This is a genomic window from Micromonospora sp. CNB394 (assembly GCF_000374985.1).
Lineage (GTDB): Bacteria > Actinomycetota > Actinomycetes > Mycobacteriales > Micromonosporaceae > Micromonospora > Micromonospora marina.
Map to the genome: position 1 here is coordinate 1 of NZ_KB895852.1, position 57,006 is coordinate 57,006.

Here is a 57,006-nt window from a genome sequence, read left to right on the forward strand (position 1 = left end):
ACGAGGCCCAGCCCAACTTCTACTTCTGCGGCCCCGCCGCCGCCCGCAACGCCCTGTCCGTGCAGGGCAAGAACATCGACGTGCACGCCATGGCCCGCGAGATGGGCACCACCGAGGCCGGCACCGACAGCATCAACGACATCACCCCCGTGCTGAACAAGCAGACCGGCACCAACGACGCCTACAAGTCGATCGAGATCAGCACCCCCAAGGCCGACGACAAGCAGACCGACACCCTGCGCGCCGACGTGATCAAGACCGTCGACGCCGGCCGGGCCGTGGTCGCCAACATCGCCGGCACCGCCACCGACACCGACGGCACCACCCACTCCTTCGAAGGCGGCCACTACATCAGCGTCACCGGCTACCGCGACAACGGCGACACCGTCACCATCGCCGACAGCGCCGACCCGAACACCGCCACCTACCGCATGAGCATCGACAACCTCGCCGACTGGATCGCCACCCGCGGCTACAGCACCAGCTAAGCCACACCACCGCACCCATAGCTGCACAGCAAGAACACACACCGGCAGGGCCCGACCCCACCACGGGGTCGGGCCCTGCCGCGTGCGTCGTCGTCAGGACTCGGCGAGGACGGCCAGGATCGCCTCGCCGTACTTGGCGAGCTTGTTCTCGCCGACACCGTTGACCCGGGACAGCTCGGCCAGCGAGGCGGGTGTCTCGGCGGCGATCTGCCGCAGGGTCGCGTCGTGGAAGATGACGTACGCCGGGACGCCCTGCTCCTTGGCGGTGGCCGCGCGCCACGCGCGGAGCCGCTCGAAGACGGGCGCGGCGGCGGGGGCGAGGTCGGCGACCACAGTGGCCGCGCCCCGCGGCTTGGCGGACCGGCCGGCCGGACGCTCCGGCTCCTTGCGCAGCGTCACGGTACGGCGGCGCCCGAGCACGTCAGCGCTCGCCTCGGTCAGCGCCAGCGTGCCGTAGTCGCCCTCGACGGCGAGCAGCCCTTCGGCCAGCAGTTGCCGCACCACGCCACGCCACTCGGCCTCACGCAGTTCGGTGCCGATGCCGAACGTGCTGAGCGCGTCGTGGCCGTACTGGTCGATCTTGTCGGTGTGCTTGCCGAGCAGGATGTCGATGCTGTGCCCGGCGCCGAACCGCTGGTTGCGCTCGCGGTCGAGCCGGTAGACCGTGGACAGCAGCTTCTGCGCGGCGACGGTGCCGTCCCAGGACTCCGGCGGTTCGAGGCACGTGTCGCAGTTGCCGCAGTCGGCCACCCCGGTCTCGCCGAAGTATTCGAGCAGCTGGGCGCGGCGGCAGCGGACCGTCTCGCAGAGCGCGAGCATCGCGTCCAGGTGGGCGGCGAGGTTGCGCCGGTGCGCCAGGTCGCCCTCCGACGTCTCGATCATCTTGCGCTGCTGCACCACGTCCTGGAGCCCGTACGCCAGCCAGGCCGTGGACGGCAGCCCGTCGCGACCGGCGCGACCGGTCTCCTGGTAGTAGCCCTCCACCGACTTCGGCAGGTCGAGGTGGGCGACGAAGCGGACGTCGGGCTTGTCGATGCCCATGCCGAACGCGATGGTGGCGACCATGACCAGACCGTCCTCGCGCAGGAACCGCTGCTGGTTGGCGGCACGGGTCGCGGCGTCCAGCCCGGCGTGGTAGGGCAGCGCGGGGACGCCGTTGGCGACCAGGAACTCGGCGGTCTTCTCCACCGAGGCCCGGGACAGGCAGTAGACGATGCCTGCGTCGCCGGGGTGCTCGTCGCGCAGCAGGCTCAGCAGCTGACGGCGCGGCTCCCGCTTGGGGACGATGCGGTACTGGATGTTGGGCCGGTCGAAGCTGGCCACGAAGTGCCGGGCCTCGGTGAGCCGCAGCCGGGTGGCGATCTCGGTGCGCGTGGCCCGGGTCGCGGTGGCGGTCAGCGCGATCCGCGGCACGTCCGGCCAGCGCTCGTGCAGCATCGACAGGTTGAGGTAGTCGGGGCGGAAGTCGTGCCCCCACTGCGAGACGCAGTGCGCCTCGTCGATCGCGAACAGTGCGATCCGGCCGCGTTCCAGCAGGCCGAGCGTGGACCGCACGGCGAGCCCTTCCGGGGCGAGGTAGAGCAGATCCAGCTCACCGGCGAGGTAGGCCGCCTCGACCCGGCGGCGCTGCGCGGGGTCCTGGGTCGAGTTGAGGAACCCGGCCCGCACACCGACTGCGGTGAGCGCGTCGACCTGGTCCTGCATGAGCGCGATCAGCGGCGAGACGACCACCGCCACACCGTCGCGGACCAGTGCCGGGATCTGGTAGCACAGCGACTTGCCGCCACCGGTGGGCATGAGCACCAGCGCGTCGCCGCCGGCCACCACGTGCTCGACGACCTGCTGCTGGAAGCCGCGGAAGGAGTCGTACCCGAAGACCCGGCTCAGCACCTCGAGGGCGTCGCCGGCCGGTGGGGAGGTGGTCCGCTCGTCGGTGGGGGAGACCATCCGCGCAGTCTACGAGCGTCCCCCGACACCGCCCGACCCGGCGAGCCGTGGCGAGTGGGGCGACTTGTTCCGGTCGTCACCCCGTGGAATCCCCCGCCGGGTCGGAGCCGTTAGAGTCGCTGATTGACCATGCGCGGCCGACCGGCCGCGGCGCCACGGCTGGGGGTATCTGGTGAGCGAGGCGCGTACAGCGGGTGACCTGGGACGGACCGAGGGGCAGACAGGGCCGGCCGAGTCGGACACCTCCCTGGTGGTGGTGACCGGCCTGTCCGGCGGCGGGCGCAGCACCGTGGCCCGGGCGTTGGAGAACGTCGGCTACTACGTGGTCGACAACCTCCCGCAGGCGCTGCTGCTGGACATGGCCGAGCTGGCGTTCAAGGCCGGCGGGGCGGCCCGGCGTACGGCGATGGTGCTGGACGTGCGCTCGCGTGCGTTCTCCACCGACCTGGCCGGGGCGATCCGGGAGCTGCGCGAGCGCGGCTTCCAGCCCCGGGTGGTCTTCGTCGACGCCGACGACGAGGTGCTGATCCGCCGGTTCGAGAGCGTGCGCCGCTCGCACCCCTTGCAGGGCGACGGGCGGCTCGCCGACGGCATCGCGGTCGAGCGGACGCTGCTGGAGGAGGCCCGCGAGCAGGCCGACGTGATCATCGACACCAGCCACCTGAACGTGAACCAGCTCCGGCGCCGGGTCGAGGAACTGTTCGGCGGCGAGGACGCCCGCCGGCTGCGGATCACCGTGATCTCGTTCGGCTTCAAGTACGGCCTGCCGCCGGACGCCGACTTCGTGATGGACGCCCGCTTCCTGCCGAACCCGTACTGGGTGCCGGAGCTGCGCGAGCACACCGGCCGGGAGGAGGCGGTGAGCGCGTACGTGCTGGGCCAGGAGGGCGCCGACGCGTTCGTGGCCGGCTACGCCGACCTGGTCAACGCCACCACCGCCGGGTTCGAGCGGGAGGGCAAACGCTACCTGACCGTGGCGGTCGGCTGCACCGGCGGCAAGCACCGCAGCGTGGCCATCGCCGAGGAGCTGGCCGCCCGGCTGCGCCACTCCGGCATCGCCGCCAACGCCCAGCACCGGGACCTGGGGCGGGAGTGACCCCGACCAGGGTGGTCGCCTTCGGCGGCGGGCACGGGCTCTCGGCGTCGCTGCGGGCGCTGCGTCACTGCGTACCCGAACTGGACCTGGACATCACCGCGGTGGTCACCGTCGGTGACGACGGCGGCTCCAGCGGCCGGTTGCGCGCCGAGCGCGGCGGCCTGCCGCCGGGCGACCTGCGGCAGGCGCTGGTCGCGCTGGCCGGTGACCATCCGGCCACCCGGCGCAGCGCGGCGTTGTTCCAGCACCGCTTCCCCGCCGCCGGGCCGCAGCCGCCGACGCTCGCCGCGCCGGTCCCGATCGCGGTCGGCGACTCGCTCGCCGGCCACGCGGTCGGCAACCTGCTGCTGCACGGGCTCACCGAGCTGCTCGGCGACCCGGTGGCCGCGCTCGACCACGCCGGGGCGATGCTCGGCGCGGTGGGCCGGGTGCTGCCGATGTCCCGGCAGCCGGTGGGCATCGAGGCCCGGGTCCGTGGCGCCGACCCGGAGCACCCGGACGAGGTGTCCACGGTGCGCGGCCAGCACCAGGTCGCGGTCACCTCGGGCACCGTCGAGTCGCTGCGGCTCAACCCGTCCGCGCCGGCCGCGTGCGCCGAGGCGGTGACAGCGGTACGCGCCGCGGACTGGCTGATCTTCGGGCCCGGTAGCTGGTACACGAGCGTGCTGCCGCACCTGCTGGTGCCGGGCCTGGCCGACGCGATCGTGTCCAGCCCGGCGCGGCGGCTGGTGACGCTCAACCTGGTGGCCGAGAAGGAGACCTCGGGGCTCTCCCTGCCCGACCATCTGGACACACTGCGGCGCTATCTGCCCGAGCTGAAGGTGGACCGGGTGCTCGCCGACGCCACGGCGGTGGGTGATCCCGCGGCGGTCGAACGTGCGGCAGAATCGCTTGGTGCCCGGCTGGTCCTCGCTCCCGTCGCCGTTCTGGACGGCACGCCCCGTCATGATCCAGCCGCACTGGGCGCCGCGCTGGTGCCTGTCCTGCGCGCCGATCGTTAGACACGTACGTAATCACCGGCGACACGCCGGAACCGGTCCGTGAGGGGGCGCACTATGGCGATGACGGCTGCGGTCAAGGACGAGCTGAGTCGGGTCGACGTGCCCAAGCCCTGCTGTCGCCGGGCGGAGATGGCCGCCCTGCTGCGTTTCGCCGGCGGCCTGCACATCGTGTCGGGTCGCGTCGTGGTCGAGGCGGAGCTGGACACCGGCGCGGTGGCCCGCCGGCTGCGGCGGGAGATCGCCGAGGTCTACGGCTACCCGAGCGAGATCCACGTGCTCGCCTCCGGCGGGCTGCGCAAGGGCAGCCACTTCATCGTGCGGGTGGTCAAGGACGGCGAGGCGCTCGCCCGGCAGACCGGCCTGCTCGACGTGCGGGGCCGCCCGGTGCGCGGCCTGCCGCCGCACGTGGTGGCCGCGAACGTCTGCTGTGCCGTGTCGGCCTGGCGGGGCGCGTTCATGGCGCACGGTTCGCTCACCGAGCCGGGCCGCTCCAGCGCGCTGGAGATCACCTGCCCGGGCCCGGAGTCGGCGCTGGCGCTCGTCGGCGCCGCCCGGCGGATCGGCATCACCGCCAAGAACCGCGAGGTGCGCGGCGTGGACCGGGTGGTGGTCAAGGACGGTGACGCGATCGCCGCGCTGCTCACCCGCATCGGCGCGCACTCCAGCGTGCTGGCCTGGGAGGAGCGCCGGGTACGCCGGGAGGTGCGCGCGACAGCGAACCGGCTGGCCAACTTCGACGACGCCAACCTGCGCCGCTCGGCCCGCGCCGCGGTGGCCGCGGCGGCCCGGGTGACCCGCGCGCTGGAGATCCTCGCCGACGACGCCCCGAACCACCTGACCTCGGCCGGGCGGCTGCGCCTGGAGCACCGTCAGGCCTCGCTGGAGGAACTGGGCGCGCTCGCCGAGCCGCCGCTGACCAAGGACGCCATCGCCGGCCGGATCCGCCGGCTGCTCGCGCTGGCCGACAAGCGTGCCCGTGACCTGGGCATCCCGGATACGGAAGCGGCAGTCACGCCGGACATGCTCGTGGTCTGATAGGACTCGGGCGGCATCGCACCGCGAGCGGGATCACCACCCGCCGCAGCGCCACGCCGCGCGCTCGGATATGGTCGCTGCGTACGGCAAGGGGGCCGGAACAGGCGCTCCTCGCCGTGCTCACCGCCTCGGGCGGTCAGGTCTCCGTGACCGCGGCGGGGTGGCCGAGATGACATGTCGACGGCCGGCTCCAACGGTCGGCGCACACACCTCCGCCGGCCCCGGTCTGGCGCCGGCGGACCAGAACGCGAGGAGATGGGACCTGTGACCATCCGGGTTGGCATCAACGGCTTCGGCCGGATCGGCCGCAACTTCTTCCGGGCAGTGCTGGCGTCCGGCGCTGACATCGAGGTCGTGGCGGTCAACGACCTGACCGACAACGCGACGCTCGCCCACCTTGTCAAGTACGACAGCATCCTGGGTCGCCTCCCGCACGAGGTGAAGGCCAGCGCCGACGAGATCACCGTGGGTGGCAAGGCCATCAAGGTGTTCGAGGAGAAGGACCCCGGCAAGCTGCCGTGGGGCGACCTCGGCGTCGACGTCGTCATCGAGTCCACCGGGTTCTTCACCGACGGCACCAAGGCGAAGGCGCACCTCGACGGCGGGGCCAAGAAGGTCGTCATCTCCGCGCCGGCGAAGAACGAGGACGTCACAGTGGTCATGGGCGTCAACCAGGACCAGTACGACCCGGCCAAGCACAACATCATCTCGAACGCCTCCTGCACCACCAACTGCCTGGCCCCGATGGCCAAGGTCCTGCAGGACACGTTCGGCATCAAGCAGGGTCTGATGACCACCATCCACGCGTACACGCAGGACCAGAACCTGCAGGACGCGCCGCACTCCGACCTGCGCCGGGCCCGCGCCGCCGCGCTGAACATCGTGCCGACCTCGACCGGTGCCGCGAAGGCCATCGGCCTGGTCCTGCCGGAGCTCAAGGGCAAGCTGGACGGCTACGCGCTGCGCGTGCCGATCCCGACCGGCTCGGCCACCGACCTGACCGTCGAGGTCGGCCGGGAGACCACTGTGGACGAGGTGAACGCCGCGCTCAAGGCCGCCGCCGAGGGGCCGCTGCGGGGCATCCTCACCTACAACGAGGACCCGATCGTCTCCGCCGACATCGTGACCGACCCGGCGTCGTGCATCTTCGACGCGCCGCTGACCAAGGTGATCGGCAACCAGGTCAAGGTCGTCGGCTGGTACGACAACGAGTGGGGCTACTCGAACCGCCTGGTGGACCTGGTCAAGCTGGTGGGTCAGTCCCTGTGAGTGCGAGGAGCGAGCTTGCGCGCCCCGCAGTCACGAACGGAGGGCTAGCTCTGTGACGATCCGTAACCTCGACGACCTGCTCGCCGAGGGGGTGTCGGGTCGGCGCGTGCTGGTGCGCGCCGACCTGAACGTCCCGCTCGACAAGCAGTCCGGGGAGATCACCGACGACGGCCGGATCCGGGCCGTCCTGCCGACGCTGAGCGCGCTGGTGCAGGCCGGCGCGAAGGTGGTCGTCTGCTCGCACCTGGGCCGCCCGAAGGGCGCGCCGGACCCGCAGTTCAGCCTCCGCCCGGTCGCCGGGCGGCTCGGCGAGCTGCTCGGTGCCCCGGTCCACTTCGCCGAGGACACCGTCGGTGACTCGGCGCGGGCATGCGTGGCCGAGCTGGCCGACGGCCAGGTCGCGCTGCTGGAGAACCTGCGGTTCAACGCCGGTGAGACCAGCAAGGACGACGCGGAGCGGGGCGCGTTCGCCGACCAGCTCGCCGCGCTCGGCGACGCCTACGTGGACGACGCGTTCGGCGCGGTGCACCGCAAGCACGCCAGCGTGCACGACGTACCGGCCCGGCTGCCGCACGTCGCGGGCCGGCTGGTGCTGCGCGAGGTCGAGGTGCTCAGCCGTCTGACCGGCTCCCCGGAGCGGCCGTACGTGGTGGTGCTGGGTGGCTCCAAGGTCTCCGACAAGCTCGCCGTGATCGAGGCACTGCTGCCGACCGTCGACCGGCTGCTCATCGGCGGCGGGATGTGCTTCACCTTCCTCAAGGCCCAGGGCCACGAGGTGGGCACGTCGCTGCTGGAGAAGGACATGGTCGAGACCTGCCGCAACCTGATGGAGCGCGCGCCGGGCAAGATCATGCTCCCGGTCGACGTGGTGGCCGCCGACGCGTTCGCGCCTGACGCCGCGCACGACACCGTGCCCGCCGACGGCATCCCCAGCCACCGCCTGGGCCTGGACATCGGCCCGGAGACGGTGGCCGGTTTCGCCGCCGCGCTGTCGCAGGCGAAGACCGTCTTCTGGAACGGCCCGATGGGCGTGTTCGAGATGGCGGCGTTCGCCAACGGCACCCGGGGCGTGGCCGAGGCGATCACCAAGGCCGACGCGTTCAGCGTGGTCGGCGGCGGCGACTCGGCCGCGGCGGTGCGCGCGCTGGGCCTCGACGAGTCCTCGTTCGGGCACATCTCCACCGGTGGTGGCGCCTCCCTGGAATACCTGGAGGGCAAGACCCTCCCCGGCATCGCGGCCCTGGAGAACTGAATGGCGAGCACGACCCGCCGGCCGCTGATGGCCGGCAACTGGAAGATGAACCTGAACCACCTCGAGGCCAACCTGCTGGTGCAGAAGCTGGCCGCGAGCCTGAACGAGAAGCAGCTCACCGACGTCGAGTGCGTGGTGCTGCCGCCCTTCACCGACCTGCGTACCGTGCAGACCGCCGTGGACGGCGACAAGCTGCTGATCGGCTACGGCGCGCAGGACCTGTCGCCGCACCCGTCGGGCGCGTACACCGGTGACATCGCCGGCCCGATGCTCGCCAAGCTGGGCTGCGGCTATGTGGTGGTCGGCCACTCCGAGCGGCGGCAGTACCACCAGGAGGACGACGCCCTCGTCAACGCGAAGGTGTCGGCGGCGCTGGCCAACGGGCTCACCCCGATCCTCTGCATCGGCGAGGGCCTGGAGGTCCGGGAGCAGTCGGGTCAGGTGCGGCACTGCTGCGACCAGCTCGACGGCGCGCTGAAGGGGCTCACCGCCGAGCAGGTCACCAAGGTCGTCGTGGCGTACGAGCCGGTCTGGGCGATCGGCACCGGCAAGACGGCGACCCCGGAGGACGCCCAGGAGGTCTGCGGCGCGGTGCGCAAGCGCATCGCCGAGACCTACGACGAGGGCACCGCCGAGCAGGTCCGGATCCTCTACGGCGGGTCGGTCAAGGCGTCGAACGTCGCCGCGATCATGGCGCAGCCGGACGTGGACGGGGCTCTGGTCGGGGGCGCCAGCCTGGACGCGGAGGAGTTCGCGCAGATCTGCCGGTTCCCGGAGCACATCGCCCGCTGATCGCTCGCTATCCTTGACGCTGCCCGTCCACCGGTCGGTGCCGCAGTGCCCGACAGGTCCGGGCAGTGATCGCAACGAGAGGACTGACCCCCGCCATGCCGATCTGGTTCGCCTACACGATGATCACGTTGCTGGTCATCACGAGCGTGCTGCTCGTTCTGCTGATCCTCCTGCACCGCGGCAAGGGCGGCGGGTTGTCGAGCATGTTCGGCGGCGGCGTCAGCTCCAGCCTGGCCGGTTCCTCGGTGGCCGAGAAGAATCTCGACCGCTACACCGTTCTGGTGGGAATCGTCTGGTTCGCCTGCATCGTCGGCCTCGGTCTCTGGCTGCGGCTGCAGATGGCCAGCGGCACCTGAGTCGGCGCTGAGAAGCGTACAATCTGCGCGCGGTCCGTCACGGACCGCGCGCAGTTTTGTTTCTCCGCACGTCGCCCGCCGCCCACCCCCTCCGGCGGCGGTCCCCTCCGACGACAGGGAGCGAGCAACCGTGCCCAGCAACAACGTCATCCGCGGTACCCGGATCGGGTCCGCCCCCGAGCGGTTCGACCAGCGGGTCGAGCCCGCGCCGCGCCGACCGGTCGTCTACTGGTGCCGCCACGGGCACCGGGTCGAGTTCCTGATCGCCGCCGAGGCGGAGACGCCCGCCACCTGGGAGTGCCCCCGCTGTGGCGAGCCGGCCGGCCCCGACCCGGGCGACCCGCCGGGCCGCCAGCGCGCCGAGCCGTACAAGACCCACCTGGCGTACGTGCAGGAGCGGCGTACCCCGGAGGAGGGGGAGGCGCTGCTCGCCGAGGCCCTCGACGCGCTGCGGCGGCGTCGCGGCCGCGCCTGAGCCGAGGTGTTAAGAAGGGGCCCCTTCTCTACCGGAGACGTTAAGAAGGGGCCCTTCCTTACCGCTCAGCGGAGGCTGCGCAGGCGCGGCGGCACGTTCGCCGCCGCGGCCCGGTCGAGGAGCCAGAGGGTACGGGAGACGCCACCCACCCCGGCGGCCGGCACCTGGACCGGCCCGGCCCCGGCCAGCGCCATGCCCACCGCCCGGACCTTGTCCGCCCCGGCGGCGATCAGCCAGACCTCCTCGGCCGTGTTGATCGTCGGCAGCGTCAGCGTGGTCCGCACCGGCGGCGGCTTCGGGCTGCCCCGCACCGCGCTGACCGGCCGGTTGTCGTGGTGCACCGGATGCTCCGGGAACACCGACGCCACGTGGCCGTCCTCGCCGACGCCGAGCATCAGCACGTCGAAGTGCGGCACGATCGCGTTCCCGGGCCGGGCGGCTGCGGCCAACTCCCGCGCGTACCGGGCGGCAGCCGCCTCCGGGTCGTCACCCGCCGGGCCGTCCGACGCCGGCATCGGGTGCACCCGGGCCGGGTCCAGCGGCACCGTGTCCAGCAGCGCCACCCGCGCCTGCGACTCGTTGCGTTCCGGGTCGCCGGCGGGCAGGAACCGCTCGTCGCCCCACCACACGTCGACCCGGGACCAGTCGACGGCGTCCCGGGCGGGCAACTGCCCGACCGCCCGGTACACCGCCGCGGCGATCCGCCCGCCGGTCAGCACCACCGACGCCTGGCCGCGCTCGGCCTGCGCGTCGAGCAGCTTCACCACCAACCGGGCCGCCACCGCCTGCGCCAGCAGGTCGGGGTCGGCGTGTACGGCGACACTCGCCTCAGTCATCCGTCATGCCCTCGTGTTTCTGTGCTTCCGGCCGCCCGGTCCGGGCGGTCACTCGTTGGCGGTCGCGCCCGCATGCGCGGTCACGCCGGCCTCGGCCCGCTGGGCGGTCGCCGGATCCTTCCACACGTGCACCCGCTGGGCCGGACGCTGGTCGAGGCCGGTGATCCCGGCTGCGGCGCCGAGCGCCTCCGCGTACACCTGGTCGGCGTCGAGGCGGCGCAGCTCCTCGGCCAGCTCGTCGCCGAGCGGCCGGCGCACCAGCGGCAGCGTGCGGTCCGCCTGCCCGGTACGCCGGAACACCGCGATGCTGTCGTCCCGGGTGAGTGTCAGCTCGTCGCCGTTGGCGCAGCGCAACTGCACCTGGCGCATCCGCGGGAACTCGTCGGTGGCGGTCGGTACCGGCTCGATGCCGAGCCGGGCCTTCAGCCAGCCGCGCATCAGCGCCGCCGTCGGGTCCGACGGGGGCGCCACCACGCTCGCCTCGACGACCCGGGCCTGGGTGGTGTCGAACGCGCCCGCCACGAGCGTGCGCCACGGGGTGATCCGGGTCCACGCCAGGTCGGTGTCGCCCGGTGCGTAGTCGCGGGCCCGCTGCCGCAGCGCGGCGATCGGGTCGGCGGCCTGAGCCGAGTCGGTGATCCGCCGGTCCGCCACCACGCCGAGGAAGTCGGTGGAGATCTCCTCCGGCGGCTCGCCGTGCCACCACGTCACCACCGGCACGTCCGGCACCAGCAGCGGCATCACCACCGACTCGGCGTGCAGCGCGAGCCGCCCGTACATCCGCGTCACCACCGCCTCGCACGGCCCGAGCCGGCCGCCCACGACGATCTCCGCGTCCAGCCGGTTGCGGTCGCGCTCCACGTCGGAGCGGACCACCACGAGCAGCCGGCACGGGTGCGCCGCCGCGGCGATGGTGGCCGCCGCCTCGGCCTCGCGTACCCGCTTCTCGTCCACCACCACGATCAGCGTGAGCGCCATGCCACTGGCCACCCCGCCCGCGCTGCGCCGCTCCGCGGCCAGCGCCTTGACCACCTCGTTGCCGGTGGTGTCCCACAGCCCGATCAATGGAGCCTCCTGGTTCGCTCGCAGTGCTCGCTCACGCTCTCCGCCAAGCCCGGCCCTCGCGGGCCAACATCTCGTCGGCGGCCCGGGGCCCCCACTCACCGGCCCGGTACGGCTCCGGGGTCGTGCCCTCCCAGGCGTGCTCCAGCGGGTCGACGACCTGCCAGCTCTGCTCCACCTCGGCGGCGTCCGGGAACAGCGTCCGGTCGCCGATCAGCACGTCCAGCACCAGCCGCTCGTACGCTTCGGGGCTGGACTCGGTGAACGCCTCGCCGTACTGGAAGTCCATCGCGATGTCGCGGACCTCCATCGTGGTGCCCGGCACCTTGGAGCCGAACTTCAGCACCACGCCCTCGTCCGGCTGCACCCGGATGACGAGCTGGTTGGGGCCGAGGGACTCCATGTCGGCGGCGTTGAACGGCAGGTGCGGCGCCTTCTTGAACATGATGGCCACCTCGGTGACCCGCCGGGGCAGCCGCTTGCCGGCCCGGATGTAGAACGGCACCCCGGCCCAGCGGCGGTTCTGGATGCCCAACTTAACCGCCACGTACGTCTCGGTGGTGGAGCCCTCCGGGACGCCCTCCTCCTCCAGGTAGCCCTTGGCGCGCTCGCCGCCCACCCAGCCGGGCAGGTACTGGCCGCGCACGGTGTCCTCGGAGACGTCCCGCGGCACGGTGATCGCCTTGAGCACCTTGAGCTTCTCGGCCCGGATCTCGTCGGCGTCGAAGCTCGTCGGCTCCTCCATCGCGACCAGGGCGAGCAACTGGAGCAGGTGGTTCTGCAGCACGTCACGGGCGGTGCCGACGGAGTCGTAGAAGGCCGCCCGGGTGCCGATGCCGACGTCCTCGGCCATGGTGATCTGCACCGAGTCGACGTACGTGGAGTTCCACAGCGGCTCGAACAGGTTGTTCGCGAAGCGCAGCGCCAGGATGTTCTGGACCGTCTCCTTGCCCAGGTAGTGGTCGATCCGGAACACGTCCTGACGGGTGAAGACGTCGTCGACCAGGTCGTTGAGCGCCTTGGCCGAGGGCAGGTCGTTGCCGAAGGGCTTCTCCACCACGACCCGCCGCCAGCCGCCGGACTTGGCGTTGTCCGCCATGCCGGTGCGGGCCAGTTGCTTGAGCACCACCGGGAAGGCCGCCGGGGGGATGGAGAAGTAGAAGGCGGCGTTGCCGGGGATACCGTGCGTGTCGCGCAGCTCGTCGAGCGTGGCGGCGAGATGGTCGAACGCCGCGTCGTCGTCGAACGAGCCGCCGACGAACTTGATGTTGCCGGCGAGCCGGGCCCACACCTCCTCCCGCCACGGGGTACGGGCGTGCTTCTTGGCCGCGTCGTGCGCCACCGACTCGAAGTCGCCGTCGCCCCAGTCGCGCCGGGCGAAGCCCAGGACCACGAAACCGGGCGGCAGGAGACCCCGGTTGGCCAGGTCGTAGACCGCCGGCAGCAGCTTCTTGCGGGCCAGGTCGCCCGTCACCCCGAAGATCACCAGGGCACACGGCTCGGGGATCCGGGGCAGCCGCCGGTCCTGCGGATCGCGCAGCGGGTTCACCGGGCCACCTCCTCCTGCGTCTCGGTCCGCTGATTCCAGGTCATTGATCGTCACGTGAGTGTCCGTCCGGCCGTGTCCAGGATCTGGGCGACACCCGCCGCCCGCTCGGTCAGGTGCAGTCGCAGCACCGGTCGCTCCCGGCCGGCCAGGGCCCGCCGGTCGCCTGCGGCCTGGGCCGCCTGGAGCTGCGCGAAGGTATACGGACGACCGGGCACCTCCAGATCATCGGTGACCGCACCGGTGATCTGGAGGTGCCGGCCGTGCGGGTCGGTGTGGTGCGTCCGGCGCGGTCCCCAGCCGAAGGTGACCGGGCGTCCGGCGGCCCGCGCCAGCAGCGGGCGCAGCCCGGCGACCGCCGCGTCGGCGTGCCGGTCGAGGTACGCGGTCACCACGAGGTGCTCCCGTTCGCCGAGCCCGTCGAGCAGCCACCGCAGCGCGCCGGCCAGGTCGGCCGGGGCGCCGCTCGGGGCGTACACCTCGATCGCGCCCTCGACCGACGACGGCGGCCCGCCCTCCGGCGCTTCGTCGGCCGGCACGGCGGCGGGCGCCGCGAACGGGTCGGTCCGCAGCGTCACCGCGGCGGTCGCGGCCGCGTAGGCCCAGGCGAGCAGGTGCGCGCCGAGCGGGCCGTTAACCGCGACGTCGGCGGCTACGCCCGGTCCGACACCGGCGCCGAGGGCGCCGCCGAGCCCGACTGTGAGCACGCCCGGACCGGTGGCGCCGGGGGAGTCGGGGGACTCCACGACCACCGGCAGCAGCCGCCCACCGGTGGCGTCGGCGAGCAACGCGCCGGCCCAGCGGCCCAGGCCGTCGAGGCCGGTGCCGTCGGGGACCAGCGCGACGGTGTGCCGGCCGGCACCGGCCGCCGCGCCCAGGGCCGCGCCGAGCGCCAGGGCCGGGTTGTCCCGGTCCCGGTCCAGCGCGCCGGTGAGCGCCTCGGCCTCGTCCAGCACCTCGGCCACCGGCGCGCCGGCCAGCGCCGCCGGGACCAGTCCGAACGCGGTGAGGGCGGCCCACGGCCCGGCCACGTCCGGTTCGGCCGGGATCACCACCGCGCCCAGCTCGTCGGCGCGCGCCGCGAGTTCCGAGCCGGGCTCGGTGACCACCACGACGTGCCGGGCGGCATCGGGGCCCTCGCCCGCCCACGCCCGCCGGTAGGCGCGCAGGTGGGCGTCGGTGGTCCGGTCGAGACCGTGCCGGGCGGCGAGCACCAGGAGGGTACGCGCCGGGCGGTCGGCGAGCGCGGCCCGGACCGGCCCCGGATCGGCGGTGCCGAGCACTGTCACCGGCCGGCCCAGGCACTCGGCGAGCACCTCGGCGGCGAGCGTGTCGCCGCCGGCGCCGGCCAGCACCACGTGGTCCAGGTCGTCCAGCTCGGCGGCCAGTTCGGCGAGCTGGGGGAGCAGGTCCCGGCTGTGCCGGTGGGCGTGCAGCCAGCCCAGCCGGGTGAGGGCCGCCGCCTCGGCGGCGGGCCCCCAGAGGGCCGGGTCCGCGGCGGCGAGCCGGGCCGGCACGTCGTGGGAGACGAGCGTGGCGCGCGCGGACGCGCCGACGGCGTCCGCGCCGCGCACGGCCAGACCGGCGGCCATGTCCGCCCGCCCGGCCAGCAGATCACTCACGGCGCCAGCCCCGGCTCGCTCACGGCAACCACCTCACCCGTTCCAGGCTACGGCGCGACGCGTCCCGGGGCCCGGCCCCGGGACGCGTCGGACGCCGTCGGTCACGCGTTGCCGCCGGCCTGCTGCGCCGCCTGCGCGTTCTCCCCGGCGGCCCGGTGCGGGCTGCCCGAACCCTTGGCCGCCTCGGCGAGGGACTTCTTGACCCCCTCCAGCAGCTCCACCCAGCTCGCCTCGAACTTCTCCACGCCCTCGCGCTCCAGCGTGGCGATCACGTCGGACAGGTCGACGCCCACCGACTGGAGGTCGGCGAAGACCTGGCGGGCGTCGTCGTACGCGACGGTGACGGTGTCCGCCTTCGTCTCGCCGTGCTCGGCGTACGCGTGGATGACCGGCTCCGGCATGGTGTTGACAGTGCCGGGGGCGATCAGCTCCTCGACGTAGACGACGTCCCGGTAGTCCGGGTTCTTCGTCGACGTGGAGGCCCACAGCGGGCGCTGCGGGTGGGCGCCCGCGTCGGCCAGCTTCTGCCAGCGGGCAGAGGAGAACACCTCGCCGTAGCGCTCGTACGCCAGCCGGGCGTTGGCGACGGCGGCCTTGCCGCGCAGCGCCTTGGCCTGGTCGGAGCCGATCTTCTCCAGCCGCTTGTCCACCTCGCTGTCGACCCGGGAGACGAAGAACGAGGCGACCGAGCCGATCTTCGACAGGTCGTGCCCGTTCGCCTGCGCCTGCTCGAGGCCGGCCAGGAAGGCGTCCATCACCTGCGAGTACCGGTCCAGGCCGAAGATCAGCGTGACGTTGACGCTGATCCCCTCGGCGAGCGTCGCGGTGATCGCGGGCAGACCCTCCTCGGTGGCCGGGATCTTGATGAACAGGTTCGGCCGGTCGACCAGCCACCACAGCGCCTTGGCCTCGGCGACGGTCTTCGCCGCGTCGTGCGCCGAGCGGGGGTCCACCTCGATCGACACGCGGCCGTCCACGCCGCCGCTGGCGTCGTACGACGGGCGCATCACGTCGCAGGCCCACCGCACGTCGTACGTGGTGAGCATGCGGACCGCCTCCTCCACGTCCACGCCGCGTACGGCGAGGTCGCGAAGCTGCCAGTCGTACTCGTCGGCGTCGCTCAACGCCTTCGCGAAGATCGTCGGGTTGGTGGTCACCCCGGCGACGTGGCTCTCCCGGCGCAGCTTGTCCAGCCCGCCGGAACTCAGCCGTACCCGGGAAAGATCGTCCAGCCAGATCGCCACACCGGCGTTCTGGAGCTCACTCAGCCTGTCCGTCATGACGTCCACGCTCCCCTCAGTTGCCGGTCGTGAAACCGGTGATGTCTCCCACCCGGGTCAGCGCCGCGTGCGCGGCGGCCACGATCCGGTCGGGGGTGAACCCGAACTGCTCGAAGAGCACGGTGTGCGGCGCGCTGGCGCCGTAGTGCTCGATGCTCACGCACTCGCCGCTGTCGCCGACGATCGCCCGCCACGACATCGCGATGCCCGCCTCCACGCTCACCCGTGCCTTTACCCCGCGCGGCAGCACCGACTCCCGGTACGCCTCGTCCTGGGCGAAGAACCACTCCTGGCAGGGCATGGAGACGACCCGGGTGGGGGTGCCGTCGGCCTCCAGCCGCTCCCGCGCGGTGAGGCAGAGCTGTACCTCGGAGCCGGTGCCGACCAGGATCACCTGCGGCTTGCCGTTCGACGCCTCGGCCAGCACGTACCCGCCCTTGGCGACGCCCTCGGCACCGCCCAGGTCGGTGCGGTCGAACGTCGGCAGCGCCTGGCGGCTGAGCGCCAGCGCGGTCGGCCGGTCGGTGTGCTCCAGCGCCTGCCGCCACGCCCAGACCGTCTCGTTGGCGTCGGCCGGGCGGACCACGTCCAGGCCGGGGATGGCCCGCAGCGCGGTCAGGTGCTCGATCGGCTGGTGCGTCGGGCCGTCCTCGCCGAGACCGATCGAGTCGTGCGTCCAGACGTACGTCACCGGCAGCTTCATCAGCGCGGCCAGCCGCACCGCCGGGCGCATGTAGTCGCTGAACACCAGGAACGTGCCGCCGTACGGGCGGGTGCCGCCGTGCAGGGCGATGCCGTTGAGGATCGCGCCCATGGCGTGCTCGCGGATGCCGAAGTGCAGCGTGCGGCCGTACTCGTCACCCGGGAAGTCCTTGGTGGCGTGTGCCGCCGGGACGAACGACCGCTCGCCCTTCATGGTGGTGTTGTTGCTCTCGGCCAGGTCGGCCGAGCCGCCCCACAGCTCGGGCAGCACCGGCGCGAGGGCCTCCAGGATCTTGCCGGAGGCGGCCCGGCTGGCGAGGCCCTTGGCGTCCGCGCCGAAGGTGGGCAGCGCGTCGGTCCAGCCGGTGGGCAGGGTACGGGTGGACATCCGGTCCCACAGCGCCTTGCGCTCCGGGTCGGCCTGGGCCCACGCGTCGAACCGGGTGGTCCACTCGGCCTGCTCCTGTGCGCCGCGCTCCATCACCTGACGGGCGTGCTTGAGCACCTCCTCGTCAACGGCGAAGGTGCGCTGCGGGTCGAAGCCGAGGATCTCCTTGGTGGCCTTCACCTCGTCCGCGCCGAGCGCCGAACCGTGGATCTTGCCGGTGTTCTGCTTGTTCGGCGCCGGCCAGCCGATGATCGTGCGCAGCGCGATGAACGACGGCCGGCCGGTCTCCGCCTTGGCGGCCAGCAGCGCCTCGTACAGCGCCTCCACGTCCTCGTGGTAGTCGCCCTGGTCGGCGTCGCCGCGGCGCCAGTCGACGGTCTGCACGTGCCAGCCGTACGCCTCGTAGCGGGCCGCCACGTCCTCGCTCTTGGCGATGCGGGTGTCGTCCTCGATCGAGATCTCGTTGTCGTCGTAGATCACGCAGAGGTTGCCGAGCTGCTGGTGGCCGGCGAGCGCGCTGGCCTCGTGGGTGATGCCCTCCTCGATGTCGCCGTCGGAGGCGATGCACCAGATGTCGTGCCGGAACGGGGAGTCGGCGCGGTCCGGCTCGGGATCGAACAGGCCGCGCTCGCGGCGGGCGGCCATGGCCATGCCGACCGCGTTGCCGAGGCCCTGACCGAGCGGCCCGGTGGTGGTCTCGACGCCCGGGGTGTGGCCGTGCTCCGGGTGGCCCGGGGTGAGCGAGCCCCACTGGCGCAGCGCCTTGAGGTCGTCCAGCGCCAGCGGGTAGCCGGAGAGGAAGAGCTGGATGTAGAGCGTCAGGCTGGAGTGGCCGGCGGAGAGCACGAACCGGTCGCGTCCGGCCCAGTTCGGGTCGGCGGGGTTGTGGCGCATGACCCGGTTGAAGAGCAGGTACGCCACCGGGGCGAGGCTCATCGCCGTCCCGGGGTGGCCGTTGCCGGATTTCTCCACGGCGTCCATGGCCAGCACGCGGACCGTGTCGACGGCCCTGCGGTCGAGGTCGGACCAGTTGAGAGCGGGAAGCTCGGGTCGGTTGGCAGCCACGATGGTTGTGCTCCTCGGCAGATGGGCGGAACCCTCACTGATGACCCTATCGAGCGGTGCTAAACGTCCGCCCGGGGATCTCGGCATGCTGTTCTGTACGGATCGCGCACGTCCGGCCGTTCAACCCCAGGTGTGACGGCTCGCACCGTTGCCGGGTCCACGGGGCAGCCAAAACGACGCCGCGTAGTGTGTGGGGCGGTGTGTGGACCCGCAGCGGTCCGGGCCGAACGACCTCCCCCGCCGATGCCGGAAGGTGGCAATCCGTGAGCATGATCACCGAGCGCCCCGTCAGCACCCCTGCCGGGCAGTCGCCGGTGGGCGCGGTGGCGGAGGCGCCGGCGAGCGGCCGGCGGGACGTGCGTGCCGTGGTGGCGGCGTACGTGACGCTGACCAAGCCGCGGATCGTCGAGCTGCTGCTGGTGACCACAGTGCCGGCGATGATGCTCGCCCACGGCGGGATGCCGTCGCTGTGGCTGGTCGCCGTGGTGCTGGTCGGCGGGTCGCTGGCGGCCGGCGCGGCGAGCGTCATCAACTGCTACATCGACCGCGACATCGACCAGCTCATGCGGCGCACCAAGCGCCGCCCGCTGCCCGCGCACACCGTGTCGCCGCGCAACGCGCTGGTCTTCGGCCTGGTGCTGGCCGCCGTCTCGGTGGCGCTGATGGCGGCGGCGACGAACTGGCCGGCGACACTGCTGACGCTGGCCGCGATCGCCTACTACGACCTGGTCTACACGCTGTGGCTGAAGCGGACCACGGCCGCCAACACGTTCTGGGGCGGCATCTGCGGGGCCGCGCCGGTGCTGATCGGCTGGGCCGCGGTGACCGGTTCGCTGGCGCCGGCGGCGTGGGGCCTGTTCGCTGTGGTCTTCTTCTGGCAGATGCCGCACTTCTACGCGCTGGCGATCAAGTACAAGGCCGACTACGCCCGTGCCGGTGTGCCGATGCTGCCGGTGGTGGCCTCGGTCCGGCGGGTCAACGCCGAGATCATCGGCTTCTCCTGGCTGACGGTGCTCTCCTCGCTGGCGGTGTGGCCGCTCGGGATGAGCCCGATCTACGGGGTGACCGCACTCGTGGTCGGCGGGATCTTCCTCGTCGAGGCGCACAAGCTGTGCCGGCGCGCGACACGCGGTGAGGCGGTCAAGCCGATGCGGCTGTTCCACTGGTCCACCACGTACCTCACGATCCTCTTCGCGGCCGTCGCGCTCGACGCGCTCATCTGACCCGCCCGTCCGGCCGTTCATCAGAAATTTTTCTCGGGATTTCCCGGGGGTTCAACCCGGACAGATTGTGACGATCCCGCCTGTCCGTTTCGCCGATAGATAAGCGACATGTGCGGGCGAATTGCCTGTGGTTCTCCTTAAACCGATGGGTAATTGGCATCACATTCAGTTCATGGTTCTCGCACATCCGGGTGGAACTCTGCTTAGGCTTCGCGTCATGGCAGATGGTTCCGATACGACGCTGACGGCTGACAAGACCGCCGAGCAGGCCTCCAACGGCCTGGTCGCGGGCATCAAGTCGTTCGCCGCCGGGCACGGCGGCGCGAAGGCGGTCATCGAGTACGTCGGCAAGCGCGGCGCACGGATCGTCCTCGTGGGTTCCGACGGGGTATGGGCAGACCAGTTCGCCGACGGCACGGACGTCGCGCGGCAGGCCTGCGCCAAGGCCGGGGTCGACGTCGAGAACGCCTGGGAGCGTGAACTGATGGACCAGATGCGTCCGAGCAACGACCTGTGGCGGTCGATGGCCCGGCGCACGATGGCCCGTTGACACATATCGAATGACCAACCACCACCAGTCGACCCGGGGGAGACCCCGGGTCGCTTTCGTCACCTGCGCCGAGCTGCCCGACCTCGACCCGGACGACCGGCTCGCGCTCGGCCCGCTCGCCGCCCGCGGCGTCGCCGTCGAAATCGTCGTCTGGGACGACCCGGCCGTCGACTGGTCCGGCTACGACCTGGTCGTGCTCCGGTCCCCGTGGGACTACGCGCGGCGCCGGGACGAGTTCGTGGCCTGGGCGCGCACCGTGCCGGCACTGGTCAACCCGGCCGACGTGGTCGCCTGGAACACCGACAAGCGCTACCTGTCCGAGCTGGCCGCCGCCGGTGTGCCCACCGTCCCGACTCAGTGGGTCGAGCCGGGGCGGGCGTGGACGCCGCCGGCCGGGGGCGAGTACGTGATCAAGCCGGCGGTCAGCGCGGGCAGCCGGGACACCGGCCGCTACGACCTGACCGGCCCGGAGCACCGCGAGCTGGCGGTGGCCCACGTCCGGCGGCTCTGCGACGCCGGGCGGGTCGCCATGGTCCAGCCGTACCTCGACGCGGTGGACACCGCCGGGGAGACCGCGCTGCTGTTCCTGGCCGGCCCCGGCGGCCCGGCGTTCAGCCACGCGATCCGCAAGGGTCCGATGCTGACCGGGCCGGACCTGGGCGAGGTCGCGCTCTACAAGGAGGAGCGGATCGACGCCCGCTCCGCCACGACGGAGCAGCGTGCCGTGGCCGAGAAGGTGCTCGCGGTGGTGCCCGGCGGCCCGGACCGGCTGCTGTACGCCCGCGTCGACCTGATCCCCGGCCCGGACGGCGAGCCCGTGCTGGTCGAGCTGGAGCTGACCGAGCCGAGCCTGTTCGTCGGGTACGCCGACGGCGCCCCGGAGCGGCTCGCCGACGCGGTGCTCACCCACCTGGCCCGCCGCCGCTGACCGTCCCGACTGGCCGCGGCTGTGGCGAGCGCGCTGGCCCTGGCGGCGTCCTGGCCTCGGCAGCGGGACCGCGACCCGCCCGGCCGCGGACGCAGCTCGCCGACCCTGACCGGCTGCCCGCCGGAGCGCCACCCATCCACACTGACCAGAAGAACACCCACCCGACGCGGTGCAAGGCTGTCTCGGGCTGTCGAGGCACCCATACCGTTCCACCCGCTGTCTGCTGGTGCCCGGGTGGAACGGTATGGGTGTCTCAAGAGGGTCCAGGCACCCATCGCGTTCCACTCGCGGTCCGTCCCTCCCGTGAGTGGAACGCGATGGGTGTCACGAGGGTCTCCCTGGCGGCGCGTCTGCCGCCCGTCGCCGCCATCGTGCTGCTCGGCCTGCACGTCACCTGGCTGCTGCACCGCGATCGCGATCTCTGGCGCTGATCGTCGCGCACGCGGTCAGCGACGGCAGCCCGGTCGTGCTGTCGTCGCCACCGACGCCGGCCCGGCTGAACCGGAGCCGCCCGAGCCGCCCGAGCCGCCTGAGCCGCCTGAGCCGCCTGAGCCGCCTGGGCGGCCGGGAGGTCAGTCTCGGTCGCTGTGGTTGCGCGCCCAGCGACCGCCGATCGGCGGCGTGTCCAGCCGCAGCGCGGCCTCGGTGCCGGCCAGGTCGTTGTCCTCGAACGCGCAGGAGACGCAACTGCCCGCCTCGGTGACCCAGATCCCGTACGCCTGGGTGTCGGCGTCCCGGTGCCAGATCCGGTTGCCGCGCACGGTGGCCGAGTCGAACGGCGCGGCGATCGTGATGCCGCCGCACGCCGGCGGACCGTCCGGCAGCTCGTACGACGTACCGGGCCCCGGTGTGGCCGCGTTCCACCCGGTGGAGCCGTCCGGGCGTACCTCGGCCAGGGAGAGCCGGTCGGCGCTGTTGTCGGATACCACGGCGTCGCGGGAGCCGACCCGCACCACCTTGCCCCGGTGCCCGCCGGCCGGCCAGTCGGCGTTGCCGTCGGTGACCTCGCGCGGGCCGTAGCGCACCGCGTCGCCGGAGCCGGAGCAGGCCGGCGCGGAGCGGCGGCCGTTGTCCCGGATCCGGTTCCCGACGATCGACGTGTCGAGCATCGGCCGGTCGATCCGGATGCCGTCCAGCGCGTTCTCCCGGATGTCGTTGTCCTGGATCACCACGTCGGCCGCCGCGCCCCGGTAGCCGTGGCCCAGGTCGTGCTCGTGGTAGCCGAAACCGCCGTTGCGGCTGATCCGGTTGCCCTGCACCGCGTACGGGCCGGGGGTGTTGCCCATGCTGATGCCGTCGCCGACGTTGGAGTCGATCACGCAGCCGGTGAGCAGGCCGCCGCGCCCGGCCACCCCCGCGGTGCCGTTGCCCGACACGTCGAAGCCGGCCTCCAGGTTGTTGGTCATGGTGCAGCCGGAGACGATCAGCCCGTCCGCGCCCCAGTCCGAGATGCCGAACCGGTTGGCCTGGCTGTGGCAGCCGATGATCCGGATGCCGCGTGGCGGGGTCCAGTAGTCCTTCTGCAGCTCCAGGAAGATGCCGTTTGTGCCGTTGCCGATGGTGGTGCAGTTGGCGATGGTGAGGCGCTCCACGTCGCCCCAGCCGCCGATGCCGACGCCGATCCCGGCGCCGCCCATCTGGTCGCCGTTGTCCAGCCGGCCGCACCCCACCACGACCACCCCGTCGATCAGGCCGTCCTGGAGGAAGTCGCAGCCCAGTCCGGTCGCGCCGGTGTGGTGGATGTAGAGGTTGCGGAACACGCCGCGCACCACGTACTGCAGGCCCAGCCCCTTGGCCAGGTAGTCGTAGGACGTCTGGGCCACGCCCGAGCCGTCGATCTCGAAGTCGGCGAACGTGCAGTCGGCGATGTGCCGGTCCCGGTCCGCGCCGTGCTGCACCGTGGTCCAGAAGGCGAGCGGGACCGGTGCGCTGCGGTTGCCCTCGTTGCTGAGCAGGAAGCGGGTCGCCGCCGGCCCGGCGCCGAGCAGCGAGACGCCGCTGCGCCAGACGGTGCCGGCGTCCCGGATCGAGTACAGCCCGGGCGGGCAGTAGATCACCCGGGCCCGGCCGTCGGCGTCGTACCCGGCGCCCAGGTGGTCCACCAGCGCCGCCAGGGCCGGCTGGTCGTTGGTGACCCCGTCGCCGGTCAGGCCGTGCTCGCGGGCGTCGCACCACAGCGGCGCGCCCGCGACCGGGGTCAGCCGTTGCGGCGTCATGGTGGAGAGGCTCTTGCGCGACACGGGATCTCCCTCGGGCGGGCGGTCGGTGGCCCGGACCGCTTTCCCGCTCCCGCCGCGCGGTAACGCCCCCGCTCAGGCGGCGGCGCCCACCCGTTGCGCGGCGGGCGCGGCCGGTGCCTCAGGGGCGGCCGGCAGCCGCTCCCGGGTCGCCCGGAGCGCGCCCAGGGTGGCCAGCAGCACCAGGCACGAGCCGAGCATGTGCGCGCCGACCAGCAGGGCGGGCAGATTGGTGAAGTACTGGACGAAGCCGATCACGCCCTGACCCAGCTCGACCGCGATCAGCACCGCGGCCGCCCGCGCCGCCCGCGCCGCGCCGACCGCCCGGAACGCGAAGTACATCGCCACCGACAGGCCGATCAGCAGGAAGACGCCGTCGGCGTGCACCTGGGAGATCGCGGCCGGATCCAGGCCGTTGCGGGCCGCGCCGTGGTCGCCGGCGTGCGGTCCGCTGCCGGTCACCCACGTGCCGACCACCAGCACCGAGGCGCTGACCGCCGTGGTGATCCAGGCGAGGGTACGCAGCGGTGCCGGCACGGTCGGCGTGACCGGCCCGTCCGGCTCCTGGACGCGCCGCCAGAGCGCGTACGCGGCGGCGATAACCGCCATCGAGGCGAGGAAGTGCAGTCCGACCACCCACGGGTTGAGGTCGGTGAGCACGGTGATGCCACCGAGGACCGCCTGGGCGGGGATGCCGAAGAGCACGCCCACGGCCAGCGGCAGCGTCCCGCGGCGGCGGGGGCGGTGCGCCAGCACGGCCAGCACCACGGCGAGCGCGATGATCCCGACGGCGAAGGTGAGCAGCCGGTTGCCGAACTCGATCACCCCGTGCACGCCCATCTCGGCGGTGGTGGTGTAGGAGTCGTCGGTGCACCGGGGCCAGGTGGGGCAGCCGAGGCCGGAGGCGGTGAGCCGGACGGCCCCGCCGGTGACCACGATCGCGACGTTCGCGATGATCGAGGCGAGCGCGAGGCGGCGCAGCAGCGTGGCGGAGACCGGAAACCGGACGGATCGCTTCACGGAGCGAATCCTACGCACCGTAGTTGATCCCGATCGGGTGACTCCGGCCGCCCGGTGGTCGGAATCACCGGACCCCGGGTTTGCGGGCCCTCCGCGAATTACGTAACGTTGCCGTTGTGAAAAACGCGGCGGCGCTCTCCCGGACGCCGGTGACCGATCCGGTCGCCGGTGGTTCGCGCGCACGTCGCAGCGTACGGCCCGGCGAGCGGGAGGCCGTACCGGCCGACCTGTCGACCCGAGACCGGGTCACCCAGCTGCTGCTGGAACGTGGTTCCACCACCGCCGCGCAGCTCGGCTCGGCGCTCGGCCTGAGCCCGGCCGCGATCCGCCGGCACCTCGACGCGATGCTCGCCGACGGTGACGTGGTCGCCCGCGACCAGACCGTGCGCGGCAGCCGCGGGCGTGGCCGGCCGGCCAAGGTCTTCGCGCTCACCGAGGCGGGCCGCGGTCGCTGCGGCACCCACCACTACGACAACATGGCCACCGCCGCGCTGCGCTGGATCGCCCGCACCGGCGGCACCGAGGCGGTCGCGGCGTTCGCGGCCGAGCAGGTCTCCGCGCTGGAGGCCCGCTGCCGGGCGGCCATGGAGGACGCCGGAGACGCCCCGCTCGCGCGGGCGGAGGCGCTCGCCGGCGCACTGACCGCCGAGGGTTACGCTGCGAACGCGTCCACGATCGCCTCCGGCGGCCAGCTCTGTCAGCACCACTGCCCGGTGGCGCACGTGGCCGCCGAGTTCCCTCAGCTGTGCGAGGCCGAGACCGAAGTGATCTCCCGTCTGGTCGGCACTCACGTACAGCGCCTAGCCACCATCGCGCACGGCGACGGCGTGTGCACCACGCACATTCCCGCCCAGTCCGGTTCCACCGTCACCACTGTGAGGACAGATAGATGACCGAGCAGATCGTCCAGCCCCTGACCCAGGAGGAGCAGCTCGCCGCCCTCGGTCGTTACGAGTACGGCTGGGCCGACCCCGACGTCGCCGGGGCCTCCGCCCAGCGCGGCCTCAACGAGGCGGTGGTCCGGGACATCTCGGCCAAGAAGAACGAGCCGGCCTGGATGCTCGACCTGCGGCTCAAGGGCCTGCGCCTGTTCGACCGCAAGCCGATGCCGAACTGGGGCGCCGACCTCACCGGGATCGACTTCGACAACATCAAGTACTTCGTCCGGTCCACCGAGAAGCAGGCCACCTCCTGGGAGGACCTGCCCGAGGACATCAAGAACACCTACGACAAGCTCGGCATCCCGGAGGCGGAGAAGCAGCGCCTGGTCGCCGGCGTCGCCGCGCAGTACGAGTCCGAGGTGGTCTACCACCAGATCCGTGAGGACCTGGAGGAGCAGGGCGTCGTCTTCCTCGACACCGACACCGCGCTCAGGGAGCACGAGGACCTGTTCAAGGAGTACTTCGGCACGGTCATCCCGGTCGGCGACAACAAGTTCGCCGCGCTGAACACCTCCGTCTGGTCCGGTGGCTCGTTCATCTACGTGCCGAAGGGCGTGCACGTGGACATCCCGCTGCAGGCCTACTTCCGGATCAACACGGAGAACATGGGCCAGTTCGAGCGGACGCTGATCATCGTCGACGAGGGCGCATACGTGCACTACGTCGAGGGTTGCACCGCGCCCATCTACTCCTCCGACTCGCTGCACAGCGCCGTCGTGGAGATCATCGTCAAGAAGAACGCCCGGTGCCGGTACACGACCATCCAGAACTGGTCGAACAACGTCTACAACCTGGTCACCAAGCGCGCCGTGTGCCACGAGGGCGCGACCATGGAGTGGGTCGACGGCAACATCGGCTCCAAGGTCACCATGAAGTACCCGGCGGTCTACATGACCGGCGAGCACGCCAAGGGCGAGGTGCTCTCGGTGGCCATGGCCGGTGAGGGCCAGCACCAGGACGCCGGCGCCAAGATGGTGCACGCCGCGCCGCACACCTCCTCGACCATCGTGTCGAAGTCGATCGCCCGGGGCGGCGGCCGCACCTCGTACCGCGGTCTGGTGCAGGTGCTGGAGGGCTCGACCAGCAGCAAGAGCACCGTGAAGTGCGACGCGCTCCTGGTCGACACGATCTCCCGCTCCGACACCTACCCGTACGTCGACATCCGCGAGGACGACGTGTCGATGGGGCACGAGGCGACCGTCTCCAAGGTCAGCGACGACCAGCTCTTCTACCTGATGAGCCGGGGCCTGAGCGAGGACGAGGCGATGGCGATGATCGTGCGCGGCTTCATCGAGCCGATCGCCAAGGAGCTCCCGATGGAGTACGCGCTGGAGCTCAACCGCCTGATCGAGCTGCAGATGGAAGGTGCGGTCGGCTGACCTGGCCGCCCTCCGGTTAATGACACCGTCGTCGCACAACAGACCAAGGAAGAGATGACTACCCAGGCTTCCGCGCCGCCCACGACCAAGTCGCAGGCGCTCCGCTCGTACGACGTCGCCGACTTCCCGGCCCTGACCGGCCTGGAGGAGGAGTGGCGCTTCACCCCGCTCAAGCGCCTGCGCGGCCTGGCCGCGCAGGCGCAGGGCGCGACCGGCGCGGTCCGGCACGAGTACGGTGACCTGCCCGAGGGCGTCACCGTCGACCGGATCGGCCGGGACGACCCCCGGGTGGGCAGCGTCCTCACCCCGTTCGACCGGGTCAGCGCGCTCGCGTACGGCGGGGCCGACGGTGCGCTGCTGGTGCGCGTCGACCGCGACGTGGTGGTGGAGCGGCCGGTGCGCCTGCGGGTGGTCGGCGAGAACGCCGAGGCGCCCGCCTTCGGCCACACCTTCGTCGAGGTGGACCGGTTCGCCGAGGCCACCGTGGTGATCGAGCACGTCGGCTCGGCCACGCTGGCCGACAACGTCGAGGTGTCGGTGGGCGACGGGGCGAAGCTGATCCTGGTCACCGTCGCCGACTGGGCCGACGACGCGGTGCAGGCGCAGCACCTCAAGGTGCGGCTGGGCCGCGACGCCCGGATCCTGCACGTGCAGGTCAGCCTCGGCGGCGACCTGGTCCGGCAGTACACGTCGGTGGAGTACACCGGCCGCGGCGGCGAGGCCGAGCTGTACGGCGTCTACTTCGCCGACTCCGGCCAGCACCTGGAGCACCGGCAGCTGGTCGACCACACCGTGCCGGACTGCCGCAGCAACGTCGGCTACCGGGGCGCGCTGCAGGGCCACGACGCGCACACGGTCTGGGTCGGCGACGTGCTGATCCGCGCCGAGGCGACGGGCACCGACACGTACGAGATCAACCGGAACCTGCTGCTCACCGACGGCGCGCGGGCCGACTCCGTTCCCAACCTGGAGATCGAGACCGGCGAGATCGCCGGCGCCGGGCACGCCAGCGCGACCGGCCGGTTCGACGACGAGCAGCTGTTCTACCTGATGGCCCGGGGCATCCCGGAGGCCGAGGCGCGGCGCCTGGTGGTACGCGGCTTCTTCGCCGAGCTGATCAACAAGATCCCGGTCGAGGACCTGCGCGAGCGCCTGGGCGACGCCATCGAGGCCCGGCTGGCGAAGGCCGGCGCCTGATGCGCAAGATCTGCTCCACCGAGGACGTGTCGAAGGGCACCGCGATCAGCGCCGACGTGGACGGCGTGCAGGTCGCGATCGTGCACGGCGAGGACGACGTGTTCTACGCGGTGCACGACGAGTGCTCGCACGCCGCCGTGGCGCTGTCCGAGGGCGAGGTCGAGGGCTGCACGCTGGAATGCTGGCTGCACGGATCCCGTTTCGACCTGCGTACCGGTGAGCCCACCGGGCTGCCCGCCACCGAACCCGTACCCGTCTATTCCGTCGAAGTCCGCGACGGCGACATCTACCTTTCCGTGGACGGCGACGGCCGTCCGCTGCCGAGCAATGGAGTGACCCGCTGATGAGCACCCTGGAGATCCGCGACCTGAAGGTGTCGGTCAAGCTGCCCGAGGGTGAGCTCAAGCCGATCCTGCACGGGGTCGACCTGACCGTGCGCTCCGGTGAGACGCACGCGATCATGGGCCCGAACGGCTCCGGCAAGTCCACGCTGGCGTACTCGATCGCCGGTCACCCGAAGTACGAGATCACCGGCGGTGAGGTGACCCTCGACGGCGAGGACGTGCTGTCCATGTCCGTCGACGAGCGCGCCCGCGCCGGTCTCTTCCTGGCCATGCAGTACCCGGTCGAGGTCCCCGGCGTGTCGGTGGCCAACTTCCTGCGTACCGCCAAGACCGCCCTCGACGGCGAGGCGCCGAAGCTGCGCACCTGGGCCGGCGAGCTGCGCGGCGCGATGGAGAAGCTCCAGATGGACCCGGCGTTCGCCCAGCGCAACGTCAACGAGGGCTTCTCCGGCGGTGAGAAGAAGCGGCACGAGATCGTGCAGCTGGAGCTGCTCAAGCCGAAGATGGCGATCCTCGACGAGACCGACTCCGGCCTGGACGTGGACGCGCTGCGCGTGGTCAGCGAGGGCGTGAACCGGGTGCGCGACACCGGCGACACCGGGCTGTTGCTGATCACCCACTACACCCGCATCCTGCGCTACATCAAGCCCGACTTCGTGCACGTCTTCGTGGCCGGCCGGATCGTCGAGCAGGGCGGCCGGGAACTGGCCGACAAGCTCGAGGAAGAGGGCTACGAGCGGTACGTCGCCGGGGCCGGCGCGGCGCGGGCCTGAGACTCGACATGACCTCGATGGCCATCCCGGCGGGCATGCCGCAGTACGCCGACGTGCCCCGCTTCGACGTGGCGAAGGTGCGGGCCGACTTCCCGATCCTCGACCGGGAGGTCAACGGTCACCCGCTCGTCTACCTGGACAGCGCGAACACCTCGCACAAGCCGCGGCAGGTGCTCGACGTGCTCGCCGAGCACTACGCCCTGCACAACGCCAACGTGTCGCGCTCGGTGCACACGCTGGGTACCGAGGCGACCGAGGCGTACGAGGGCGCGCGGGCCAAGATCGCCGCGTTCGTCAACGCGCCGAGCGTGGACGAGGTGGTGTTCACCAAGAACTCCACCGAGGCGATCAACATCGTGGCGTACGCGTTCTCCAACGCCTCGCTGCGCGCGGACGGCGACCCGCGGTTCCGGCTCGGTCCCGGCGACGAGATCGTGATCTCCGAGATGGAGCACCACTCGAACATCGTCCCGTGGCAGCTGCTGGCGGAGCGCACCGGCGCGACGCTGCGCTGGTTCCCGGTCACCGACCAGGGGCGGCTCGACGAGTCCGGCCTGGACGACCTGGTCACCGAGCGGACGAAGATCGTCTCGCTGGTGCACATGTCGAACATCCTCGGCACCGTCAACGCCACCTCGCGGATCACCGCGCGGGTCCGCGAGGTCGGCGCGTTGCTGCTGCTCGACTGCTCGCAGTCGGTGCCGCACCTGCCGATGGACGTGGTCGGCTACGACGCCGACTTCATCGTCTTCACCGGGCACAAGATGTGCGGCCCGACCGGCATCGGTGTGCTCTGGGGCCGGGGCGAGCTGCTCGCCGCGATGCCCCCGGTGATGGGTGGCGGCTCGATGATCGAGACGGTGACGATGGCGGGCTCGACGTTCGCCGCGCCGCCGGCCCGGTTCGAGGCGGGCACCCCGCCGATCGCCGAGGCGGTGGCGCTCGGCGCTGCGGTGGACTACCTCACCGCGGTCGGCATGCCGGCCATCCAGTGGCACGAGAAGGAGCTGACGGCGTACGCGCTGGACGCCCTCGCCACAGTGCCCGGTCTGCGGATCTTCGGTCCGACGGTGCCGGTGGGCCGGGGCGGGACGATCTCGTTCGCGCTCGGCGACGTGCACCCGCACGACGTCGGGCAGGTGCTCGACGCGCTCGGCGTGCAGGTGCGGGTGGGCCACCACTGCGCCAGGCCGGTGTGCACCCGCTTCAGAGTGCCGGCCATGACGCGGGCGTCGTTCTACCTCTACACCACCACCGCGGAGATCGACGCCCTGGTGGCGGGTCTGGAGCAGGTGCGGAAGGTGTTTCAGTGATGCAGCTTGAGTCTCTCTACCAGGACATCATCCTGGACCACTACAAGCACCCGCACGGCCGCGGCCTGCGGGAGGCCACGGACCCGGCCGCCCGGGTCGGCGAGGCGCACCACGTCAACCCGACCTGCGGCGACGAGATCACCGTACGGGTGACGACCGACGGCAGCGTGTTCACCGACATCTCGTACGACGGGATGGGCTGCTCGATCAGCCAGGCGTCGGCGAGCGTCCTGCACGAGCTGCTGCGCGGCAGGGCCGCGAGCGACGCCGCTGTGGTGCACGAGGCGTTCGTGGAGTTGATGTCCGGGCGTGGCCAGGTCACGCCGGACGAGGACGTGCTCGGAGACGGGGTGGCGTTCGCGGGTGTCGCGCGCTACCCGGCCCGGGTGAAGTGCGCGTTGTTGTCGTGGATGGCGTTCAAGGACGCCGCGGCACGCGCCGGGGTGGGCGTGAGCCCGGAGGTGAAGGCATGACCGACGAGACGAACACGACTCCCGAGACCGGCGCGGTGGCGACCGAGGGTGCCGCGGCGCCGGCCGGCGGCAAGGCCGCGATCGGTGACATCGAGGAGGCGATGAAGGACGTCGTCGACCCCGAGCTGGGCATCAACGTGGTCGACCTGGGCCTGGTGTACGGCGTGCACGTCGACGACGAGAACGTCGCGACCCTGGACATGACGCTGACCTCGGCGGCCTGCCCGCTGACCGACGTGATCGAGGACCAGGCCCGGCAGGCGCTGACCACCGGTCCCGGCGGCGGGCTGGTCAACGACATCCGGATCAACTGGGTGTGGCTGCCGCCGTGGGGCCCCGACAAGATCACCGACGAGGGGCGCGACCAGCTCCGTTCCCTCGGCTTCAACGTCTGACCGACCCACAGTCACCACGTCGGACGCGGCACTCCTTCGGGGGTGCCGCGTCCGTCGTGTCTACGCCTCGGCCTTCGGTAACCAGGGAGCGAGCACGGCCGGGTCGGCGACGTCGAGCCGCACCTGTTCGCGCTCCTCGGCGGTCAGCGGAAGCGCCCGCAGCCGGGCGCCCCACTCGGGCACCCGCTGCCGTTCGGCCAGCAGGTCCGCCAGTTCGATCAACGCAGCCAGCACCTGCGCCCGCTCGACGGTCGGCGCCGCCTCGCCGTGGCGGCTCAGCCCGAGGATGAGTGCCCGGAAGGCGGCGCGGTCGTCGTTCTTGAACTCGCGCAGGATCCGCGCGTTGTCGAGCGCCCGGGCCAGTCCGTGCAACCGCTTCGACCCGCCGTACTCCAGCTCCGCCGGCTCGTCCCGCTGGATGAAGGTGATCGAGTTACCGGATGGATCGATCACGGTGAACCGCGAGGTGCCGGGGCGGTAGCGGGTCATCCGGGGCTGTCCCTTGACGAGCACCCGGCCGTAGGCGCGTCGCATCGCCTCGCTGAACGTCGCGTGGTACGGCGCGACCGCGTCGACCATCACCACGCAGCCCCCGGTCCTCTCCGCCGACGGGTCGACGCCCTCCGGCGCCCCGTTGTAGTTGAGGTCGAACCCGCTCCACCGGAACGCCAGGTACAGGTACGGCCTGGTCTGCTCGTAGGTCACCGTGAAGCCGAGGGCCGACCAGAACGCCAGCGTCTCCTCGGGCGACACGCAGTGCAGCATCGGCACCACGGTCTCGTTGCTGCGGACCTGCTCGTCGGTCATGGACACCCCATTCGGCCGGTGGTCGTACACCCGGCCATTGTGTGCGCGGCGCGACCCTGGACGCCCATGCCGGATGCGACAGACTTCCGGGCCGGGGCATGGCTAGCGTCCGCCTTTCCCGGAGGCGCAGACCCTGATCTGCGCGCCACGGAAACCAGAGGCGCGTCAGCCGCGATCGGGCCAGAATGACGCCATGATCGAGGCGTACCCGAAGCAGGCTTCTGTCCGTGCGGCCACCGCCGCGCGTCGACAGCGCGACCTGCCGGCCGCCTCGACCGGTCGCCCGCCGTCGTGACCGGCGCGTTCCTGGCCTCGGCGAGTTGGCAACTGCTCGTGGCCGGCGGCGGTTCGGTGGTGGGCCGGGTGCTGGCCGGCCCGCGCGGGCGGTTGGTCACCGGCCTGGTGTCCAGCGCGCTGATCGCCGGCCTCGCGGTCGCCACCCTGCTGTCCGGTTGAACCGCGTACCGTCGTGCCATGAGCAGCCGACCCGCAGCCGGAGGCGGCCGGTGGGTCGACGTGGACCCGGCCCGCGTCGCCCGCTGGGTCGAGGGCTTCACCGACCGGCACGGCCCGCCGGCGACGACCGTCCAGGAGTACGGGCTGCTGCTCACCGCCCCGGACGGCGCCACCGCCGAGCTGCACACCCCGCCCGGCGCGAGCGCGTCGGCGGACGTACCCGGATTCGTCGCTTCCGCCACGGCGGCCCGCCGGCTCGGCCTGCTCCTGGCCCGCAAGGGCGCGGTCGCCCTCGGTGTCGCCGACGGCACCGACCTGGTGGTCTCCAAGGTGGACACCAGGTACGTGCAGGGGCGCACCGCCGCCGGTGGCTGGTCCCAGCAGCGGTTCGCCCGGCGGCGCGACAACCAGGCGAAGGCCGCCCTGGGCGACGCGGCTGAGCTGGCCGTACGCCTGCTGCTGCCGGAGGCGGCCACGCTGGCGGCGCTGGTGTGCGGCGGCGACCGGCGGGCGGTGGACACGGTGCTGGCCGACCGGCGGCTGGCCCCGCTCGCGGCGCTGCGCGCGGCGCGCCTGCTCGACGTGCCGGAGCCCCGGCACGCGGTGCTGGTGGCGGCCGTGGCCGCCGCCCGGGCGGTCCACATCCTGGTCCGCTGAACCGGAAAGATCGGTCGATCCTGCTCGCCGGTAGTGCATCGAATCGACTCGATGCATAGGGTCGGTGTCACGAAGCGGCGGGTCTCCGGGCGACCCGCGGGGCAGCTTCGCCTACGCCATCACGCACCGACATCGTTGGGAGAGAACAACTCCATGAGCGGATATCAGGACGGCCGGCTGCGGGCCCGGTGGCGCCGTGCGACGAAACTCCTCGTCGCGGCGGCGGCGATGAGCGCCGGAAGCCTCGTGCTCACCACCGCACTCACGGCCGGCACGGCGAACGCGGCTGCCGGCCCGGTCGAGCGCGCCGCGCTCGCCGCGCTCGCCGCGCCCACCGTAGCCAGCGTCACCACGGGCGGCGCGCACACGTGCGCGATCAGCACCGGCGGGGGACTGTGGTGCTGGGGCTCGAACTACGGCGGCCAGCTCGGTGACGGGACCACCACGAACCGCGGCACCCCGGCCCGGGTCGGCACCGCCACCTGGACGAACGTCGACGCCGGCTCGGGGCACACCTGCGCGGTCCGCACGGACGGGACGCTGTGGTGCTGGGGCTCGAACTTCCGGGGCCAGCTCGGCGACGGGACCACCACCAGCCGCAGCGCCCCGGTGCAGGTCGGCACCGCCACCACCTGGGCCGGAGTCGATGCCGGCCCCACGCACACCTGCGCGATCCGCACCGACGGCACGCTCTGGTGCTGGGGCTTCAACCGGACCACGCAGCTGGGCGTCGGCACCTCGCCGTACGTGGCGAACACCCCGTTGCAGGTCGGTACGGCGACCGACTGGGTGAGCGTCTCGACCGGTTTCGGGCACACCTGCGGTATCCGGACCGGCGGCACGCTCTGGTGTTGGGGGTCCAGCTCGGACGGGCAGCTCGGGCTCGGCAACCTGGCTCCCCAGACGGCGCCCGCGCAGGTCGGCACCGCGACCGGCTGGACCGGCGTCACGGCCGGATACGCGCACACCTGCGGGATCCGGTCCGGCGCGTTGTGGTGCTGGGGTGAGAACGGGTACGGGCAGCTCGGCGTGAGCGGCACGTACCGGACCGCGCCGGTGCAGATCGGCGCCGCCACCACGTGGACCCGGATCGCCGCCGGCAGTGACACGTCCTGCGCGTCGCGTACCGACGGCACCCTGTGGTGCTGGGGCAAGAACTCGGGCGGCCAGGTGGGCGACGGCAGCACCACCCACCGGTTCGCGCCCGTCCAGGTCGGCACCGCCACCACCTGGACCGGCGGGCTCGCGGTCACCGACCACGGCTGCGGGATCCGTACCGACGCCGCTCTGTGGTGCTGGGGCGACAACAGCGGGGGCCAGCTCGGCGACGGGACGACCGTCAACCGGTCCACGCCGGGCCAGGTGACACTGCCGGCCTGACCGGCCCCGGAGACGGACATCGGCCCGCACCGCCGGTCTGCGGCGGTGCGGGCCGATGCGCCCAGCGGGGATCAGACCCCGGCGCCGAAGGTGTCGCAGGACTTCGGGTCACCGGTGGTGTAGCCCTTGGTGAACCACTGCTTGCGCTGCTCGGAGGTGCCGTGGGTGAACTCGTCCGGGTTCACCGGCCGGCCGGAGCGCTTCTGGATGGCGTCGTCGCCGATCTTCTCGGCGGCGTCGATGGCCTGCGAGATGTCCTGCTCGGTGATGCTCTTGAAGATCTTCTGCCCGCGGTCGTCGGCGGTGCCGGTGGCGTTCTTCGCCCAGGCCCCGGCGTAGCAGTCGGCCTGGAGTTCCAGCTTCACCGACAGGGCGTTCGCGCTCTGCGGGTCGCGCTGCTGCTGGCGGCGCATCTGCGCCTCGGTGCCGAGCAGGTTCTGCACGTGGTGGCCGTACTCGTGGGCCAGCACGTACGGCTGGGCGAACTCGCCCTCGGCGCCGAGCTGGTCGGCCAGCAGCCGGTAGAACGTCAGGTCGATGTAGACCTGGTCGTCGGCCGGGCAGTAGAACGGGCCCACACCCGAGTCGGCGGCACCGCAGGCGGTGCTGACGTTCTGGCTGAAGAACACCGTCTTCGACGGCCGGTACTGCTCGCCGAACGCCTCCGGCATGGCGGTACGCCAGTACGCCTGGATCGAGTTGACGTACAGCGTGTTGCGGCAGTCGAGCTGCTCCAGCGCGTCCTGCGCCGAGCACTTCTGCTCCAGCGAGGTGTTGTCGCCCTGTTCGGAACCGCCGCCGCCGGTGGCGGCGTTGAGGCCGAAGCCGCCGCCCACCAGGGCGACGACCACGGCGATGATGATGCCCACGATGCCGCCCCGGCCGCCGCCGATCGGGATCGGAATGCCCATCCCGCCGCCTCCGCCGGAACCTCGCCGGTCGTCCACCTGGCTGGTGTCGACCCGCGCGTTCTCGTTCAGCTCCATGTTGACCCCGATCACCGATGTTTCCGTTTGAGGTGGTTGCGGTACCGGACCGGGTCCGGACGGCGAATTCGGTACCCGATGATCTTGCGCGGTAATCCGGGCGAGAGAGTCCGCGCGGCCCGGTACACTTGTCTCGTGCTGCGCTGCGAAGGCTGAACGGCCCCGCGCCGACGGGAAATCACCACCCGCCGGCGCTTTCGCGTGCCCTGAATCAGCCCTTCCGGACCCGAGAGCGAGTACTCCGAAATGATCACTGCCACCGGCCTGGAACTGCGCGCCGGTTCCCGGATCCTGCTGTCCGACACCACCCTGCGGGTGCAGCCGGGGGACCGGATCGGCCTGGTCGGCCGCAACGGCGCCGGCAAGACCACCACGCTCAAGGTGCTCGCCGGGGAGGGGCAGCCGTACGGCGGCCAGATCGAGCGGCGCAGCGCCATCGGCTACCTGCCGCAGGACCCGCGTACCGGCGACCTGGACGTCACCGGCCGGGACCGGGTGCTCTCCGCCCGCGGCCTGGACGTGCTGATGGCGCAGATGAAGGAGCTGGAGGAGAAGCTCGCCGAGGGTGCCGACGACGAGCGCCTGGTCCGCCGCTACGGCGCGCTTGAGGACCAGTTCGCCTCGCTCGGCGGCTACGCGGCCGAGGCCGAGGCGGCCCGGATCTGCGCCAACCTCGGCCTGCCCGACCGGGCCCTGGCCCAGACCATCGGCACGCTCTCCGGCGGTCAGCGCCGCCGCATCGAGCTGGCCCGGATCCTGTTCCGCGACGCCGGCGAGAACGGCGGCGGCATCCTGCTGCTCGACGAGCCCACGAACCACCTCGACGCCGACTCGATCACCTGGCTGCGCGGCTTCCTCGGCAACCACAAGGGCGGCCTGATCGTGATCTCCCACGACGCGTCGCTGCTGGAGGCGGTGGTCAACAAGGTCTGGTTCCTGGACGCCACCCGCTCCGTGGTCGACACGTACAACCTGGGCTGGAAGGCGTACCTGGAGGCGCGGGAGACCGACGAGCGCCGCCGCCGCCGGGAGCGCGCGAACGCCGAGAAGAAGGCCGGCGCCCTGATGGCGCAGGCGGACAAGATGCGGGCCAAGGCCACCAAGACCGTCGCCGCGCAGAACATGGCCCGGCGCGCCGAGCGCCTGCTCTCCGGCCTGGACGAGGTCCGCGTCGCGGACAAGGTCGCCAAGGTGCGGTTCCCGAGCCCCGCGCCGTGCGGCAAGACGCCGCTGACCGCGACCGGCCTGTCCAAGTCGTACGGGTCGCTGGAGATCTTCACCGACGTCGACGTGGCGGTGGACCGGGGTTCCCGGGTGGCCATCCTCGGCCTCAACGGCGCCGGCAAGACCACGCTGCTGCGGATGCTCGGCGGGCTGCTGGAGCCGGACACCGGCGAGGTACGCCCCGGGCACGGGCTGCGGCTGGGCTACTACGCCCAGGAGCACGAGACGCTCGACGTGGACCGGACGATCCTGGAGCACATGCGCAGCGCCGCGTCCGACCAGACCGACACCGACCTGCGCAAGATCCTCGGCGCGTTCCTGTTCTCCGGCGAGGACGTGGACAAGCCGGCCGGGGTGCTCTCCGGTGGCGAGAAGACCCGGCTGGCGCTGGCCACGCTGGTCTGCTCCGGCGCCAACGTGCTGCTGCTGGACGAGCCGACGAACAACCTCGACCCGGTCAGCCGCGAGCAGGTGCTCGACGCGATCGCCCGCTACCCGGGCGCTATCGTGCTGGTCACGCACGACCCGGGCGCGGTCACCGCGCTCAAGCCGGACCGCGCCATCCTGCTCCCCGACGGTGACGAGGACGCCTGGTCCGACGACCTGCTGGAGCTGGTCGAGCTGGCCTGACTGTCCCGCGCCGCCCGGCGGCGGTGTACCTGTCATCCGCGTGATCCACACCAGCTCGCCGACGTGGCGGTATCCGTAGCGCGGCGATGCGGCCACGTCGGGGAAACGGTGTCGGTTCTCCCGTGCGGGCGGTACGAATCAGCCGGTCGGAAGGATCACTCTATCGGGAAGCTGACATTGCGTAGCGTGTCGGTTGGCGAATAGTTGATATCTGGCGCATGATCGTTCGAGGCGGTCTAATAGGTGGGACCGTATCCGAACCGCACAGTCTGGGACGTGAGGAATCAGCATGGCAGCCACCGGCACAGCCACCAGCACTGAGAAGGGTCGCCGGATCGTCGGGGCCGAGCGCCAGACGCTCGCCAAAGACCTGGTAAAGCGGTACACCGGCGGAGAGAGCATCCGTGCTCTGGCGGCCTCGACCGGCCGTTCCTACGGGTTCATCCACCGGGTGCTCACCGAGTCCGGGGTGCAGCTGCGCCAGCGCGGCGGCGCCCGGCGCCGGAAGAAGGCGTGACCCGCCCCCCAGCGTCGTCCACCAGCGCGTCTCGGGGCGTCCGGTGACCGCCGAGACGACCGGAGTGCGCTTCGACTGCGACGGGCCGGTCGCGACGGTGACGTTGTGCCGGCCCGACGTGCTCAACGCACAGACCCCGGCGATGTGGCGCGCGATGAGCGACTTCTCCCGCGACCTGCCCGGCGACGTGCGCGTCGTCGTCGTACGCGCGGAGGGGCGCGCCTTCTCCGCGGGCCTGGACCTGGCGGTCGCCGGCGCGACCGGGCCGGGCTCCTTCGCCGAGCTGGCCGCGATGCCGGAGGCGGAGTGCGCCGACCGGATCGCCGCGTACCAGGACGGTTTCACCTGGCTGCACCGGCCGGACGTGGTGTCGATCGCCGCGGTGCAGGGCCACGCCATCGGCGCCGGCTTCCAGCTCGCGCTGGCCTGCGACATGCGGGTGCTCGCCGCCGACGCCAAGCTCTCGATGGCCGAGGTGACCCTCGGTCTGGTTCCCGACCTGGCCGGCACGCGCCGCCTGGTCGAGCTGGTCGGCTACTCCCGGGCGCTGGAGATCTGCGCCACCGGCCGGCGGATGGACGCCACCGAGGCGGACCGGATCGGCCTGGCCACGCTCGTGGTGCCCAACGACGAGCTGGACGGCGCCGTGCGTGATCTGTCCGCCGGGCTCCTCGCGAACAACCGGGACGCGATCATCGAGATCAAGGCGCTGCTCGCGGGCGCGGCCGGGCGCTCGCACGCCGAGCAGCAGCGCGCCGAGCGGGAGGCGCAGACCCGGCGGATCCGGGACCTGGCCGGGCGGGGCGAATAGCCGGCACGGCGATTGCGTAAGGACCGTCAGGGAAGATCTGGGTTACCCGCGAGGTTGTCACAGGCGTCGGGAGAATGGACTCCGACGGTTTGATGCTGCCCCGACGACCCGGAGGTGACGAGTGTCCCACCCCATGGCCGGCGGCGGCATGGGCGGCTGGAGCATGCTCCGGTCGCTGCGTAACCGCGACGAGGTCTCCGCCCACGAGCTCAAGCGCGGCACCGCCCGGCGGATCGTCGCGTTCGCCCGGCCCTACCGGCGCGACATCGTCGTCTTCCTGCTCACCGTGATCGTCGCCGCGGTGATCGGCGTGGCCACGCCGCTGCTCGCCGGCGACGTCATCGACGCGATCGCCGGGGCCGGCCCCGACGCCCGCTCGACTGTGGTCCGGCTCGCCCTGATCATCGCCGCGCTCGCCGTGGCCGACGCGCTCTTCTCCCTGGTCCAGCGGTGGTATTCGGCCCGCATCGGCGAGGGCATCATCCTCGACCTGCGCACCCGGGTGTACGACCACGTCCAGCGGATGCCGTTGCAGTTCTTCAGCCGCACCCAGACCGGTGCCCTGGTCAGCCGGCTCAACAACGACGTGCTCGGCGCCCAGCGGGCGTTCACCTCGACGCTGTCCGGCGTGGTCAGCAATGTCATCCAGCTCGTGCTGACCGCCGGGGCGATGCTCGTGCTGTCCTGGCAGATCACCGTGCTGGCGCTGGTGCTGCTGCCGATCTTCATCATCCCGGCCCGCCGGGTCGGCCGGCGGCTGGCCGAGATCACCCGCGAGTCGTACAACCTCGACGCCAAGATGAACGCGACGATGACCGAGCGGTTCGGCGTCGCGGGCGCGCTCCTGGTCAAGCTGTTCGGCGCGCCGGAGGTGGAGGCCGACCGGTTCGCCCGCCGGGCCGAGCGGGTGCGCGACATCGGCATCCAGTCCGCGATGTACTCGCGGACGTTCTTCGTCGCGATGCTGCTCGTCGCGTCGCTGGCCCAGGCGCTGACGTACGGCGTCGGTGGCTGGCTGGCGGTCACCGGAGCGGTCAGCGCCGGCACCGTCGTCAAGCTGGCGCTGCTGCTGACCCGTCTCTACGGTCCGCTGACCGCGCTGTCGAACGTCCGGGTCGACGTGATGAGCGCGCTCGTCTCCTTCGACCGGGTCTTCGAGGTGCTCGACCTGCGCCCGGCCATCGCCGAGAAGCCCGACGCGGTGCCGGTGCCGCGCGGCAACGGCCGGGTCGAGTTCCGCGACGTCCGCTTCCGCTACCCGAGCGCCGCCGAGGTGTCGCTCGCCTCCCTGGAGGAGGTCTCCACCCTCGACCGGACGGTCAACGAGCCGGTGCTCAGGGGCGTCTCGTTCGCCGTCGAGCCGGGGCGGATGGTGGCCCTGGTCGGCCCCTCCGGTGCGGGCAAGTCGACGCTGTCCATGCTGATCTCCCGGATCTACGACGTCAGCGACGGCCAGGTGCTGGTCGGCGGCGTCGACGTACGGGACGCGACGCTCGCCTCGTTGCGCGACGAGATCGGTGTGGTCACCCAGGACTCGCACCTGTTCCACGAGACGATCCGGGAGAACCTGCGCTACGCCAAGCCCGACGCCACCGACGACGAGATCTGGGCGGCGCTGGCCGGCGCGCAGGTCGCCGACCTGGTCCGGGCGCTGCCGGACGGGCTCGACACGACGGTCGGCGAGCGGGGCTACCGCTTCTCCGGCGGCGAGAAGCAGCGCATCGCCATCGCCCGGCTGCTGCTCAAGGCCCCGTCGATCGTGATCCTCGACGAGGCCACCGCGCACCTGGACTCGGAGAGCGAGGCCGCGGTGCAGCGGGCGTTGTCGGTGGCGCTGACCGGTCGTACCGCGCTGGTCATCGCGCACCGGCTCTCCACCGTCCGCGACGCCGACCAGATCCTCGTGCTGGACGAGGGCCGGATCGTGGAGCGCGGCCGGCACGACGAGCTGGTGGCCGTCGGCGGCCTGTACGCCGAGCTGTACCGCACCCAGTTCGCGGTCACCGACTCGCCGGCGCCCCACGCCGAGGCCGACCAGCCGGAGCCGGTGGTGACCACGGTCCCGATGGGCACCTATGTCGCCCAGGAGGCCATGCCCCCGGCCACAGCCAACTAGCGGACCGGCGCGGGCGCGCTCCCGGCACCGGCGACGGTCCAGCCGGCGCGGACGACCGAAAGCCCTAGCCCCCGGCGACCGCGGCACGCAGCTCGGCGAACGCGGCGCCGAGCGTCTCCGGGGTGAAGTGGGCGTTCAGGCCGCTCGGGTTGGGCAGCACCCAGAGCCGGGCCGCCGCGAGTGTCTCCGGCTGCGGCCCGAAGCCGGCCTTCGGCCGGGCGAACCCGATCCGGTACGCGGTCACCCCGACCACCGCCACCCAGCGCGGCCGGTAGCGCTCGACCTTGGCGGTGAGCGTGGCCGCGCCGTCGACCAGCTCGCCGGCGGTGAGTTCGTCGGCGCGGGCGCTGGCCCGGGCCACCATGTTGGTGATGCCGAGGCCGAGCGCCGGAAGCGTGTCCTGTTCGCTGGGGTGCAGCAGGCGCGGCGTGAAGCCACCCCGGTGCAGGGCGGGCCAGAACCGGTTGCCCGGGCGGGCGAAGTGCCAGCCGGTGGCCGCCGACCACAGGCCCGGGTTGATGCCGACGAACAGCACGTCGAGTCCGGGCGCGATCACGTCGGGCAGCAGCCGGTCGGTCGCCGCGGCGAGCTGCTCCCGGCTGGGCCGGGGGTGGCGGCGGGCGGGCGTGCCCGGTCCGGGCGCGGCCTCGGGCCGCCCACCGCCCGGCCGCCGTCGATCGCTCACCGGCACACCGTCTCGCGTGACCGGTTCGCCGCGGGCGCGGCCACCCGCACCCGGCTCACCGGAGCCGCCGCCGGAAGTCCGGCCACCGTACCCACCGTCACAGCCCACGCAGCGCGCCGCCGTCGACCGGAACGGTGATCCCGGTGACGTATCCGGCGGCGGGGGAGAGCAGGAACGCGGCGACCCTGCCGAATTCCGCCGGATCGCCGATGCGCCCGAGCGGGATCGCCGCCTCGGCCTGCGCGCGGGCCCGCTCGGGGTCGTCGGAGCCGGCCAGTAGCTCCCGGTTGCGGTCGGTCATGATCCGTCCCGGCAGCAGGCTGACCACGCGTACGCCGCGCGGGCCGAACTCGTCGGCCATGTCTTTGGCCACGCCGGCGAGGCCCGGCCGCAGGCCGTTGGAGATGCCGAGGCCGGGCAGCGGTCCGCGTACCGAGGTGGACAGGACCAGCCCGATCGCGCCGCCGTCGGTGAGCGCGCCGGCCACCGTGCGGGCGAGCCGGACGCTGCCCAGGAAGACCGTCTCGAACGACTCGCGCCACTGCTCGTCGGTGACGGTGGCGGCGGTGCCGGGCGGTGGGCCGCCGACGGAGACCAGCGCGCCGTCGAGGCGTCCGAAGTGTTCGCGGGCGGCGGCGACGAGACGCTCCGGCGTGGCGGGGTCGGCGAGGTCGGCGGTCAGCCCGATCGCCCGCTGCGGGTCACCGAGCGCTTCGATCGCGGCGGCCACCCGTTCCGGGGTGCGCGCGGAGACGACCACCCGGGCACCGTCGGCGACGAGTTGTTCGGCGGTGGCGAAGCCGAGGCCGCCGGAGGCGCCGGTGAGCACGTACACCCGGTCGGCGAGTCCGAGATCCATGCACCGATCCTGCCGTACCGGCGGGTGGCTGTCAGCGTGGGGCGGGCCGCAGCAGGCGTACCCGGCCGGCGACCTGAACCGCGACGGCGCCGCCGGTCCGGGCGAGGGCCGGCAGCCGGCGTGGCCGGGGCGGGCGACGGCCGTCGTAGCGGCTCGCGGCCTCGCGTTCGGCCAGCTCCTCCGCGCCCAGTGGCGGCAGCGTGTCCCGGTCGCGCAGGTCGCGGGCGAGGTCCCAGCCGTCGCGCAGCGAACCGTTCGTGGGACGGCCGTCGGCCCACGTGGTGAACGTGGCCGGCCAGGCCGGCCCGAGTCCGGCGGCGAGCAGCGGCCAGTGCCGGGCCACGTCGCCGGCCCGTTTGCGCAGCAGCGCCCGGCGTGCCGCCGCGACCGGTTCCGGGGCGAAGCCGGGCGGCAGCGGTCCACCGGCGACGAGCGCGGCGACCAGTTCGGCCTGCCGGGCGGCCAGGTCGCCGCTCACGTCACCACCGGGTGACCGGAGGCGGCGGCCAGCGCGTCCAGCTCGCCGCGCAGCTCGGCGGCGGGCGGGTAGTGCCCGTCGCGTTCCAGCAGCAGCGCGGGCGGTCGGCGTCCGGCGCACAGCTCGCGGACCAGGTCCAGCACGGCGGCGGGCACCGGGTCGGTGTGCGTGTCGTGGTAGAAGCCGCCGTGCTCGGCGCCGCCCGCCACGTGCACGTAGGCGACGCGTTCCAGCGGCAGCCGGTCCAGCAACGCGGCCGGGTCGCCGCCCCGGTTGCGGGCGTTGGCGTGCACGTTCGCCACGTCGAGCAGCAGCAGCGCGCCGGTGGCGTCGAGGATCTCGGTGAGGAAGTCCGCCTCGTCCAGCTCGTCGTCCGGCCAGTCGAACAGCGCCGCGATCGGTTCCAGGGCCAGCGGCACGGGCAGCTCCGCCTGCGTCCGCCGTACGTTCGCCACCACCGCGGCGACCGCCTCTCGGCTGCGCGGCAGCGGCAGCAGGTGACCGGCCTCCAGGCCGCCGGCCCGCACGAACGCGATGTGCTCGCTCACCAGCGGCGCGTCCAGGGCCGCGGCCACCCCGGCCAGGTGCGCCACCCGGGCCGGGTCGACCGGTTCCGCGCCGCCGAGGGACAGCCGCACTCCATGGGGTACGACGTCGACGCCGCGTCCGCGCAGCTCGGTGAGCCCGTCGGGGAGCGGTCGGGCCGGGGCGACCGCCTCCGCGACCACCTCGACGAAGCGCAGTCCCGGCAGCCTGGCGACGAAGCCGGCGATCTCGGGACGCCAGCCGATGCCGACGCCGGACGGACCGGTCATCCGCCGCACCCGCCGCCGCAGCCACCGCCCCCGCCGCAGGAGCTGCCGCCGCACGCGGAGGCGCCACCGGCGGTGGGGCCCCCGCCGCACGAGGTGCCGGTGCTCGCGCCGCCCGTCTGGCCCAGCGCCTGCCGCTGGATCTCGGCCTGCTCCGCGAAGCCCGGATCCATGGTCCAGAGCGTGGCGGTGCCGAACAGCGCCACGCCCAGCGCCACCTCGGTCGGGCCGTACGTGGCGTACGCGGGCCCGGCGTCGGGCCGCAGCCAGGCGTGCCGGCGGCGCATGTCGTTCAGCGCGGCGGTGGCCGCCCGGGTACGCCAGGGCACGCGGTTGAGCAGCACGAACGCGAGGCCGAGCGGGAACAGGCTGAGCAGCAGCCAGCCGGTGGGCCGGTCGTTGAACAGTCCGGTGACCGTGCGCACGATGCCGATGGCGAGCAGGAAGCCGACCAGCAGCGCGCCGCGCCGCAGCGTCCGGCGTCGCTCCTGATCCAGTGCCAGGCCCCGGCGTACCAGGTCGTCGCGCAGCTCGTCGACCGCCCGCCGGACCCACTCGTCGGCGGCCAGCTCACGGGTGTGCAGGCCCCGGCTCGCCGCGTGGTGCACCGCCTGGTCCACAGGGGTGGCCCCGGCCGGCAGTGGACCGCCGGTGGTGAGCCGCCGGTCCGGCCGTACGCCGACCGCGCCCGCGTGGCGCAGCCCGCCGAGCGCGGCCCAGACGGCGAGCTGGTCGCCGCCGTTGAGGAAGGCGACCTGCTGCGGCCCCAGTCCGCCGTGGACGGCGACCGGCGTGCCCTCCAGAATGCGGCGCCGGTGGACGATCGCGCCGACGACAACGACGACGGCGAGCAGGAGGTACCAGCGCAGGAATACGGGGCCAGGGATGCCCCAGGTGTCGGAGGGGGTCATCGTCTGCTCCTGTCGCGAGGAGGGGTCGCGGCTCATTGTGGAGCAGGCGCGCCAGAGTCGATCTCCTGGAGGGGCGTAGTTACCGGACCGAGACCGCTGCCGGTTCAGTGCCGGCGGACGGCCTCCTCGACCAGGTCGAGCACCCGGGCCAGGTCGCCGGCCGGCCGGCCCATCGCCAGGTGCAGCACCAGCCCGTCGTAGGCCAGTTCCAGGAACTGGGCGAGGACGTCGATCGGCACGTCGTCGCGGAGCACGCCCGCTTCGCGCTGGCGCAGCAGGCGCTCCCGGGTGGCCTCGGCGATGGCCTCGGACCGCTCCGCCCAGCGCTTGGCGAAGGCGGGGTCGGTGCGCAGCCGGCGGGAGACCTCCAGCTGGCTGCCGAGCCAGCCGGTGGTGTCCGGCGAGACGGCCCGGGCCAGCAGGTCGTGCATGACCTGCACGAGACCGTTGCGGGCGACCGTCTCCACCATTGCGGCGGCGTCGTCCTCGGCCACGGCCAGGAAGAGGGAGTCCTTGTCCCGGAAGTGGTGGAAGATCGCGCCACGGGACAGGCCGGTGGCCTCCTCCAGCCGCCGCACGGTGGCGCCCTCGTAACCGTGCCGGGCGAAACACGCCCGGGCCGCCGCGAGGATCTCCTGCCGGCGCGCGTCGAGCTGGTCCTGACTTACTCTGGGCACGAACGGATCGTCGCAGGTGGAACCGGCCGACGCAAACCGTACGTACGGCTTGAGATGCGTTTCTGGAAGATCATCTGCTCGCCGTCGGGTGGTTAGGATCGGCGCGTGTCAGCACCTCCCACGCGCCCGCTCACCGTCGCCGCCGTCCAGGCCCAGCCGGTCCCCGGCGACGTCGCCGGCAACGCCGGTGCCGCCGCCCGCCTCGTCGCCCGGGCCGAGGGCGCCCGCGTCGTGGTGCTGCCCGAACTGTTCCTGCCGGCGTACCACCCGCCGACGCTCGGGGCCGACCCGGACGCCACGGACGTGGCCGCGGACGCCGACGGCCGGGTGACCGACGCCCGGCTGGACGCGCTGCGCTGCGCCGCCGCCGACGCGGGCGCGGCAGTGGTGATCGGCGCCGCCGTCCGCCACCCCGACCTGCGGCGCACCATCTCCTCGCTCGTGGTCGACCCCGCCGGCACGGTCACCGCCGCGTACGACAAGCAGCAGCTCTGGAGCGGCGAGCGGGAGCTGTTCGACGCCGGCCGCGGGGGTGCCACGATCGAGGTCGACTCGTGGCGCCTGGGTCTGGGCGTCTGCTACGACGGCTGCTTCCCGGAGCACGCGCGGGCCGCGGCCGGCGACGGCGCGCACGGCTACCTCTGCCCGAGTGGCTACCTGACCGGTTCGGCGCACCGGCGCGACCTCTACTACGCCGCACGGGCGCTGGACAACACGATGTACGTGGTCTTCGCCAATGCGGTCGGCGGCGCCGATCCGTGGCGGTTCAACGGCGGCGCGGCGGTGTACGACCCGGAGGGCCGGCCGCTGGCCCGGGGCGCCGACACCGGCGAGGAAGTGCTGGTGGCCACGCTGGACCCGGACGCGCTGGCCGCCACCCGCGCGGCGCACACGATGCTGCGGGACCGCCCGGTCGACGCCGGGGCGGCGCGCGCCGTCCTGGTCGCCTGATCGCCGTGGCGGGGCCCTCGCCCCTGTCGGTGCTCCGGCCCTTCCCGTAGGGTGCCCAGGTGCCGTTGCTCCTGCTCGATCTGGACAACACCCTGCTGGACCGCGACGGGCCGTTCCGCGTCTGGGGAGAACGCTTCCTGGACGGCATCGGCGCGCCCCCGGCCGACCTCGACTGGTTGGTGTCCGTGGACGCCGACGGGCTGACCAACAGGTGGGACGTGGCGGACGCGATCCGCGACCGGTACGCGCTGCGCATCCCCTCGATCGACCTGGTCGACGAGTTGCACGACGGCGTGGTGGCCCACATGCGGCTGGACCCGCTGGTGGCCTGCGCGCTGCGGATCGCGGCCGACGCCGGCTGGGTGCCGGTGGTGGTCACCAACGGCGCGTCCCGTCAACAGGACACCAAGATCCGCAAGACCGGCCTGGACCGGTACGTCGCCGACTGGGTGATCTCCGAGGAGGCGGGCGTCAGCAAACCCAACCCGAGGATCTTCGCGCTCGCCGCCCAGCGGGCCCGGATGCCGTTGCGCGGCGCGTGGGTGGTCGGCGAAAGCCCGGAGGCGGACATCGGCGGCGCGACAGCTGTGGGCCTGCCCAGCGTCTGGCTGCACCGGGGACGCCGCTGGTCCGACCCGAGGTTCGCGCCCACCCGGATCGAGGACGGACTGATCGCGGCCGTCGCGGCCGTGCTGGCCGGCTGACCGCTGCGGCGGCACGCCGGACGACGGGAGCGGCGGCGCGGAAATTCCGTTGACCCGCCCGGGGTTGACGCACGAGCATGGTGCCGCGCGAGTGCGCAGCCGGGGTGTGCCCGGTCGAGGAGAGGAGGTCGGTCATGGCCGTTTTCGCAGGGTCGTTCCACCTGCCTCCACCAGCCTCGATCGAAGGACATGTCCACCCGTGCGCGATCACGACCTCCCGGCGCCGCAGCGCCGTGGCCGCGGCAAGAGCCGCTTCGACGACGACGAACCCGACTTCCTGAAGCGGGGGCGGCGTACCCCGCCGACCCTCACCGACCCGGACGCCGAGCCCGAGGCGGAGGACGCCTGGTCCTCCTGGGATCAGGCCGTCCACGGCCCCGAGCCGCATCCGGACTGGCTGGTCACCGAGCTGGCCGCCCGCGACACCGAGCTCGGGGTGCTCAAGACCGGCAAGGAGGCGGACGTCCACCTGGTCCGCCGCGCCGTGCCGGGCACCGACCGCGCCTGCCTGCTGGCGGTCAAGCGGTACCGCGACGCCCAGCACCGGCTCTTCCACCGCGACGCCGGTTACCTGGAGGGCCGCCGGGTGCGCCGGTCCCGCGAGATGCGGGCGATGACCGGCCGCACCGCGTTCGGCCGGCAGATGATCGCCGGGCAGTGGGCGGCGGCCGAGTTCGCCGCGTTGTCCCAGCTCTGGGAGATCGGGGCCGCCTCCGGGCGGATCGCGGTGCCCTACCCGGTGCAGCTGCTCGGCACCGAGCTGATGCTGGAGTTCGTCGGCGACGCCGAGGCGGGGGAGGCCGCGCCGCGGCTGGCCCAGACCCGGCCCGACGACGACGGGTTGCGCGACCTGTGGGACCAGCTCGTGGAGGCGTTGACGGTGCTCGCCCGGGCCGGGTACGCACACGGTGACCTGTCCCCGTACAACCTGCTGGTGCACGCGGGCCGGCTGGTGATGATCGACCTGCCGCAGGTGGTCGACGTGGTGGCGAACCCGCAGGGGGCCGACTTCCTGGCCCGCGACGTGCGGGTGGTGGCCGCCTGGTTCACCGCCCGCGGGATGCCCGCGACGGTGACCGACCCGGCGGCGCTGACCAAGGCGCTGCTGCGGGAGGCGGGCATCCGCTGACCGACGAGCGTCCCGGGCGGGAGACCGCCCGGGACGCCGGTCCGGTCCGGGTCACTGGAGGTAGCGCTCGACCTCCGGCACCGGACGCTCGCCCTGGGCGTCCGGGTCGCCGTGCGCCTGACGGGCCGCCCGGCGGCGGCGCAGCAGGTCCCAGCACTGATCCAGCGACTCCTCCAGCGCGCGCAGCCGCTCCCGCGCCTCGTCGTCGGTGCCGGCCTCGTGCTGCTGCGCGTCGGCACGCAGCCGGTGCTCCTCGTCGACGAGTTCCGAGATCCGGCTGAGGATGGTCTTGTCGTCCATGCCCGAAGCTTGGCACAGCGGACGGGTCCGCGCCCGCGTTCTGCCGTCGTCCGCAGAGGTGAGCGTCGCTCGCTCTCCGCAACGGCCACTGTGTACGGCAGTGACGCACATCCCACGGGCTCCATTTTCGACAAAGAGATTGTTGTTACGTGAAATATCCTCCGACCTGCCTTTTGATCTGCCGCTCAGGATGGCATGCTCGCTGGCAACGTCACGGGTCGATACGGAGTCGCGACCCTGAGTCAACCGAGGGAGCGTTCAGGTGCCCGAACCAACGGACACACCGAGGCCCGCCGGCCGGCCCCGGACCGTGCCGCTGCGGCAGATCCTGCCCGCGGTGCTCCGCGACCCCGCCCGAGCCCTCATCGACATCGGCAACCGTACCGGAGGCGACCTGGTCCGGCTCAACCTCGGCTCGTTCCGGCCGTACCTGGTCACCCACCCCCGGCACGTGCAGCACGTCCTGCGGGACCGGGCGGACAACTACGAGCGGGCCGGTGACGGGCTGTTCTGGCGCCCGGTCAAGCGGCTGTTCGGCGAGGGGATCCTCGGCGAGGGGCAGATCTGGTCGGCCAGCCGGCGGATGCTCCAGCCGATGTTCACCGCCAAGCGGGTGGAGGCGCTGGTCGACGGGATGGCCGACGCGATCCGCGACGCCGTCGACGAACTGGACGAGCCGGCCCGCGCCGGGCAGCCGGTCGACATCGGCGTGGAGCAGGCGCGCATCGTCAGCCGGGCGATCATGAAGGTGCTCTTCGCCGACCGGATCTCGGTGCCGGACGCGTTGCGCGTGATCGAGGCGCAGGACCGGATCGCCACCGCCGTCCTCCCCCGGATCGTCGTGCCGTTCGCGCCGCTGTCCCTGCCGATGCCCGGCGACCGCACGTTCGCCCGCGCCGTGCGCATCGTCGACGACGTGCTGGTGCCGATCGTCCGCGAGACGCGGGAGTCCGCCGACCAGGGCGACGACGTCATCTCGACGCTCTGGCAGGCCCGTACCGACGACGGGCGGCAACTCGACGAGCGGCAGGTCCGCAACGACACCGTGGCGATGTTCGCCGCCACCACCGAGACCACCATCAACGTGCTCACCTGGGCCTGGCCCCACCTGGACCAGCACCCCGAGGTGGCCGAGCGGCTCTACGCCGAGATCGACGAGGTGCTCGGCGGCGAGCCGGTACGCCGCGAGCACCTGAGCCGGCTCACGTACACCCGGATGGTGCTGGACGAACTGCTGCGGCTCTACCCGATCGGGTGGATCATCCCGCGCCGAGCGGTCGACGGGGACGTCATCGACGGCGTGCCGATCGAGCCCGGCGCGACGATGGCGGTCAGCCCGCTGATCACCCAGCGGATGCGTCAGTTCTGGGACCGCCCGGACGAGTTCGACCCGGAACGGTTCCGCCCCGAGCGGGTCCGGACCCGGCACCGGTACGCCCACTTCCCGTTCGGCGGCGGCCCGCACCAGTGCCTCGGCATGTACCTGTTCTACCTGGAGGCGCAGCTCATCCTCGCCACCATGCTCAGCCGCTACCGGTTCCGGCTGCACCGCCCCGGCGTACCCGGATTGCGGCTGGCGGCCGCGCTGCGGCCGCGCGAACGGGTCGAGCTGACGCTCGTCGCGGCCGGGCGGGCGGAGCGGGCATGACCGACGGACCCACCCCCGATCCGCTTGCCGTCGCCGCGGAGCAGGGCCGGGTCTGCGCGCTCGCCGCGCAGGGCCAGCGCGGCCTGCGCAAGGCCGCCGCCGCGCACCCCGAGCTGTTCCCCGGCGACCCGTTCGACGCGACGCTGTTCAGCAGCATCGCGCAGGCGATGGCGTTCAGCGCCCCCTGGCACACCGCCGCCGAACTCGCGGTGACCAACCGCGCGGTGCTCTGGGGATTCGCCGTGGACTGGCTGGTCGACCACCAGGCCACCAGCCGGGCCGAGGTGAACCGGATCACCGGCGTCTGCCTGGACGTGCTCGACGGCGGCCAGTCCGGCGACCCGCTGGGCCGGTTCCTCGCCGAGCTGCGCGACGACGTCGCCGCCGCGCCCGCCTGGCCGGCACTGCGCGGCCACTGGCGGGACACGATGGCACGCACGCTCGACGCGATGGCCCGTGAGTGGGACTGGCGGCACACCGCCCGCCCCACGCTCACCGACTACCTCGCGAACGCCGACAACCTCGCCGCGACAGTGGTGAACGTGGCGCACTGGATCCACACCGGGTCGGTGTCCGACGCCGCCACGCTGGCCCGCCTGATCGAGGTCGGCGACGAGGTCCAGCGCGCCCTGCGCCTGGCCAACGACCTCGGCACCCACCGCCGCGACGCCGAGTCCGGCGACCTCAACGCGCTGCTGCTGGTGGACGACCCGACCGAGGTCGAGCGGCGCTTCGCCGAGCAGGTCGACCACTGCCGTGTCCTGCTGGCGAAGCTGGCCGGCGAGGTGCCCCGGGAGGCCGACTTCCTGTCCCGGCAGCTCGGCTTCACCACCGGCTTCTACCGGAACACCGACTTCTGGGGCGTGCGGTGACGCTCACCGCCGGACCGGTGCCCGCCACCCGGTCCGGGGCCACGCACGACCTGATCACCGAACTCGGCGGCGAGCCGGAGGGGCAGACGTCACCGTCGGTCTACGAGACCGGACGGCTGGTCGCCCTCGCGCCCTGGCTCGGTGGCCACGACCGGCGCGTGACCTGGCTGCTGGACCGGCAGCGCCCGGACGGCGGCTGGGGCGGCCCCGGCGGGTACGCGCTCGTGCCGACGCTGAGCGCGGTCGAGGCGCTGCTGGCCGTGCTGCACCACGAGGGTCCGGCCACCGCGCCGGCCGCCGCCGCGCACCGGGGACTGGCGCATCTGACCGGCGCCCTGCGCGACGGCGCCCCGCCGGACCTGCCCGCCACCGACCTGATCGTGCCGGCGCTGCTGACCGCTGTGGACCGGCACCTCGACGGTCCGGCCGGGCCGCCACCCGGGCTGGCCGAGTGGGCCGGCCGGGCCCGCCTGCCGCTGCCCGCCGGTCTCGACCCGGCCCGGCTGACCCGGGTACGCGGGCTGCTGGCCACCGGAAGACCGGTGCCGGAGAAGCTGGCGCACGCGCTGGAGGTGGCGGGCGAGCTGGCGTACCGCGCGCCCGGCGTACGCCCCTCGGCCAGTGGTGCCGTCGGCGCCTCACCCGCCGCCACCGCCGCCTGGCTGGGCAAGCCGGAGCCCGGCCCCGTGCTGGACTACCTCAACGCCGTCGCCCGGCCCGGGCCGGTGCCCTGCGCGAGCCCGATCACCGTGTTCGAACGGGCCTGGGTGCTCGGCATCCTGGTCCGGGCCGGGGTGCCGGTCGGGGCGCCCGAGCCGGTGCTGACCGAGCTGCGCGCCGCGGTCGGACCATCCGGCGCGGCCACCGCGCCCGGCCTGCCCGCCGACGCCGACACCACCGCCGTCACGCTCTACGCGCTGGCCCGGCTGGGTCGCGCTCCGGGCGTCGCGCCGCTGGCCGGGTTCGACACCGGACGGCACTTCTGCACCTGGCCGGGAGAGGACGGGGCGTCGCTGACCACCAACGCGCACGTCCTCGACGCGCTCGGCGAGCAACCGAGCGCGCCCGGCGTCACCGGCGCCCGGCGCCGGGTCACCGAGTGGCTGCTGGACCGGCAGGAGCCGGACGGGCGGTGGGAGGACCGCTGGCACGCCTCGCCGTACTACGCCACCTACGCGGTGCTGCTGGCGCTCGCCGACCACGCGCCGGACGGCGCGGCGCGAGCCGCGGTCGAGCGGGGGGTGGCCTGGCTGCTGGACACGCAGCGCCCGGACGGCTCCTGGGGACGGTGGGACGGCACCGCCGAGGAGACCGCGTACGCGGTGCTCGCCCTGGCCGACGCGGGCCGGCCCGGCGACCCGCGGATCACATCGGCGCTGGTGCGGGGGCGTCTTCGACTGTCCGAGCTGGACGGATGCGACAGCGAACCGGCACTGTGGCACGACAAGGACCTCTACCGGCCGACGCGGATCGTGCGTGCCGCGGTGCTGGCGGCCTCCGGCCGCGCCGGGGCGGCCCGGACGGCGGCCGCACCCACCATGATCAGGATCGCTTGAATGAGGTTCACGACGGCTGCTAGCGTGCGCCGGAGTCGATCGGATTCCGAACCGACCGAAGACCGGGCCAGGACGGTGTGATGGGTTCCCGCAGTACGAATCTCCGTACGAAGATCATCGCGCTGCTGGCGTCGCTGATCGCGCTCTGGGCGTTCGCCGCTTGGGTAACCGTACGGGACGGATTCAACCTGCTCGGCGTGCAGACGCTCAACGCGCGCGTCTTCGAGCCGAGCGACCCGCTGCTGCTGGAGTTGCAGGCCGAGCGCCGCCTGTCGCTGCGCTACCTCGGCGAGTCCGATCCGGGCCGGTTGCAGGAGCTGGAGGCTCAGCGCGCGCGTACCGACGAGGCCGCCGGCGCGCTGTGGCGCTCGGTGCGGGACTGGCGCACCGAGCTTCCCGCCAGCGAGGAGCTGATGAGCCGGCTCGACGAGCTGAAGACCGAGCTGGACCAGCTCGGTCAGGTACGCGCCGACGTCGGCCGCAAGACCATCGACCGGACCAGCACGCTGATCGCGTACGACGAGGCGGTCGACGGGATCTTCGCGGTCTTCGACGCCCTCGGCGGCCTCGACGACGACGAGATCGCCAAGGACACCGCCGCGCTCATCGACCTCAACCGGTCCCGGGAACTGCTGTCCCAACAGGACGCGCTGCTCACCGGCGCGATCGCCGCCAACCGGATCACAGTCGGCGAGCAGACCGCTTTCGCCCGCCTGGTCGGCGCGCAGTGGTTCCTCGCCGACCGCACCGCCCGGGAACTCGCCCCCGGCGACCGCGCCCGCTTCGACCGGATGGTCGAGGGCGACGCGTTCCAGCAGCTCCGCACGCTCCAGGACCAGGTGCTCGCGGCCAAGGGCGTCGAGGTGCGCCCGCCGGTGACCGCCGCCGCGTGGCAGGCCGCCGCCGTGAAGGCGATGGCCGACCTGCGGGAGGTGATCCTCGCCGGCGGTGAGGACATCGTCTCCCGGGCCACGCCGGTCGCCGTCGGCGTCATCGTGCGGCTGGTGCTCGCCGCCGGCCTCGGCCTGATCGCCGTCATCGCCTCCGTGGTCGTCTCGATCACCACGGCCCGGGCGCTCGTCCGCCAGCTCGAACGGCTGCGTGAGGCCGCCTTCAAGCTGGCCCACGAACGGCTGCCGAGCGTGGTGGAACGGCTGGGCCGCGGCGAGGAGGTGGACGTCGCCCGCGAGGCGCCACCCCTGCAGTTCGGCGACGACGAGATCGGCCAGGTGGGCAAGGCGTTCAACGTCGTCCAGGAGACCGCCGTCCGGACCGCCGTCGAGCAGGCCGAACTGCGCCGCAGTGTCCGCGACGTGTTCCTCAGCCTGGCCCGACGTACCCAGGCGCTCGTGCACCGGCAGTTGACGCTGCTGGACGCGATGGAGCGGCGGGAACACGACGCCGAGGAGCTGGAGGACCTGTTCCGGGTCGACCACCTGGCCACCCGGATGCGGCGCAACGCGGAGAACCTGATCGTGCTCTCCGGCTCGACGCCGGGCCGGGCCTGGCGGCGCAACGTGCCGATGGTCGACGTGGTCCGCGGCGCGGTCGCCGAGGTCGAGGACTACACCCGGGTCACCGTGCGCCCGCTCGGCGAGGTGTCGCTGACCGGCCGCGCCGTCGGTGACGTGATCCACCTGCTGGCCGAGCTGATTGAGAACGGACTCTCCTTCTCGCCGCCTCAGACCACAGTGGAGGTCCGCGGCCAGCTCGTCGCAAACGGCTTCGCCGTCGAGATCGAGGACCGCGGCCTCGGCATGAGCGCCGACGAACTGGCCGCCGCCAACGCACGCATCGTCGACCGGTCCGAGCTGAACCTCGCCGACGCGGCCCGGCTCGGCCTGTTCGTGGTCAGCCGGCTCACCGAGCGGCACGGCGTCAGGGTGCAGCTCAAGGAGTCCGCGTACGGCGGCACGACGGCAGTGGTGCTGATCCCGCGTGAACTGATCACCGCCGCCGGCGCCGCCGAGGCCGACGCCCTTCCCGCCCCCGGGACGGCAGTGCCCGCGACGCCCGCGCCGGACCCGGCACGGAGCACGCGCGAGGGCGACGGCGACAGGCCCGCGACCCCGTCCGGCCCGGACGACGGCGCCGAACCCGACCAGGCCGAGCCCACCCCGCAGGTGCCGGAGCCGATGGCGCAGGCGCCCCGGCTGACCCCTTCCGGGCTGCCCGCGCGTACCCGCAAGCGGCAGCCCGCGGTGGCCGGGCCCACCACGGAACTGGCAGTGGTGGAACGCCGCTCGGCCGCCCCGACGGACCCGGCAGCGGCGTCGCCGGCGGCGGAGCCGGAGACCGCGCCGGTCACCGACGCGGGGCTGCCGGTCCGGGTACGGCAGGCCAGCCTCGTGCCGGAGCTGCGGCACGACCAGACCGCGGCGGACGACGCCGCCGACGACACGGCGCGTGCACCGGAGCAGGTGCGCCGGATGATGAGCTCCTACCAGAGCGGTACGCGACGCGGCCGGACCGATGCCGCGCGCTTGCTCGGCGGAGCCCACGAGGCCGGCGGTGGGCCGGCCGACGCGGACGAGCAGGTTACCTGACCCGGACGTCGACGCGACGAAAACCGGAAGCTGACGGCACACCAGCCGGGAAGATGAGGACGACGAGTGGCGCAGAAGACGGCTTCGAGCGCGGATCTGACGTGGCTGCTGGATGACCTGGTCGGCCGGGTCAAGCAGGCGGAGCACGCCGTGGCGCTCTCCACCGACGGACTGTTGATGGCCTCGTCCCGCGGATTGAGCCGGGACGACGGCGAGCACCTGGCGGCCATGGCGGCGGGCATCCAGAGCCTGGCCCGTGGCGCGGGCAAGCGGTTCGGTGGCGGGCACGTGCAGCAGACCATCATCGAGATGCAGTCCTCCTTCCTGTTCGTCACCGCGGCCGGGCGCAACGCCTGCCTGGCGGTGCTGGCCTCGGAGGACGCGGACGTCGGCCTGATCGCGTACGAGATGGCCATGCTCGTCACCCGGGTCGGCCGGTTCGTCGCGTCACCGACCCGAGAACAGCCCGTCGGCGAGAACGCGGCACGATGACCGGCCGGGGGGACTCCGCGGAGCAGGAGTGGGTGGACGACCACGCCGGCCCGGTGGTGCGCCCGTACGCGGTCACCGGAGGCCGGGCCCGCCCGGTCACCGGCACGTTCGACCTGATCTCGCTGGTCACCTCGACCCGCACCGATGTCGGGTCGGAGTCCGGGCTGGGCCCGGAGCACGTGGCGATCGTCGGCCTCTGCCAGCGGATCCTCTCCGTGGCCGAGATCGCCGCCCATCTCGACCTGCCGGTGGGCACGGTCCGGGTCCTCCTCGGAGACCTGGCCGCCCGCAGCCTGGTACAGGTACGCGAGCCGCGCGCGACCACCGCCGGCCTTCCCGACGAGCACGTTTTCGAGGCGGTAATCAATGGACTACGGGCGCTCTGAGCGGCCGACGGGCGCCGCGCCGCTGCCCACCGCGATCAAGGTCCTGATCGCGGGCGGGTTCGGCGTCGGCAAGACCACGATGGTCGGCGCGGTCAGCGAGACCCGGCCGCTGCGCACCGAGGAGGTGCTGACCGAGACCGGGATCGGCATCGACGACCTGTCCGGCATCGAGGAGAAGTCGACCACCACGGTGGCGATGGACTTCGGCCGCATCACCATCAGCGACGACCTCGTGCTCTACCTGTTCGGCACGCCCGGGCAGGACCGGTTCTGGTTCGTCTGGGACGAGCTGGCGCTCGGCGCGCTCGGTGCGGTGGTCCTCGCCGACACCCGGCGGCTGGCCGACTGCTTCCCGTCGATCGACTACTTCGAGGGGCGCGGCACGCCCTTCGTGGTGGCGGTGAACTGCTTCGAGGGCGCCAGGCAGTTCCGCCTGGACGAGGTGCAGGCCGCGCTCGACCTGGACCCGGGCGTCCCCGTGGTGCTGTGCGACGCGCGCAAGCGGGAGTCGGCCAAGGAGGTGCTGATCACGCTGCTGGAGCACGCCATGAAGCTGCGTGAGGCGCGCCGCCGCGCCGCCGAGGACTGAGCGGTCACACGTCGACGGGGGACTGGGGATGACCGAGGTGACGGTCCGGGCGATGACCCCGGAGGAGTTCGACAGCTGGCAGGACGAGCTGGCCGCCGGCTACGCGCAGGAGCACGTGGCCGCCGGCAACTGGACTGCGGAGGAGGCGCTCGACCGCGCCCGGCGGGAGAGCGCCGCCTTCCTGCCGCAGGGCATGGCCACGCCCGGCATGCTCTTCCTGCTCGGCGCGCTGGCCGACGGTTCGCCGGTGGGACGCCTCTGGATCGGCCTCAACCACCCGCGCGGTGTCGCGGGCTGCGCCTTCCTCTACGACATCGAGGTGGCCGCCGAGCATCGGGGCCGCGGCCTCGGGCGGGCGCTGCTCGCGGCCGGGGAGCGGGCGGCCCGGGAGCACGGCGCGGAGGCGCTCGAACTGAACGTGTTCGGCGCCAACGAGACAGCACGCCGGCTGTACGAGACGTCCGGCTACCGCGTCGTCACCCAGCAGATGCGCAAGGACCTGCCCGCCTGACGCCGCTACAGCCGGGTGGCGGTCCGGACCAGCGCGGCCAGCGCCCGCGAGCGGCTGTGCGGTGGCCAGGCGATCACGGTGGTCACCGCCGGCGCGTCCGGCACCGGCACGGCGGTCAGGTCGGCGAGCAGCAGCGACCGCGCCGACTCCGGCAGCACCGCCACGGTACGGCCGAGCGCGATGAGCTGGAGCAGCTGAGCCGGATCGCGGACCTCCGGGCCCGGACCGGGCGGATACGACCCGTCGGGCCGGGGCCAGCGCGGCATGGGCAGGTCGGGCAGCGTCTCCAGATCCGCCGTCCGCAGGTGCGGCAGCCGGGCCAGCGGATGCC

56 protein-coding genes and 1 pseudogene (1 of these 57 only partly in view) are annotated in these 57,006 nt (G+C 72.9%); 38 read left to right on the forward strand and 19 right to left on the reverse strand.

Annotated features, from left to right (window positions below):
* Positions 1-488, forward strand: a 488-nt coding sequence (locus tag C569_RS0123585) for a C39 family peptidase (protein ID WP_018788209.1), incomplete at its 5' end; no start/stop codon positions are given.
* Between the two features lie 93 nt (positions 489-581).
* On the opposite strand, the gene recQ is transcribed toward C569_RS0123585, so the two are convergent.
* Positions 582-2,435, reverse strand: a complete 1,854-nt coding sequence (recQ, locus tag C569_RS0123590; RefSeq protein ID WP_018788210.1) for a DNA helicase RecQ — start codon at positions 2,433-2,435, stop codon at positions 582-584.
* A 199-nt stretch (positions 2,436-2,634) separates the two neighbouring features.
* On the opposite strand from recQ, the gene rapZ reads away from it, so the two are divergent.
* The 8 genes from rapZ (at position 2,635) to C569_RS0123630 (ending at position 9,711) form a co-directional block, all read left to right on the forward strand.
* Entirely contained in the window at positions 2,635-3,531 is an 897-nt protein-coding gene (gene rapZ, locus C569_RS0123595; protein ID WP_026268565.1) for an RNase adapter RapZ, read from the forward strand.
* A complete protein-coding gene (gene yvcK, locus C569_RS0123600) occupies positions 3,528-4,532 on the forward strand; it encodes a uridine diphosphate-N-acetylglucosamine-binding protein YvcK (RefSeq protein WP_018788212.1) in 1,005 nt (334 codons plus the stop codon). The genes rapZ and yvcK overlap by 4 nt, the downstream gene beginning before the upstream one ends.
* Positions 4,533-4,586: 54 nt before the next feature.
* Complete coding sequence (whiA, locus tag C569_RS0123605) at positions 4,587-5,567, forward strand: DNA-binding protein WhiA (protein ID WP_018788213.1); 981 nt, start codon at positions 4,587-4,589, stop codon at positions 5,565-5,567.
* Between the two features lie 264 nt (positions 5,568-5,831).
* Complete coding sequence (gene gap, locus C569_RS0123610; protein WP_018788214.1) at positions 5,832-6,836, forward strand: type I glyceraldehyde-3-phosphate dehydrogenase; 1,005 nt, start codon at positions 5,832-5,834, stop codon at positions 6,834-6,836.
* Positions 6,837-6,888: 52 nt separating this feature from the next.
* Positions 6,889-8,088: a phosphoglycerate kinase gene (gene pgk, locus C569_RS0123615; RefSeq protein WP_018788215.1), complete on the forward strand. Its 1,200-nt coding sequence runs from the start codon at positions 6,889-6,891 to the stop codon at positions 8,086-8,088.
* On the forward strand, positions 8,089-8,880 hold the full coding sequence (gene tpiA, locus C569_RS0123620) for a triose-phosphate isomerase (protein ID WP_018788216.1): 792 nt from the start codon (positions 8,089-8,091) through the stop codon (positions 8,878-8,880).
* Positions 8,881-8,975: 95 nt separating this feature from the next.
* Positions 8,976-9,236: a preprotein translocase subunit SecG gene (gene secG, locus C569_RS0123625; RefSeq protein WP_018788217.1), complete on the forward strand. Its 261-nt coding sequence runs from the start codon at positions 8,976-8,978 to the stop codon at positions 9,234-9,236.
* A 130-nt stretch (positions 9,237-9,366) separates the two neighbouring features.
* Positions 9,367-9,711: an RNA polymerase-binding protein RbpA gene (locus C569_RS0123630; RefSeq protein ID WP_018788218.1), complete on the forward strand. Its 345-nt coding sequence runs from the start codon at positions 9,367-9,369 to the stop codon at positions 9,709-9,711.
* Positions 9,712-9,776: 65 nt separating this feature from the next.
* Here C569_RS0123630 and pgl read toward each other — a convergent pair whose 3' ends face one another.
* The 6 genes from pgl to tkt all read right to left on the reverse strand — a co-directional run bounded on the left by pgl (position 9,777) and on the right by tkt (position 18,212).
* Complete coding sequence (pgl, locus tag C569_RS0123635; RefSeq protein WP_018788219.1) at positions 9,777-10,547, reverse strand: 6-phosphogluconolactonase; 771 nt, start codon at positions 10,545-10,547, stop codon at positions 9,777-9,779.
* Positions 10,548-10,595: 48 nt separating this feature from the next.
* On the reverse strand, positions 10,596-11,612 hold the full coding sequence (locus C569_RS0123640) for a glucose-6-phosphate dehydrogenase assembly protein OpcA (protein ID WP_018788220.1): 1,017 nt from the start codon (positions 11,610-11,612) through the stop codon (positions 10,596-10,598).
* A gap of 31 nt (positions 11,613-11,643) precedes the next feature.
* Positions 11,644-13,158, reverse strand: coding sequence for a glucose-6-phosphate dehydrogenase (gene zwf, locus C569_RS0123645; protein ID WP_018788221.1), 1,515 nt, complete (start codon positions 13,156-13,158; stop codon positions 11,644-11,646).
* 50 nt (positions 13,159-13,208) lie between these two features.
* Positions 13,209-14,777, reverse strand: coding sequence for a glucose-6-phosphate isomerase (locus tag C569_RS0123650; RefSeq protein WP_018788222.1), 1,569 nt, complete (start codon positions 14,775-14,777; stop codon positions 13,209-13,211).
* 101 nt (positions 14,778-14,878) lie between these two features.
* The gene (tal, locus tag C569_RS0123655; protein ID WP_026268566.1) at positions 14,879-16,057 is read right to left on the reverse strand and encodes a transaldolase; all 1,179 of its coding nucleotides are present in this window, start codon (positions 16,055-16,057) and stop codon (positions 14,879-14,881) included.
* Between the two features lie 16 nt (positions 16,058-16,073).
* Complete coding sequence (gene tkt / locus C569_RS0123660; protein WP_018788224.1) at positions 16,074-18,212, reverse strand: transketolase; 2,139 nt, start codon at positions 18,210-18,212, stop codon at positions 16,074-16,076.
* 263 nt (positions 18,213-18,475) lie between these two features.
* On the opposite strand from tkt, the gene C569_RS0123665 reads away from it, so the two are divergent.
* The 3 genes from C569_RS0123665 to C569_RS0123675 all read left to right on the forward strand — a co-directional run bounded on the left by C569_RS0123665 (position 18,476) and on the right by C569_RS0123675 (position 20,913).
* Entirely contained in the window at positions 18,476-19,435 is a 960-nt protein-coding gene (locus C569_RS0123665) for a heme o synthase (RefSeq protein ID WP_026268567.1), read from the forward strand.
* Positions 19,436-19,652: 217 nt separating this feature from the next.
* Complete coding sequence (locus C569_RS0123670) at positions 19,653-19,985, forward strand: hypothetical protein (protein WP_018788226.1); 333 nt, start codon at positions 19,653-19,655, stop codon at positions 19,983-19,985.
* 10 nt (positions 19,986-19,995) lie between these two features.
* Positions 19,996-20,913 carry a RimK family alpha-L-glutamate ligase gene (locus tag C569_RS0123675; RefSeq protein WP_018788227.1) on the forward strand — a complete coding sequence of 306 codons (918 nt, stop codon included), beginning with the start codon at positions 19,996-19,998 and terminating at the stop codon, positions 20,911-20,913.
* Between the two features lie 572 nt (positions 20,914-21,485).
* Here C569_RS0123675 and C569_RS0123685 read toward each other — a convergent pair.
* Both C569_RS0123685 and C569_RS0123690 read right to left on the reverse strand, forming a co-directional pair.
* A complete protein-coding gene (locus tag C569_RS0123685) occupies positions 21,486-23,153 on the reverse strand; it encodes a right-handed parallel beta-helix repeat-containing protein (protein WP_018788229.1) in 1,668 nt (555 codons plus the stop codon).
* Positions 23,154-23,225: 72 nt separating this feature from the next.
* A complete protein-coding gene (locus C569_RS0123690; RefSeq protein WP_026268568.1) occupies positions 23,226-24,188 on the reverse strand; it encodes a heme A synthase in 963 nt (320 codons plus the stop codon).
* Positions 24,189-24,286: 98 nt separating this feature from the next.
* On the opposite strand from C569_RS0123690, the gene C569_RS0123695 reads away from it, so the two are divergent.
* The 8 genes from C569_RS0123695 to C569_RS0123730 are packed head-to-tail and all read left to right on the forward strand — an operon-like array spanning position 24,287 to position 30,985.
* Positions 24,287-25,063, forward strand: coding sequence for a metalloregulator ArsR/SmtB family transcription factor (locus C569_RS0123695; protein WP_026268569.1), 777 nt, complete (start codon positions 24,287-24,289; stop codon positions 25,061-25,063).
* Positions 25,060-26,490, forward strand: coding sequence for a Fe-S cluster assembly protein SufB (sufB, locus tag C569_RS0123700; RefSeq protein WP_018788232.1), 1,431 nt, complete (start codon positions 25,060-25,062; stop codon positions 26,488-26,490). The genes C569_RS0123695 and sufB overlap by 4 nt, the downstream gene beginning before the upstream one ends.
* 54 nt (positions 26,491-26,544) lie before the next feature.
* A complete protein-coding gene (sufD, locus tag C569_RS0123705; protein WP_018788233.1) occupies positions 26,545-27,687 on the forward strand; it encodes a Fe-S cluster assembly protein SufD in 1,143 nt (380 codons plus the stop codon).
* The gene (locus C569_RS0123710) at positions 27,687-28,031 is read left to right on the forward strand and encodes a non-heme iron oxygenase ferredoxin subunit (RefSeq protein ID WP_018788234.1); all 345 of its coding nucleotides are present in this window, start codon (positions 27,687-27,689) and stop codon (positions 28,029-28,031) included. Before sufD ends, C569_RS0123710 begins: the two co-directional genes overlap by 1 nt.
* Positions 28,031-28,804, forward strand: coding sequence for a Fe-S cluster assembly ATPase SufC (gene sufC, locus C569_RS0123715; RefSeq protein ID WP_018788235.1), 774 nt, complete (start codon positions 28,031-28,033; stop codon positions 28,802-28,804). Before C569_RS0123710 ends, sufC begins: the two co-directional genes overlap by 1 nt.
* A gap of 8 nt (positions 28,805-28,812) precedes the next feature.
* A complete protein-coding gene (locus C569_RS0123720; RefSeq protein WP_018788236.1) occupies positions 28,813-30,117 on the forward strand; it encodes a cysteine desulfurase in 1,305 nt (434 codons plus the stop codon).
* Positions 30,117-30,590, forward strand: a complete 474-nt coding sequence (sufU, locus tag C569_RS0123725) for a Fe-S cluster assembly sulfur transfer protein SufU (RefSeq protein WP_018788237.1) — start codon at positions 30,117-30,119, stop codon at positions 30,588-30,590. Before C569_RS0123720 ends, sufU begins: the two co-directional genes overlap by 1 nt.
* Complete coding sequence (locus tag C569_RS0123730) at positions 30,587-30,985, forward strand: metal-sulfur cluster assembly factor (RefSeq protein WP_018788238.1); 399 nt, start codon at positions 30,587-30,589, stop codon at positions 30,983-30,985. Before sufU ends, C569_RS0123730 begins: the two co-directional genes overlap by 4 nt.
* A gap of 60 nt (positions 30,986-31,045) precedes the next feature.
* On the opposite strand, the gene C569_RS0123735 is transcribed toward C569_RS0123730, so the two are convergent.
* Positions 31,046-31,792, reverse strand: coding sequence for a hypothetical protein (locus tag C569_RS0123735; RefSeq protein ID WP_018788239.1), 747 nt, complete (start codon positions 31,790-31,792; stop codon positions 31,046-31,048).
* A gap of 240 nt (positions 31,793-32,032) precedes the next feature.
* Here C569_RS0123735 and C569_RS32605 point away from each other — a divergent pair.
* From C569_RS32605 to C569_RS0123750, 3 genes and pseudogenes are all read left to right on the forward strand, one after another.
* Positions 32,033-32,248: pseudogene (locus C569_RS32605) on the forward strand (lysine transporter LysE); the annotation flags it as partial.
* A gap of 18 nt (positions 32,249-32,266) precedes the next feature.
* Entirely contained in the window at positions 32,267-32,905 is a 639-nt protein-coding gene (locus C569_RS0123745; RefSeq protein WP_018788241.1) for an acVLRF1 family peptidyl-tRNA hydrolase, read from the forward strand.
* Positions 32,906-33,058: 153 nt separating this feature from the next.
* Positions 33,059-34,285 carry a hypothetical protein gene (locus C569_RS0123750; RefSeq protein ID WP_018788242.1) on the forward strand — a complete coding sequence of 409 codons (1,227 nt, stop codon included), beginning with the start codon at positions 33,059-33,061 and terminating at the stop codon, positions 34,283-34,285.
* 71 nt (positions 34,286-34,356) lie between these two features.
* Here the strand turns inward: C569_RS0123750 and C569_RS0123755 are convergent, their stop codons facing one another.
* The gene (locus C569_RS0123755; RefSeq protein ID WP_026268571.1) at positions 34,357-35,271 is read right to left on the reverse strand and encodes a neutral zinc metallopeptidase; all 915 of its coding nucleotides are present in this window, start codon (positions 35,269-35,271) and stop codon (positions 34,357-34,359) included.
* A gap of 246 nt (positions 35,272-35,517) precedes the next feature.
* On the opposite strand from C569_RS0123755, the gene C569_RS0123760 reads away from it, so the two are divergent.
* The 4 genes from C569_RS0123760 to C569_RS0123775 all read left to right on the forward strand — a co-directional run bounded on the left by C569_RS0123760 (position 35,518) and on the right by C569_RS0123775 (position 40,569).
* Complete coding sequence (locus C569_RS0123760; protein ID WP_018788244.1) at positions 35,518-37,125, forward strand: ABC-F family ATP-binding cassette domain-containing protein; 1,608 nt, start codon at positions 35,518-35,520, stop codon at positions 37,123-37,125.
* 289 nt (positions 37,126-37,414) lie between these two features.
* Positions 37,415-37,642, forward strand: coding sequence for a helix-turn-helix domain-containing protein (locus C569_RS0123765; protein ID WP_007072022.1), 228 nt, complete (start codon positions 37,415-37,417; stop codon positions 37,640-37,642).
* Positions 37,643-37,685: 43 nt separating this feature from the next.
* On the forward strand, positions 37,686-38,453 hold the full coding sequence (locus tag C569_RS0123770) for an enoyl-CoA hydratase/isomerase family protein (protein ID WP_018788245.1): 768 nt from the start codon (positions 37,686-37,688) through the stop codon (positions 38,451-38,453).
* 133 nt (positions 38,454-38,586) lie between these two features.
* Positions 38,587-40,569 carry an ABC transporter ATP-binding protein gene (locus C569_RS0123775; RefSeq protein WP_018788246.1) on the forward strand — a complete coding sequence of 661 codons (1,983 nt, stop codon included), beginning with the start codon at positions 38,587-38,589 and terminating at the stop codon, positions 40,567-40,569.
* Positions 40,570-40,633: 64 nt separating this feature from the next.
* Here the strand turns inward: C569_RS0123775 and mug are convergent, their stop codons facing one another.
* From mug to C569_RS0123805, 6 genes are all read right to left on the reverse strand, one after another.
* Entirely contained in the window at positions 40,634-41,254 is a 621-nt protein-coding gene (mug, locus tag C569_RS0123780; RefSeq protein WP_026268572.1) for a G/U mismatch-specific DNA glycosylase, read from the reverse strand.
* A gap of 97 nt (positions 41,255-41,351) precedes the next feature.
* Entirely contained in the window at positions 41,352-42,113 is a 762-nt protein-coding gene (locus tag C569_RS0123785; protein ID WP_018788248.1) for an SDR family oxidoreductase, read from the reverse strand.
* Between the two features lie 31 nt (positions 42,114-42,144).
* The gene (locus C569_RS0123790) at positions 42,145-42,591 is read right to left on the reverse strand and encodes a hypothetical protein (RefSeq protein WP_018788249.1); all 447 of its coding nucleotides are present in this window, start codon (positions 42,589-42,591) and stop codon (positions 42,145-42,147) included.
* Positions 42,588-43,406: a DUF692 domain-containing protein gene (locus tag C569_RS0123795; protein WP_026268573.1), complete on the reverse strand. Its 819-nt coding sequence runs from the start codon at positions 43,404-43,406 to the stop codon at positions 42,588-42,590. Before C569_RS0123795 ends, C569_RS0123790 begins: the two co-directional genes overlap by 4 nt.
* The gene (locus C569_RS0123800) at positions 43,403-44,314 is read right to left on the reverse strand and encodes a TIGR04222 domain-containing membrane protein (RefSeq protein WP_018788251.1); all 912 of its coding nucleotides are present in this window, start codon (positions 44,312-44,314) and stop codon (positions 43,403-43,405) included. Before C569_RS0123800 ends, C569_RS0123795 begins: the two co-directional genes overlap by 4 nt.
* Positions 44,315-44,418: 104 nt before the next feature.
* Positions 44,419-44,991 (reverse strand): TetR/AcrR family transcriptional regulator, encoded by a 573-nt coding sequence (locus tag C569_RS0123805; RefSeq protein ID WP_018788252.1) that lies wholly within the window; start codon positions 44,989-44,991, stop codon positions 44,419-44,421.
* A 105-nt stretch (positions 44,992-45,096) separates the two neighbouring features.
* Between C569_RS0123805 and C569_RS0123810 the strand changes: the two genes are divergently transcribed.
* The 3 genes from C569_RS0123810 (at position 45,097) to C569_RS0123820 (ending at position 47,775) form a co-directional block, all read left to right on the forward strand.
* A complete protein-coding gene (locus C569_RS0123810) occupies positions 45,097-45,942 on the forward strand; it encodes a carbon-nitrogen hydrolase family protein (RefSeq protein WP_018788253.1) in 846 nt (281 codons plus the stop codon).
* Positions 45,943-46,001: 59 nt separating this feature from the next.
* A complete protein-coding gene (locus C569_RS0123815; protein WP_018788254.1) occupies positions 46,002-46,646 on the forward strand; it encodes an HAD family hydrolase in 645 nt (214 codons plus the stop codon).
* A 199-nt stretch (positions 46,647-46,845) separates the two neighbouring features.
* Positions 46,846-47,775 carry a serine protein kinase RIO gene (locus C569_RS0123820; protein WP_018788255.1) on the forward strand — a complete coding sequence of 310 codons (930 nt, stop codon included), beginning with the start codon at positions 46,846-46,848 and terminating at the stop codon, positions 47,773-47,775.
* A gap of 51 nt (positions 47,776-47,826) precedes the next feature.
* On the opposite strand, the gene C569_RS0123825 is transcribed toward C569_RS0123820, so the two are convergent.
* Complete coding sequence (locus C569_RS0123825; protein WP_013287422.1) at positions 47,827-48,075, reverse strand: DUF2630 family protein; 249 nt, start codon at positions 48,073-48,075, stop codon at positions 47,827-47,829.
* A 310-nt stretch (positions 48,076-48,385) separates the two neighbouring features.
* Between C569_RS0123825 and C569_RS0123830 the strand changes: the two genes are divergently transcribed.
* From C569_RS0123830 to C569_RS0123865, 8 genes are all read left to right on the forward strand, one after another.
* Entirely contained in the window at positions 48,386-49,723 is a 1,338-nt protein-coding gene (locus C569_RS0123830) for a cytochrome P450 (RefSeq protein ID WP_018788256.1), read from the forward strand.
* Positions 49,720-50,595 carry a terpene synthase family protein gene (locus tag C569_RS0123835; RefSeq protein WP_018788257.1) on the forward strand — a complete coding sequence of 292 codons (876 nt, stop codon included), beginning with the start codon at positions 49,720-49,722 and terminating at the stop codon, positions 50,593-50,595. The genes C569_RS0123830 and C569_RS0123835 overlap by 4 nt, the downstream gene beginning before the upstream one ends.
* The gene (locus C569_RS0123840; RefSeq protein ID WP_018788258.1) at positions 50,592-52,151 is read left to right on the forward strand and encodes a prenyltransferase/squalene oxidase repeat-containing protein; all 1,560 of its coding nucleotides are present in this window, start codon (positions 50,592-50,594) and stop codon (positions 52,149-52,151) included. The genes C569_RS0123835 and C569_RS0123840 overlap by 4 nt, the downstream gene beginning before the upstream one ends.
* A gap of 80 nt (positions 52,152-52,231) precedes the next feature.
* Positions 52,232-54,697 carry a nitrate- and nitrite sensing domain-containing protein gene (locus C569_RS0123845; RefSeq protein ID WP_018788259.1) on the forward strand — a complete coding sequence of 822 codons (2,466 nt, stop codon included), beginning with the start codon at positions 52,232-52,234 and terminating at the stop codon, positions 54,695-54,697.
* Positions 54,698-54,763: 66 nt separating this feature from the next.
* A complete protein-coding gene (locus tag C569_RS0123850; protein WP_018788260.1) occupies positions 54,764-55,189 on the forward strand; it encodes a roadblock/LC7 domain-containing protein in 426 nt (141 codons plus the stop codon).
* Positions 55,186-55,575, forward strand: a complete 390-nt coding sequence (locus tag C569_RS0123855; protein WP_013287416.1) for a DUF742 domain-containing protein — start codon at positions 55,186-55,188, stop codon at positions 55,573-55,575. The genes C569_RS0123850 and C569_RS0123855 overlap by 4 nt, the downstream gene beginning before the upstream one ends.
* Positions 55,556-56,164 (forward strand): ATP/GTP-binding protein, encoded by a 609-nt coding sequence (locus C569_RS0123860; RefSeq protein ID WP_018788261.1) that lies wholly within the window; start codon positions 55,556-55,558, stop codon positions 56,162-56,164. The genes C569_RS0123855 and C569_RS0123860 overlap by 20 nt, the downstream gene beginning before the upstream one ends.
* 28 nt (positions 56,165-56,192) lie before the next feature.
* Entirely contained in the window at positions 56,193-56,675 is a 483-nt protein-coding gene (locus C569_RS0123865) for a GNAT family N-acetyltransferase (RefSeq protein WP_018788262.1), read from the forward strand.
* Between the two features lie 5 nt (positions 56,676-56,680).
* On the opposite strand, the gene C569_RS0123870 is transcribed toward C569_RS0123865, so the two are convergent.
* Positions 56,681-57,006, reverse strand: the end of a protein-coding gene (locus C569_RS0123870; RefSeq protein WP_018788263.1) for a LysR family transcriptional regulator. 523 nt of this gene lie beyond the right edge of the window; the window shows 326 of its 849 coding nt (coding positions 524-849); its start codon lies beyond the right edge, outside the window — the gene reads right to left on this strand; its stop codon occupies positions 56,681-56,683.

Bases quoted from the DNA above. Each gene is read 5' to 3' on its own strand.
- recQ (WP_018788210.1), bottom strand. From the start codon at position 2,435: ATGGTCTCCCCCACCGACGAGCGGACCACCTCCCCACCGGCCGGCGAC.
- whiA (WP_018788213.1), top strand. From the start codon at position 4,587: ATGGCGATGACGGCTGCGGTCAAGGACGAGCTGAGTCGGGTCGACGTG.
- tpiA (WP_018788216.1), top strand. From the start codon at position 8,089: ATGGCGAGCACGACCCGCCGGCCGCTGATGGCCGGCAACTGGAAGATG.
- secG (WP_018788217.1), top strand. From the start codon at position 8,976: ATGCCGATCTGGTTCGCCTACACGATGATCACGTTGCTGGTCATCACG.
- pgl (WP_018788219.1), bottom strand. From the start codon at position 10,547: ATGACTGAGGCGAGTGTCGCCGTACACGCCGACCCCGACCTGCTGGCG.
- tal (WP_026268566.1), bottom strand. From the start codon at position 16,057: ATGACGGACAGGCTGAGTGAGCTCCAGAACGCCGGTGTGGCGATCTGG.
- C569_RS0123670 (WP_018788226.1), top strand. From the start codon at position 19,653: ATGGCAGATGGTTCCGATACGACGCTGACGGCTGACAAGACCGCCGAG.
- C569_RS0123675 (WP_018788227.1), top strand. From the start codon at position 19,996: ATGACCAACCACCACCAGTCGACCCGGGGGAGACCCCGGGTCGCTTTC.
- sufB (WP_018788232.1), top strand. From the start codon at position 25,060: ATGACCGAGCAGATCGTCCAGCCCCTGACCCAGGAGGAGCAGCTCGCC.
- sufD (WP_018788233.1), top strand. From the start codon at position 26,545: ATGACTACCCAGGCTTCCGCGCCGCCCACGACCAAGTCGCAGGCGCTC.
- C569_RS0123710 (WP_018788234.1), top strand. From the start codon at position 27,687: ATGCGCAAGATCTGCTCCACCGAGGACGTGTCGAAGGGCACCGCGATC.
- sufC (WP_018788235.1), top strand. From the start codon at position 28,031: ATGAGCACCCTGGAGATCCGCGACCTGAAGGTGTCGGTCAAGCTGCCC.
- C569_RS0123720 (WP_018788236.1), top strand. From the start codon at position 28,813: ATGACCTCGATGGCCATCCCGGCGGGCATGCCGCAGTACGCCGACGTG.
- sufU (WP_018788237.1), top strand. From the start codon at position 30,117: ATGCAGCTTGAGTCTCTCTACCAGGACATCATCCTGGACCACTACAAG.
- C569_RS0123730 (WP_018788238.1), top strand. From the start codon at position 30,587: ATGACCGACGAGACGAACACGACTCCCGAGACCGGCGCGGTGGCGACC.
- C569_RS0123735 (WP_018788239.1), bottom strand. From the start codon at position 31,792: ATGACCGACGAGCAGGTCCGCAGCAACGAGACCGTGGTGCCGATGCTG.
- C569_RS0123745 (WP_018788241.1), top strand. From the start codon at position 32,267: ATGAGCAGCCGACCCGCAGCCGGAGGCGGCCGGTGGGTCGACGTGGAC.
- C569_RS0123750 (WP_018788242.1), top strand. From the start codon at position 33,059: ATGAGCGGATATCAGGACGGCCGGCTGCGGGCCCGGTGGCGCCGTGCG.
- C569_RS0123755 (WP_026268571.1), bottom strand. From the start codon at position 35,271: ATGGAGCTGAACGAGAACGCGCGGGTCGACACCAGCCAGGTGGACGAC.
- C569_RS0123760 (WP_018788244.1), top strand. From the start codon at position 35,518: ATGATCACTGCCACCGGCCTGGAACTGCGCGCCGGTTCCCGGATCCTG.
- C569_RS0123765 (WP_007072022.1), top strand. From the start codon at position 37,415: ATGGCAGCCACCGGCACAGCCACCAGCACTGAGAAGGGTCGCCGGATC.
- C569_RS0123775 (WP_018788246.1), top strand. From the start codon at position 38,587: ATGGCCGGCGGCGGCATGGGCGGCTGGAGCATGCTCCGGTCGCTGCGT.
- C569_RS0123785 (WP_018788248.1), bottom strand. From the start codon at position 42,113: ATGGATCTCGGACTCGCCGACCGGGTGTACGTGCTCACCGGCGCCTCC.
- C569_RS0123795 (WP_026268573.1), bottom strand. From the start codon at position 43,406: ATGACCGGTCCGTCCGGCGTCGGCATCGGCTGGCGTCCCGAGATCGCC.
- C569_RS0123800 (WP_018788251.1), bottom strand. From the start codon at position 44,314: ATGACCCCCTCCGACACCTGGGGCATCCCTGGCCCCGTATTCCTGCGC.
- C569_RS0123825 (WP_013287422.1), bottom strand. From the start codon at position 48,075: ATGGACGACAAGACCATCCTCAGCCGGATCTCGGAACTCGTCGACGAG.
- C569_RS0123835 (WP_018788257.1), top strand. From the start codon at position 49,720: ATGACCGACGGACCCACCCCCGATCCGCTTGCCGTCGCCGCGGAGCAG.
- C569_RS0123845 (WP_018788259.1), top strand. From the start codon at position 52,232: ATGGGTTCCCGCAGTACGAATCTCCGTACGAAGATCATCGCGCTGCTG.
- C569_RS0123855 (WP_013287416.1), top strand. From the start codon at position 55,186: ATGACCGGCCGGGGGGACTCCGCGGAGCAGGAGTGGGTGGACGACCAC.
- C569_RS0123860 (WP_018788261.1), top strand. From the start codon at position 55,556: ATGGACTACGGGCGCTCTGAGCGGCCGACGGGCGCCGCGCCGCTGCCC.
- C569_RS0123865 (WP_018788262.1), top strand. From the start codon at position 56,193: ATGACCGAGGTGACGGTCCGGGCGATGACCCCGGAGGAGTTCGACAGC.